This window comes from Bradyrhizobium ingae, from assembly GCF_055791185.1.
This window is the reverse complement of sequence record NZ_JBVUBB010000018.1, coordinates 53,123-106,628: the sequence shown is the minus strand read 5'-3', so window position 1 is coordinate 106,628 and position 53,506 is coordinate 53,123. Positions and strand designations below refer to the sequence as shown.

Annotated in this window: 65 protein-coding genes and 1 tRNA gene (2 of these 66 cut by a window edge); 27 read left to right on the top strand and 39 right to left on the bottom strand. The window is 63.9% G+C overall.

Annotated features, from left to right (window positions below):
• A protein-coding gene (locus ACV1FX_RS24480) for an outer membrane protein (protein WP_473120126.1) crosses the window boundary here: on the bottom strand, positions 1-739 show its 5' portion. It extends 83 nt beyond the left edge of the window; 739 of the gene's 822 nt are visible here — the first part of the coding sequence; the start codon lies at positions 737-739; its stop codon lies off the left edge, out of view.
• Between the two features lie 324 nt (positions 740-1,063).
• Between ACV1FX_RS24480 and ACV1FX_RS24475 the strand changes: the two genes are divergently transcribed.
• On the top strand, positions 1,064-2,464 hold the full coding sequence (locus ACV1FX_RS24475; protein ID WP_473120125.1) for an adenylate/guanylate cyclase domain-containing protein: 1,401 nt from the start codon (positions 1,064-1,066) through the stop codon (positions 2,462-2,464).
• Positions 2,465-2,552: 88 nt separating this feature from the next.
• On the opposite strand, the gene ACV1FX_RS24470 is transcribed toward ACV1FX_RS24475, so the two are convergent.
• Positions 2,553-3,452 carry an AraC family transcriptional regulator gene (locus tag ACV1FX_RS24470; RefSeq protein WP_473120124.1) on the bottom strand — a complete coding sequence of 300 codons (900 nt, stop codon included), beginning with the start codon at positions 3,450-3,452 and terminating at the stop codon, positions 2,553-2,555.
• A 492-nt stretch (positions 3,453-3,944) separates the two neighbouring features.
• Between ACV1FX_RS24470 and ACV1FX_RS24465 the strand changes: the two genes are divergently transcribed.
• Together ACV1FX_RS24465 and ACV1FX_RS24460 are read left to right on the top strand one after the other, a co-directional pair.
• The gene (locus ACV1FX_RS24465) at positions 3,945-4,232 is read left to right on the top strand and encodes a hypothetical protein (protein ID WP_473120123.1); all 288 of its coding nucleotides are present in this window, start codon (positions 3,945-3,947) and stop codon (positions 4,230-4,232) included.
• Between the two features lie 246 nt (positions 4,233-4,478).
• Positions 4,479-5,318, top strand: a complete 840-nt coding sequence (locus tag ACV1FX_RS24460; RefSeq protein WP_473120122.1) for a DUF1194 domain-containing protein — start codon at positions 4,479-4,481, stop codon at positions 5,316-5,318.
• 100 nt (positions 5,319-5,418) lie between these two features.
• Here ACV1FX_RS24460 and ACV1FX_RS24455 read toward each other — a convergent pair whose 3' ends face one another.
• The 9 genes from ACV1FX_RS24455 to ACV1FX_RS24415 all read right to left on the bottom strand — a co-directional run bounded on the left by ACV1FX_RS24455 (position 5,419) and on the right by ACV1FX_RS24415 (position 16,189).
• A complete protein-coding gene (locus tag ACV1FX_RS24455; protein ID WP_473120121.1) occupies positions 5,419-5,925 on the bottom strand; it encodes a c-type cytochrome in 507 nt (168 codons plus the stop codon).
• A 124-nt stretch (positions 5,926-6,049) separates the two neighbouring features.
• Positions 6,050-6,679 (bottom strand): uracil phosphoribosyltransferase, encoded by a 630-nt coding sequence (gene upp / locus ACV1FX_RS24450; protein WP_473120120.1) that lies wholly within the window; start codon positions 6,677-6,679, stop codon positions 6,050-6,052.
• Positions 6,680-6,755: 76 nt separating this feature from the next.
• Positions 6,756-7,994, bottom strand: coding sequence for a URC4/urg3 family protein (locus tag ACV1FX_RS24445; RefSeq protein ID WP_473120119.1), 1,239 nt, complete (start codon positions 7,992-7,994; stop codon positions 6,756-6,758).
• Between the two features lie 8 nt (positions 7,995-8,002).
• Entirely contained in the window at positions 8,003-9,259 is a 1,257-nt protein-coding gene (locus ACV1FX_RS24440; RefSeq protein ID WP_473120118.1) for a GTP cyclohydrolase II, read from the bottom strand.
• Between the two features lie 271 nt (positions 9,260-9,530).
• Complete coding sequence (locus ACV1FX_RS24435) at positions 9,531-10,349, bottom strand: CarD family transcriptional regulator (protein ID WP_473120117.1); 819 nt, start codon at positions 10,347-10,349, stop codon at positions 9,531-9,533.
• 346 nt (positions 10,350-10,695) lie between these two features.
• Positions 10,696-11,034: a ferredoxin FdxA gene (gene fdxA, locus ACV1FX_RS24430; RefSeq protein ID WP_473120116.1), complete on the bottom strand. Its 339-nt coding sequence runs from the start codon at positions 11,032-11,034 to the stop codon at positions 10,696-10,698.
• Between the two features lie 137 nt (positions 11,035-11,171).
• Positions 11,172-11,426: an RNA-binding S4 domain-containing protein gene (locus ACV1FX_RS24425; protein WP_473120166.1), complete on the bottom strand. Its 255-nt coding sequence runs from the start codon at positions 11,424-11,426 to the stop codon at positions 11,172-11,174.
• 65 nt (positions 11,427-11,491) lie between these two features.
• On the bottom strand, positions 11,492-14,872 hold the full coding sequence (locus ACV1FX_RS24420) for a helicase-related protein (protein ID WP_473120115.1): 3,381 nt from the start codon (positions 14,870-14,872) through the stop codon (positions 11,492-11,494).
• A gap of 516 nt (positions 14,873-15,388) precedes the next feature.
• Positions 15,389-16,189, bottom strand: coding sequence for a DUF3108 domain-containing protein (locus ACV1FX_RS24415; protein WP_473120165.1), 801 nt, complete (start codon positions 16,187-16,189; stop codon positions 15,389-15,391).
• A gap of 544 nt (positions 16,190-16,733) precedes the next feature.
• Between ACV1FX_RS24415 and rpmB the strand changes: the two genes are divergently transcribed.
• The 4 genes from rpmB to ftsZ all read left to right on the top strand — a co-directional run bounded on the left by rpmB (position 16,734) and on the right by ftsZ (position 20,422).
• On the top strand, positions 16,734-17,042 hold the full coding sequence (gene rpmB, locus ACV1FX_RS24410) for a 50S ribosomal protein L28 (protein WP_473120114.1): 309 nt from the start codon (positions 16,734-16,736) through the stop codon (positions 17,040-17,042).
• A gap of 359 nt (positions 17,043-17,401) precedes the next feature.
• Positions 17,402-18,460, top strand: a complete 1,059-nt coding sequence (locus ACV1FX_RS24405; RefSeq protein ID WP_473120113.1) for a trypsin-like peptidase domain-containing protein — start codon at positions 17,402-17,404, stop codon at positions 18,458-18,460.
• Between the two features lie 147 nt (positions 18,461-18,607).
• Positions 18,608-19,120 (top strand): hypothetical protein, encoded by a 513-nt coding sequence (locus ACV1FX_RS24400; protein ID WP_473120112.1) that lies wholly within the window; start codon positions 18,608-18,610, stop codon positions 19,118-19,120.
• A 51-nt stretch (positions 19,121-19,171) separates the two neighbouring features.
• A complete protein-coding gene (gene ftsZ, locus ACV1FX_RS24395) occupies positions 19,172-20,422 on the top strand; it encodes a cell division protein FtsZ (protein WP_473120111.1) in 1,251 nt (416 codons plus the stop codon).
• Positions 20,423-20,533: 111 nt separating this feature from the next.
• Here the strand turns inward: ftsZ and ACV1FX_RS24390 are convergent, their stop codons facing one another.
• Complete coding sequence (locus tag ACV1FX_RS24390) at positions 20,534-21,058, bottom strand: hypothetical protein (protein ID WP_473120110.1); 525 nt, start codon at positions 21,056-21,058, stop codon at positions 20,534-20,536.
• Positions 21,059-21,373: 315 nt separating this feature from the next.
• On the opposite strand from ACV1FX_RS24390, the gene ACV1FX_RS24385 reads away from it, so the two are divergent.
• Together ACV1FX_RS24385 and ACV1FX_RS24380 are read left to right on the top strand one after the other, a co-directional pair.
• Positions 21,374-22,735 carry a DUF2235 domain-containing protein gene (locus ACV1FX_RS24385; RefSeq protein ID WP_473120164.1) on the top strand — a complete coding sequence of 454 codons (1,362 nt, stop codon included), beginning with the start codon at positions 21,374-21,376 and terminating at the stop codon, positions 22,733-22,735.
• 347 nt (positions 22,736-23,082) lie between these two features.
• Positions 23,083-23,331: a PilZ domain-containing protein gene (locus tag ACV1FX_RS24380; protein ID WP_473120109.1), complete on the top strand. Its 249-nt coding sequence runs from the start codon at positions 23,083-23,085 to the stop codon at positions 23,329-23,331.
• A gap of 52 nt (positions 23,332-23,383) precedes the next feature.
• On the opposite strand, the gene ACV1FX_RS24375 is transcribed toward ACV1FX_RS24380, so the two are convergent.
• The 6 genes from ACV1FX_RS24375 to cobS all read right to left on the bottom strand — a co-directional run bounded on the left by ACV1FX_RS24375 (position 23,384) and on the right by cobS (position 29,772).
• Entirely contained in the window at positions 23,384-23,791 is a 408-nt protein-coding gene (locus ACV1FX_RS24375; protein WP_473120108.1) for a hypothetical protein, read from the bottom strand.
• A gap of 202 nt (positions 23,792-23,993) precedes the next feature.
• Positions 23,994-25,106 carry an NADH:flavin oxidoreductase/NADH oxidase gene (locus tag ACV1FX_RS24370; RefSeq protein WP_473120107.1) on the bottom strand — a complete coding sequence of 371 codons (1,113 nt, stop codon included), beginning with the start codon at positions 25,104-25,106 and terminating at the stop codon, positions 23,994-23,996.
• 249 nt (positions 25,107-25,355) lie between these two features.
• Positions 25,356-26,459 (bottom strand): esterase-like activity of phytase family protein, encoded by a 1,104-nt coding sequence (locus ACV1FX_RS24365; RefSeq protein ID WP_473120106.1) that lies wholly within the window; start codon positions 26,457-26,459, stop codon positions 25,356-25,358.
• The gene (gene cobT, locus ACV1FX_RS24360) at positions 26,456-28,363 is read right to left on the bottom strand and encodes a cobaltochelatase subunit CobT (RefSeq protein WP_473120105.1); all 1,908 of its coding nucleotides are present in this window, start codon (positions 28,361-28,363) and stop codon (positions 26,456-26,458) included. The genes ACV1FX_RS24365 and cobT overlap by 4 nt, the downstream gene beginning before the upstream one ends.
• A complete protein-coding gene (locus tag ACV1FX_RS24355) occupies positions 28,360-28,770 on the bottom strand; it encodes a GNAT family N-acetyltransferase (RefSeq protein ID WP_473120104.1) in 411 nt (136 codons plus the stop codon). The genes cobT and ACV1FX_RS24355 overlap by 4 nt, the downstream gene beginning before the upstream one ends.
• Before the next feature lie 3 nt (positions 28,771-28,773).
• Positions 28,774-29,772 (bottom strand): cobaltochelatase subunit CobS, encoded by a 999-nt coding sequence (gene cobS / locus ACV1FX_RS24350; protein ID WP_473120103.1) that lies wholly within the window; start codon positions 29,770-29,772, stop codon positions 28,774-28,776.
• A gap of 287 nt (positions 29,773-30,059) precedes the next feature.
• Between cobS and ACV1FX_RS24345 the strand changes: the two genes are divergently transcribed.
• Positions 30,060-30,719 carry a DedA family protein gene (locus tag ACV1FX_RS24345; protein WP_473120102.1) on the top strand — a complete coding sequence of 220 codons (660 nt, stop codon included), beginning with the start codon at positions 30,060-30,062 and terminating at the stop codon, positions 30,717-30,719.
• A gap of 28 nt (positions 30,720-30,747) precedes the next feature.
• Here the strand turns inward: ACV1FX_RS24345 and ftrA are convergent, their stop codons facing one another.
• Positions 30,748-31,713 (bottom strand): transcriptional regulator FtrA, encoded by a 966-nt coding sequence (ftrA, locus tag ACV1FX_RS24340; protein ID WP_473120163.1) that lies wholly within the window; start codon positions 31,711-31,713, stop codon positions 30,748-30,750.
• 114 nt (positions 31,714-31,827) lie between these two features.
• Between ftrA and ACV1FX_RS24335 the strand changes: the two genes are divergently transcribed.
• Entirely contained in the window at positions 31,828-32,448 is a 621-nt protein-coding gene (locus ACV1FX_RS24335) for a glutathione S-transferase family protein (protein ID WP_473120101.1), read from the top strand.
• Positions 32,449-32,484: 36 nt separating this feature from the next.
• Here ACV1FX_RS24335 and ACV1FX_RS24330 read toward each other — a convergent pair whose 3' ends face one another.
• A complete protein-coding gene (locus ACV1FX_RS24330) occupies positions 32,485-33,711 on the bottom strand; it encodes a citrate synthase family protein (RefSeq protein ID WP_473120100.1) in 1,227 nt (408 codons plus the stop codon).
• A gap of 74 nt (positions 33,712-33,785) precedes the next feature.
• Between ACV1FX_RS24330 and ACV1FX_RS24325 the strand changes: the two genes are divergently transcribed.
• Positions 33,786-34,880 carry a citrate synthase/methylcitrate synthase gene (locus ACV1FX_RS24325; RefSeq protein ID WP_473120099.1) on the top strand — a complete coding sequence of 365 codons (1,095 nt, stop codon included), beginning with the start codon at positions 33,786-33,788 and terminating at the stop codon, positions 34,878-34,880.
• Positions 34,881-35,217: 337 nt separating this feature from the next.
• Entirely contained in the window at positions 35,218-36,492 is a 1,275-nt protein-coding gene (locus ACV1FX_RS24320) for a site-specific integrase (RefSeq protein WP_473120098.1), read from the top strand.
• A 136-nt stretch (positions 36,493-36,628) separates the two neighbouring features.
• Here the strand turns inward: ACV1FX_RS24320 and ACV1FX_RS24315 are convergent, their stop codons facing one another.
• Complete coding sequence (locus ACV1FX_RS24315; protein ID WP_473120097.1) at positions 36,629-36,808, bottom strand: hypothetical protein; 180 nt, start codon at positions 36,806-36,808, stop codon at positions 36,629-36,631.
• Positions 36,809-37,374: 566 nt separating this feature from the next.
• On the opposite strand from ACV1FX_RS24315, the gene ACV1FX_RS24310 reads away from it, so the two are divergent.
• The 6 genes from ACV1FX_RS24310 to ACV1FX_RS24285 all read left to right on the top strand — a co-directional run bounded on the left by ACV1FX_RS24310 (position 37,375) and on the right by ACV1FX_RS24285 (position 40,089).
• Positions 37,375-37,836 carry an Hsp20 family protein gene (locus tag ACV1FX_RS24310; RefSeq protein WP_473120096.1) on the top strand — a complete coding sequence of 154 codons (462 nt, stop codon included), beginning with the start codon at positions 37,375-37,377 and terminating at the stop codon, positions 37,834-37,836.
• A 63-nt stretch (positions 37,837-37,899) separates the two neighbouring features.
• Positions 37,900-38,391: an Hsp20/alpha crystallin family protein gene (locus ACV1FX_RS24305; RefSeq protein WP_473120095.1), complete on the top strand. Its 492-nt coding sequence runs from the start codon at positions 37,900-37,902 to the stop codon at positions 38,389-38,391.
• 85 nt (positions 38,392-38,476) lie between these two features.
• Positions 38,477-38,794, top strand: a complete 318-nt coding sequence (locus ACV1FX_RS24300; RefSeq protein WP_473120094.1) for a hypothetical protein — start codon at positions 38,477-38,479, stop codon at positions 38,792-38,794.
• A 135-nt stretch (positions 38,795-38,929) separates the two neighbouring features.
• Positions 38,930-39,145, top strand: a complete 216-nt coding sequence (locus ACV1FX_RS24295; protein ID WP_473120093.1) for a hypothetical protein — start codon at positions 38,930-38,932, stop codon at positions 39,143-39,145.
• A 114-nt stretch (positions 39,146-39,259) separates the two neighbouring features.
• Positions 39,260-39,487 (top strand): Lar family restriction alleviation protein, encoded by a 228-nt coding sequence (locus ACV1FX_RS24290; protein WP_473120092.1) that lies wholly within the window; start codon positions 39,260-39,262, stop codon positions 39,485-39,487.
• A 317-nt stretch (positions 39,488-39,804) separates the two neighbouring features.
• Complete coding sequence (locus ACV1FX_RS24285) at positions 39,805-40,089, top strand: hypothetical protein (protein ID WP_473120091.1); 285 nt, start codon at positions 39,805-39,807, stop codon at positions 40,087-40,089.
• A 159-nt stretch (positions 40,090-40,248) separates the two neighbouring features.
• Here the strand turns inward: ACV1FX_RS24285 and ACV1FX_RS24280 are convergent, their stop codons facing one another.
• The 18 genes from ACV1FX_RS24280 to ACV1FX_RS24195 form a co-directional block, all read right to left on the bottom strand.
• Positions 40,249-40,428 (bottom strand): hypothetical protein, encoded by a 180-nt coding sequence (locus ACV1FX_RS24280; protein ID WP_473120090.1) that lies wholly within the window; start codon positions 40,426-40,428, stop codon positions 40,249-40,251.
• Positions 40,429-40,433: 5 nt separating this feature from the next.
• The gene (locus ACV1FX_RS24275) at positions 40,434-40,817 is read right to left on the bottom strand and encodes a hypothetical protein (RefSeq protein WP_473120089.1); all 384 of its coding nucleotides are present in this window, start codon (positions 40,815-40,817) and stop codon (positions 40,434-40,436) included.
• On the bottom strand, positions 40,814-40,990 hold the full coding sequence (locus ACV1FX_RS24270; RefSeq protein WP_473120088.1) for a hypothetical protein: 177 nt from the start codon (positions 40,988-40,990) through the stop codon (positions 40,814-40,816). The genes ACV1FX_RS24275 and ACV1FX_RS24270 overlap by 4 nt, the downstream gene beginning before the upstream one ends.
• The gene (locus ACV1FX_RS24265) at positions 40,987-41,229 is read right to left on the bottom strand and encodes a hypothetical protein (RefSeq protein ID WP_473120087.1); all 243 of its coding nucleotides are present in this window, start codon (positions 41,227-41,229) and stop codon (positions 40,987-40,989) included. Before ACV1FX_RS24265 ends, ACV1FX_RS24270 begins: the two co-directional genes overlap by 4 nt.
• A complete protein-coding gene (locus ACV1FX_RS24260; protein ID WP_473120086.1) occupies positions 41,226-41,606 on the bottom strand; it encodes a hypothetical protein in 381 nt (126 codons plus the stop codon). The genes ACV1FX_RS24265 and ACV1FX_RS24260 overlap by 4 nt, the downstream gene beginning before the upstream one ends.
• A complete protein-coding gene (locus ACV1FX_RS24255; protein WP_473120085.1) occupies positions 41,603-42,280 on the bottom strand; it encodes a hypothetical protein in 678 nt (225 codons plus the stop codon). Before ACV1FX_RS24255 ends, ACV1FX_RS24260 begins: the two co-directional genes overlap by 4 nt.
• A complete protein-coding gene (locus tag ACV1FX_RS24250; RefSeq protein WP_473120084.1) occupies positions 42,273-42,602 on the bottom strand; it encodes a TSCPD domain-containing protein in 330 nt (109 codons plus the stop codon). Before ACV1FX_RS24250 ends, ACV1FX_RS24255 begins: the two co-directional genes overlap by 8 nt.
• Complete coding sequence (locus tag ACV1FX_RS24245) at positions 42,599-42,799, bottom strand: hypothetical protein (protein WP_473120083.1); 201 nt, start codon at positions 42,797-42,799, stop codon at positions 42,599-42,601. The genes ACV1FX_RS24250 and ACV1FX_RS24245 overlap by 4 nt, the downstream gene beginning before the upstream one ends.
• A 2-nt stretch (positions 42,800-42,801) precedes the next feature.
• Positions 42,802-42,987: a hypothetical protein gene (locus ACV1FX_RS24240; protein WP_473120082.1), complete on the bottom strand. Its 186-nt coding sequence runs from the start codon at positions 42,985-42,987 to the stop codon at positions 42,802-42,804.
• 36 nt (positions 42,988-43,023) lie between these two features.
• Positions 43,024-43,218 (bottom strand): hypothetical protein, encoded by a 195-nt coding sequence (locus ACV1FX_RS24235; protein ID WP_473120081.1) that lies wholly within the window; start codon positions 43,216-43,218, stop codon positions 43,024-43,026.
• Complete coding sequence (locus ACV1FX_RS24230) at positions 43,218-43,430, bottom strand: hypothetical protein (RefSeq protein WP_473120080.1); 213 nt, start codon at positions 43,428-43,430, stop codon at positions 43,218-43,220. The genes ACV1FX_RS24235 and ACV1FX_RS24230 overlap by 1 nt, the downstream gene beginning before the upstream one ends.
• Positions 43,430-43,612 (bottom strand): helix-turn-helix domain-containing protein, encoded by a 183-nt coding sequence (locus ACV1FX_RS24225; RefSeq protein WP_254096540.1) that lies wholly within the window; start codon positions 43,610-43,612, stop codon positions 43,430-43,432. Before ACV1FX_RS24225 ends, ACV1FX_RS24230 begins: the two co-directional genes overlap by 1 nt.
• A 53-nt stretch (positions 43,613-43,665) precedes the next feature.
• Positions 43,666-43,908 (bottom strand): hypothetical protein, encoded by a 243-nt coding sequence (locus tag ACV1FX_RS24220; protein WP_473120079.1) that lies wholly within the window; start codon positions 43,906-43,908, stop codon positions 43,666-43,668.
• Between the two features lie 93 nt (positions 43,909-44,001).
• Positions 44,002-44,077 (bottom strand) — tRNA-Phe (locus ACV1FX_RS24215).
• 361 nt (positions 44,078-44,438) lie between these two features.
• On the bottom strand, positions 44,439-44,789 hold the full coding sequence (locus ACV1FX_RS24210; RefSeq protein ID WP_473120078.1) for a hypothetical protein: 351 nt from the start codon (positions 44,787-44,789) through the stop codon (positions 44,439-44,441).
• Positions 44,790-45,110: 321 nt separating this feature from the next.
• On the bottom strand, positions 45,111-45,497 hold the full coding sequence (locus ACV1FX_RS24205; protein WP_473120077.1) for a helix-turn-helix domain-containing protein: 387 nt from the start codon (positions 45,495-45,497) through the stop codon (positions 45,111-45,113).
• 15 nt (positions 45,498-45,512) lie between these two features.
• A complete protein-coding gene (locus tag ACV1FX_RS24200) occupies positions 45,513-46,451 on the bottom strand; it encodes a recombinase RecT (protein ID WP_473120076.1) in 939 nt (312 codons plus the stop codon).
• Complete coding sequence (locus ACV1FX_RS24195; RefSeq protein ID WP_473120075.1) at positions 46,451-47,380, bottom strand: PD-(D/E)XK nuclease-like domain-containing protein; 930 nt, start codon at positions 47,378-47,380, stop codon at positions 46,451-46,453. The genes ACV1FX_RS24200 and ACV1FX_RS24195 overlap by 1 nt, the downstream gene beginning before the upstream one ends.
• A gap of 348 nt (positions 47,381-47,728) precedes the next feature.
• On the opposite strand from ACV1FX_RS24195, the gene ACV1FX_RS24190 reads away from it, so the two are divergent.
• The 8 genes from ACV1FX_RS24190 to ACV1FX_RS24155 form a co-directional block, all read left to right on the top strand.
• On the top strand, positions 47,729-48,175 hold the full coding sequence (locus tag ACV1FX_RS24190; protein ID WP_473120074.1) for a GcrA family cell cycle regulator: 447 nt from the start codon (positions 47,729-47,731) through the stop codon (positions 48,173-48,175).
• A gap of 60 nt (positions 48,176-48,235) precedes the next feature.
• Positions 48,236-48,604, top strand: a complete 369-nt coding sequence (locus tag ACV1FX_RS24185; RefSeq protein ID WP_473120073.1) for a GapR family DNA-binding domain-containing protein — start codon at positions 48,236-48,238, stop codon at positions 48,602-48,604.
• 12 nt (positions 48,605-48,616) lie between these two features.
• Positions 48,617-49,693, top strand: coding sequence for an MT-A70 family methyltransferase (locus tag ACV1FX_RS24180; RefSeq protein WP_473120072.1), 1,077 nt, complete (start codon positions 48,617-48,619; stop codon positions 49,691-49,693).
• Positions 49,683-50,189 carry a hypothetical protein gene (locus ACV1FX_RS24175; RefSeq protein WP_473120071.1) on the top strand — a complete coding sequence of 169 codons (507 nt, stop codon included), beginning with the start codon at positions 49,683-49,685 and terminating at the stop codon, positions 50,187-50,189. The genes ACV1FX_RS24180 and ACV1FX_RS24175 overlap by 11 nt, the downstream gene beginning before the upstream one ends.
• The gene (locus tag ACV1FX_RS24170; protein ID WP_473120070.1) at positions 50,186-50,752 is read left to right on the top strand and encodes a hypothetical protein; all 567 of its coding nucleotides are present in this window, start codon (positions 50,186-50,188) and stop codon (positions 50,750-50,752) included. Before ACV1FX_RS24175 ends, ACV1FX_RS24170 begins: the two co-directional genes overlap by 4 nt.
• Position 50,753: 1 nt before the next feature.
• Complete coding sequence (locus tag ACV1FX_RS24165; RefSeq protein ID WP_473120069.1) at positions 50,754-51,485, top strand: hypothetical protein; 732 nt, start codon at positions 50,754-50,756, stop codon at positions 51,483-51,485.
• A gap of 210 nt (positions 51,486-51,695) precedes the next feature.
• Entirely contained in the window at positions 51,696-53,222 is a 1,527-nt protein-coding gene (locus ACV1FX_RS24160; protein ID WP_473120068.1) for a DnaB-like helicase C-terminal domain-containing protein, read from the top strand.
• Positions 53,215-53,506, top strand: the 5' portion of a protein-coding gene (locus ACV1FX_RS24155; protein WP_473120067.1) for a hypothetical protein. It continues 233 nt past the right edge of the window; 292 of the gene's 525 nt are visible here — the first part of the coding sequence; its start codon is at positions 53,215-53,217; its stop codon lies beyond the right edge, outside the window. Before ACV1FX_RS24160 ends, ACV1FX_RS24155 begins: the two co-directional genes overlap by 8 nt.

Sequence of the window (53,506 nt, the reverse complement as noted above, 5' to 3'; positions counted from 1 at the left end):
AGACGGAATCGACTGTCTGCGGGAAGAATTCGTGATCGACGTGTCCGAAATCGGCATAGCGATATTCGGCCCGCGCAAGCCAGTTGGTCCAAACCTTGGCTTCGATGCCGCCGCCCACGGTCCAGCCGGTGGCCACCTTGTGGAACGTTTCGGTGCGATCGAGGACGCACCACGGCCCGGCGAGCATGCAGTTCGCAGTCAGCGAAACGTCCTGCCAGGCAATACCACCGGTGCCGAACAGCATCACGCTCGGAGCCACCAGCCAACCGACGCGGCCACGAATGCTCGCGTCCCAACCAAGCCTTACGGTGGTGCTATCGATCGCGATGACAGAGGCGGCGGTGTTACTCGCCCAGGTGCCGGGGACGCCGGCAAGCGTCTTCTTGTTGTCCGCCCAGGCAACATCGCCCTCTATGCCGATTACCCAGGATGGCGCGACCTGCCAGTTGTAGCCGGCATAGCCGCCGCCACGAAACGACGTGCTGTTGAAGCTGGCAGGATTGCCCTGGGCAAGCCGGTACGCCGAGAGGGGGTCTACAGGATCTTCCAAAGCGGTCGAGGTCCAGGTCGTATCGGACCAGCGGGCCCCCACATCCGCACCGAGATAAAACCCGGTCCAGCTCTCGACTGCGGCCGCCACGGGCGCCTTGGTATAGGGACGGGCGGCAAGGTCGGCGGCGTGGGCGGCGCCGAGCCCGGCAACAGCGGCAAACGCCGCAGCGAGCAGAATTCGCTTCATTTAGAGAACCTCAAGTTAGCCAGATCGGCCCGCGCTATGGCGGTGCCCGACCTCGATGGTCACACCTTGTGTCACCGGCAAGCTAGCAACGACCCCGCCCGCCTTCTTGGACGGTCGCGAATTCCATACGGACTTGCGCGAAATCGAAAGCGGTTCTGTCACCATGTGTTGCGCGGCCGCGACACAGCGGTCGGCCGCGCGACCGGAACTCAGCCTGCGGCGCCGTCGTGCGACTGGCGCGACAACCTTCTCCGCACTATTCGTTTGTTGCGGCCGCTGACATTCGTCAATGTGCCGCAAAGGTCCGCACGAGGAGACCGCCCCGTGACCACGCTTGTCGAGCGCCTTGACCTGTCTGCCGTATTGCCGCGTGCGCGCGATCGGCGCGAGATCGAAACCGTCGAGTTTGCGCAGGCCGCGCTGGCAGCCGCCAAGCAGGAGGGCCTGCAGATGGCGGTGCGGGCGCGCTATGTGGCGCTCGCGGTGATCGCTTGCCTGCTCGTCTACATCAATCCGGCATGGGAGCAGATCTATTATGTGGCTCTGCTCGGCCTGTTCGCGCTGATCGGCTGGGCGCAGGTCAGGGTCGGCCGCGTCGGCGTGTCGAGGCTGGAGCTGGCGCTGTTGTTCTGCGACCTCGCGCTGCTGACGTTCGTGCTCCTGGGACCGAACCCTCTTGGCTCAGGGCATTGGCCGGCGGCGATGCAACTCCATTTCGGCAACTTCATCTATTTCTTCGTTCTGCTGTCGGGCGCGACGCTGGCCTATTCCTGGCGAACCGTCATCGCCGTCGGCACGTGGACCGCGGCGCTTTGGATCATCGGCGTTGCCTGGGTGTGGTGGCAGCCCGACCCCGATCCCGCGCGAACCGCCCGCATCGCGGCGGCGATCGGCAGCGATCACCGGCTGCTTCAGCTCATCTCGCCCGACTCGATCGGGTTCGCCACGCGTATCCAGGAGATCGTCGTGTTCATGATCGTCGCGGTGACGCTCGCTTTGGCGGTGCGCCGCAGCAACGACCTGCTGATCCGCCACGCCGCAGTGGAGCGCGAACGCGGCAATCTCGCGCGCTACTTCTCGCCCAATGTGGTTGACGAGCTGTCGCGCCATGACGAGCCGCTGAAACAGGTGCGTACGCAGAACGTCGCGGTGCTGTTCGTCGACATCGTCGGCTTCACGGCCTTCGCCGATGCGCGAACGCCGGAAGACGTCGTGCGCACCTTGCGCGAATTTCACGCGCTGATGGAGCAGGAGGTGTTCCGTCACAGCGGCACGCTGGACAAATATCTCGGCGACGGGCTGATGGCGACCTTCGGCACACCCTTCGTCGGAAAGCTTGACGCCATCAACGCGCTACGCTGCGCGCAGGCGATGATGGCGGCCGCGGACCGCTGGAACGAACAGCGCGGAGCAGCCGGCGAGCCGGCGATCCGCGTCAGCTTCGGCCTGCATTACGGACCCGTCGTGCTCGGCGATATCGGGCTGACCTGCCTCGAATTTGCGGTGATCGGTTCGACCGTGAACGCGGCAAGCCGGCTCGAGTCCTTGACGCGTAAGCTGGGTTGCACGCTGGTGGCAAGCGACGACCTCGTCAGGCGCGCCAGGGACGAGCTCGGTGAGGCCAATGCGGCATTTCTCCCGCTGATGGCCCAGCCTCCGCAGGCCGTCCGCGGCCTCGAGCAGCCGATGGCGATTTGGACCCAGGCGCGTGCGGGAGAGCCATAGATCGCGGCGAATACGGCGGTGCGGGCGAACGGCTCACATTCCTCAAGCCGATGGGCTCCAGCCACGGAGTTGCGGTCCGCCGCCAGCGTCAATCCGATCTTCTCGACTGGCTTCGTATGCCGCTCGGCGACTCGCCAAAGCGCGAGTGAAACGATCGATTGAAATAGGAGATGTCGGAAAAGCCGACCTCCAATGCAATATCGGAAATCAGCTTCGGGCTCGCGGCCGGCTCCGTCAGAAGCGCGAACGCACGCTGCAGGCGCAACTCATTGACCTGGGCGGTAAACGACGATCCCGAGGTTTCGAGCAGCCGCTGCAGATAGCGGGGCGAGACGCCCTGGCTATGCGCAACCACCTCCAGATTGATCTCGGGGTCGTCAAAGTGAGCGCCGATGTAATCCAATACGGCGGCCAAGCGGGTCGCGACCACTGCGCTGGCATTGCTCTCACCCGGCAGATGGTCACGGCTCAGCATCATCGCCGCAAGGTCATGAACATGCGTCGTCACCAGGCAGCGCAGCTCGGACGTGGCCAGGCGAAGCTCATCCCATAGCGGACGCATGTAGCTTCTCATGAGCCGCAGCGTGGTCTGCTCGCGCGGGATAGGCTGCATCGTCGGCTCATCGATATTGTTCAGACGCGACGCAAGCTCGGCACGCGGGATCACGAGGGCGAAATAGCTTCCTTCGGCAAAGCTCACGCTCCCTTTGCTTCTGTGATGCACCGCCACGGCATCGCCTGCGCGGAGCGTCACCTCCCGGCCGCGCTGACTTACCACGGAGCCCTTCGTCATGTTTATGATCAGGGCGATGGAGCCATCAGCATCCGCTGCATCGCTCGTGCGGCGAAACCGAAGCGGCGATGACGCCGAAGAGAACGCGTTCAGCCCCGGCAGGATACGCAACGTCGACTTGGCGTGGAATGGAGTATCCGACAACGGCTCGATATCGACACGAAGAATCTTGTCGCCGAATTCCTCGCGCCACATCGACAGGCGCTGCCGCCGGGGAAACTTGTCCGTCGAAAGTCGAAATGTTGCGAATTCAGGCAAGCATTCCGACGTCTGGTGCTTTCCTGGTTCACTCATGAGCTTCGACCTCAGACGCGCCTCAATACCTCGCGAAGCAAGTGCGGAGTCGAGGGTGAGATGCTGAGAGAATACCCTCTTGTCGCACGCAGCCGGCGGTACCCCACTCCGGGAGTATCGAGCCATCTGCTGAGCGGTTCGATCGGAGAGCCACGTGATTGTCCCTTCGATCAGCATCCTGCCGGCAACTTATTCAGCCGAACCACAATCCGAGCGTGTTGACAATTCGCGTACCCAGGTTCGGCGCTTCCGTTCGCAATTGACCAAGAAGACCTGCCGTTCGTTTGCTAGTGTGGCAAGTTACGGTGCGCAGGAAAATAGCATAGTTCAATTCGTCGAGGCGGGATGTGAGCTGGTTCACTTTCCGCACATAGCCGACGGAAGGAGATTGCCATGAAGAAGATGTTCTTGATGGTTGCGATTGCGCCGGCGATGGTCGTCGGCTTCTCTGCGGGGGCAGCAGAACTTCCAAGCTTTGAACTCATGGGCTTTCCGATCACGTGGCACCAGGTTGCTGTGATGGGAGCGTCCGGCGTCCAGGAGCAGTCGCCCGCTCCGATGGATGAGGTTGCCGGCATGCCCGCTTCTCCCCATCAGATCGCCGTGCTGACTCCACGCCACAGCTTGATCGCTCAGCAGAAGGCCCCGGAGCTTACTACAGTCGGATTCTCGTCGCGGTAGGTGCACCGCCCGCGGATCCCCTTGCATACCTTTATCAAGCTCAGCTTTGTCGATGCCCTTTTTGACTCAAGCATGATTTCAGAAAGCCGCCTCGGACCGTGTTTTGTCCGGGGCGGCGGCAACGAAAGTCCGGTGCGCCGTTTCGCCCCACAGGGACTGGTTGTCGACGTCTCCGCAATCAACTGGACATGCGCGCGCAGCGACTGAAGCGCGCGCATGTGAGCACAACCCGAAACGAGGACCGCCATGCGCAACTATGCCTGGCTTCTGAGGGTGCTGATCGCAATCGCTCTCGCTGGAGGCAACGTCGCCAGTACTGCCGTCGGAAATCTCGCGTATCGTTTGGCCGACAAGGACGCATTGCCATCCGTCGATGTCGAACTCGTCATTGCCGTTGATGTCTCCTATTCCATGGATGAGGACGAGCTCCGCGTCCAGCGCGAAGGTTATGCGCAGGCCGTCACCTCGAAGGAATTCCTCCAGGCGCTCAAGGTCGGGCCGAAGAAAAGGATCGCCGTGACCTATTTCGAATGGTCAGCATCCGATGATCAAAGGGTCATCGTGCCCTGGAGCCTCATTGACGGCGCGGAATCAGCAGATGCAGTAGCAGCCGAGATCATGCAAACGCCGGTTCGCCGTGGTTCCCGCACCTCGATTTCCGGCGCGATCCAGTTTGCAATACCGCTGTTCGACCAAGGCCGTTATGACGGGCTACGGCGTGTGATCGATATTTCCGGCGACGGTGCGAACAACGAGGGGCCCCCGGTGACCAAGGCGCGCAATGTGGCGCTGGAGAAGGGCATCACGATCAACGGCCTGCCGATCATGGTGAAAGGAACGACCGTCTCGATGATGGATATCGATAACCTCGATTTATATTACGAGGATTGCGTGATTGGAGGACCGGGCTCGTTCATGCTGGTGATCAAAGAGCGAGAGAAGTTCAAGGAGGCAATCCGAACCAAGCTGGCAATGGAGGTCGCCGGCCTAACGCCGGCATACCGGACCGTCGCGGCGACCGAAAGCGAACCGAGGATATCCTGTGGCATTGGCGAAGAGATATGGGAGAGGCGAAGCCGTTGGTGAGGATCGGCGACGGCCTTTTGCGCTGAGGGGAAAGCCTCCGCTGCAATCGACACATATGGTCGCGGCAAGCGGGCAGCGAACGGGCGAGTGAGAAGGCAAACTACCGGCGCGACGCGTCCGAGCGCAGGAAGGAAATTATTCTTGCCCTGTCGCCGGCAGATGCCAGTCCGCCGAACGGTTTCATGCTGTTGCCCGGTACAAGTTCATCGGGATTGGCAATGAAGCGATCGAGCTTTTCCTCATCCCACACGAGGTCCGCCCCCTTCATCGCACTGGAGTAGTTGTAGTCCGGCAGCGAACCCGCCTTCCTTCCGACGATCCCGTACAGATGCGGCCCCAGGCGATTATCGCCATCCCTGGTCGTGTGGCAGGTCCGACATGCATTGTTGAACGCGCGTTGTCCTGATGCGGCATCGACACTTTGCTGCCCGGGCTCCTGCCCGTGGGAGGGCGAATGCAGCAAGTACGCCGCCCCGCTGAGGGCCATGAGTGCGCGTACCCAACCGATGCGCTGCACGCGCGCGTTTCGCAAGCGGCCGAACTTCGGCAAGGACTTCAGCAAGGACTTCAGCAAGGCAAGGCATGCCAGGAGCTGCGGCTGCTTCATTTGATCACCTCGCTAGAGCAGCGATTGTGCGACTCGAGGCGGCTTCGAAGTCCCCTTTCCCACCGGCATCTTAACGGCCGTCCTTCATTGGAGGTAAGCCGGTCCGCTTCGCACGGTCCGGCTCCTACCGCGTTCCGTACGCCCGATCGCCGGCATCGCCGAGGCCCGGCAGGATGTAGCCGTGCTCGTCGAGCCCTTCATCGATGGCCGCCGTCCAGATCGGCACATCCGGATGCAGGCCGCGAATCCGCTCGAGGCCTTCGGGCGCAGCGATCAGGCAAGCCAGCCGGATATCCTTCGCGCCGCGCTCCTTCAGCCGGTCGACTGCGGCCACCGCCGTGTTGGCTGTCGCGAGTACCGGCGTCACCACGATCGCGAGCCGTTCGCCGAGATCGGACGGCGACTTGAAGAAATATTCGACGGCCGCGAAGCTTTGCGGGTCGCGATAGAGCCCGATATGCGCGACGCGCGCGGTCGGGACCAGATCCATCATGCCGTCGACGAACGTCGTGCCGGCGCGCAGCACAGGAACGAACACCAGCTTCTTGCCGGCAATCTTGGCAGACTGCATGCGCGCAAGCGGCGTGTCGACGACGACCTCGGCGAGCGGAAGATCGCGCGTGACCTCATAGCACAGGAGCATGCCGATCTCCTTGACGAGCTCACGGAAGGATTTTGTCGAGATGGACTTGTCCCGCACCAGCGTCAGCTTGTGCTGGACCAGGGGGTGATCGACGATCGTGACGCCTTCCATGACCTAAAGCTCCTAAGCAAAATAAGATCTATAGTAGCTGCGGCGAGGTCACCCTCTCCCACAATGAGGAAGAGGGTTAGAAAACGGTCCCATCGCTGACGACCTTGACCGGCGGTGCGCCATCGGGACGCCGCGCAAAGGCGGCGGCGCGGCCGGCCGCCCAGGTGCCACCTTCCAAAATGCTCGCAAGCGGCAGCGAGGTGCGATCGCGGCCGAGCCGGGCGCGGACCTGTTCGGCGAGCCGGTCCAGCAGGGCGACCGTCAGCGCCCGCCATTCCACGACGAGGAGGGAATCCACGGCGTGAGAGCGTTCAGCATCCGAAGCATCGCGCAGAACGAGGACATCGAGATCGACGAACAGGCCGCCATTGCGATATTCGGCGAGCCCGGTCAGGCCATCGATGTCGGTGACGTCAAATCCGGCGCGCTGCAAGGGCTCGATCAGCGAATGGCTCAGCCATTGCGACAGCTTGTGCAGGGGCACGAGGCCTGTGGTCGCGTCATCGGTCTTGATCGCGGGATGGCGCCAGCAATCGCCGAGCGGAATGCCGGCGAGCTCGAGTCGCGACGGCCAGATCGGTCCGAGCTGGCTCAGCACCTCGGCGAGAATGACGGGCGCGGCGAGCGCGCCGCTCACTGCTCGTGCCGCAAGGTGATCGAACAACCCGCCCGGACGCGGCCGGTCATGCATGCCGAAGACCTGCGGACGCGCCCCCGCGAGCTTGCCCAGGCGTTGCAACAGGTCGACGCGCCCCTCAAGGCCCAGCAGCGGATTGTTGTCCGTAACCTGAAAACCAGACTGAAGCCGCGCGAGCGGCAACTCGGCAATCGCGTCCGCGTCGACGCGCAAAGGCGAACGTGGGTCGCCGGAAAACGCGCCGCCCGCGAACATGTCGAGGCTTGCCAGCGCAAGCCCCTCGGAGCGGCCGATTTCCCGCCCCGTCACGGCATCGCGGTATCGCCATGCAGCCCCCGCGCCGGCATCCAGCAGCACGCTGACGATGGCGAGATCGAATTCGGCACGCGCCCGCGCGGCACGGTCTGGCCAGGACACGGTGTCCGCGAGGCGCGACCAACGGTCGGCGCCGCCGAGGACGAAGTGCCGCCAGCGGGCGTGAAAGGGGATGTTCAGATCGGGATAGGACCGCTGCGTGACCGCCAGCACAGCATCCACGGCCGCGTCCATGCGATCGAGATGAACCGCAAAATGCGTCAGTCCGTCGCTCAGGCCGATGTCGAGCATCTGCGCGGCGCGCGCGCGGACTACTTCCGCCGAGAGCAGCGATCGGGCCTCTCGTTCTGTGGCCGCCGCCATCACGTGACTCAATATTTCTCCAGCGAACGTCCGACCGTGTCGGTCAGATCCTTCGCCGTCGGAATCTCTTCGGCGTAATATCCGGCTGCCTTCTTGGCGGCAATCTCGACATGCGCATCGGCCGGAATGAGCTCCAGCGGGATCGGCACGCGCTCGACGATATCGATGCCCTGCCCGGTGAGCGCGTCATATTTCATGTCGCTCATCGACAGGAAGCGATCGATGCGCTTCAGGCCGAGCCAGTGGATCGTGTCCGGCATCAATTGCTGGAAGCGCGCATCCTGCACGCCCGCGACGCATTCGGTCCGCTCGAAATAGGCAGCGGCTGCGTCGCCGTCCTCCTGGCGCTTGCGCGCATTGTAGACCAGGAATTTCGTCACCTCGCCGAGCGCGCGGCCTTCCTTGCGGTTGTAGACGACGAGCCCAAGGCCGCCTTCCTGCGCGCCGCGCGCGCATTCCTCGATGCCGTGAATGAGGTACGGACGGCAGGTGCAGATGTCGGAACCGAACACGTCCGAGCCGTTGCATTCGTCGTGCACGCGGCAGGTGATCCTGGTGCGATGATCGGGCAGCTTGGTCACGTCGCCGAACAGATAGACCGTGGTACCGCCGATCGGCGGCAGGAACACCTTCATGTCGGGCCGCGTCACGAGCTCGGGGAACATGCCGGCGGTCTGCTCGAACAGGGTGCGTCGCAGCTCGGTCTCCGTCGTGCCGAAACGCACGGCAAGGCCCGGCAGATACCAGACGGGATCGATCGCGATCTTCACCACCGACACGCTGCCATTGGCATGCACGACCTCGCCGTCCGGCTTCAGCCGCTTGGCAACCAGCGCGCCACGGATCTCCGGCAGGTCCAGCCGCGCCCGCGTCACCGCGATGCTGGGCCGGATGTCGGCGCCTTCGGCAATCTCTTTGCCGAAATTCTCGGCGACGAGATGCCCCCAGGGATCGAGCGCGACGATCTTCTCGGGATCGCTCCATTGCGGGAACGGCCCGATGGTCGCGGCCGGGAAGGTGTTGGTGAGATCGGGACGCCGGATCGGATCGAGCGCGCCGGCGGAGACCGCGAGCGCGCGATAGACGGCATAGGAGCCGCCATGGCTGCCGATGACGTTGCGGTCCTGGGCTCGGGACACTGTGCCGATGATCGGCCCGCGCGCGCGCGCATCCGCGGCGCCCCACTGAAGCGGAAAGGCTGCCTTTCCGCCCGGCTCCGGATGGGAGGTGAGGCGGATATGTTCGGTACGGTTCGAGCGGCTCATCACCGAGCTCCCATAAAGCCAACGGCCCGCCTATCAGACGGGCCTGGACCATCCTACCGCGCGGTCGTGACAAAGCCGTTCACGACCGAACTGAAGAACATAAGGGCTGACAGATCCGCTCGCCAGATGTTCGTTGCGCATCCAAACGTCGGGCTGCCCGCTCCTTTGCTTCACTCAGGCCTTCGAGGGCCTTTGCCCTCGCACTAAAACGAACAAGCCCGGCCGTTCGGCCGGGCTTTGGATCTGCCTGCCGCGAGCCGAAGCGAGCGGCTTACGCGGCCTCGTCGGCGACTGCCGTATCGTCGCCGTCGGTATCGTCGATATCGCCCTCGGCATCCGCCTCGCCCTCGGCGGCTTCCGCCTTGGCGTTGGTGCGGCGGGGGCTCTTGGCGAGCTGCGCCTCGATCTCCTTGACCGCTTCGGTCTCGGTCGAGTGCTGCACCACCGCGATCTCGCGGGAAAGACGATCGAGCGCCGCTTCGTAGAGCTGGCGTTCAGAGTAGGACTGCTCGGGCTGCGATTCGGAGCGGTAGAGGTCGCGCACGACTTCCGCGATTGCGACGATGTCGCCCGAGTTGATCTTCGCTTCGTATTCCTGGGCGCGGCGCGACCACATGGTGCGCTTGACGCGGGCGCGGCCCTTGAGGGTCTCCAGCGCCTTCTTGACCAGCGCCGGTTCGGACAGCTTGCGCATGCCGACATTGGCGACCTTGGCGGTCGGAACGCGCAGCGTCATCTTGTCCTTGATGAAGTTGATGACGAACAGCTCGAGCTTGGCCCCGGCGATCTCCTGCTCCTCGATGGCCAGGATCTGGCCGACGCCGTGAGCGGGATAAACGACGAACTCGTTGGCCTTGAAGCCCTGGCGCTGGGTCACGACCTTCTTTTCCTCGACCTTCGGCGCAGCGGCGGCCGGCTTCACGGCGGGCTTGGCAGCAGCGACGGGGGCCTTGACGGGAGCCTTGGCGGCGACCGGCGCCTTGGGCGCGGCGGCAACAGGTGCTTTCACGGCAGGCTTGACCGCAGCCTTGGCAGCTGCAGGCTTGGAAACGGTCGCTTTCGCGGCCGGCTTGGCAGTCTTGTGAGACATTGCGCTTCTTTTCTTCGAGGACTTTGCAGCCGTGTGCTTAGTCGCGGCACGACCCTTGGATGCGGATGCGCTACGGCTGGCCGCGGCGACTTTTTTGGCATCCTTATGGGACGCCTTGGCAGAAGTACTCTTTTTACGCGTTTTCTGTGACACAGCCTGCGCGCGGAAAACTGCCACGCCCCTGTTCGACATGAGGTTTCACGGGAACCCAGAGGGGCCAACGGGGCTGACGGGGTTCGGCTTAATGTGCCTAATATAGCACATTTCCCGCAAAAATCAATGATTTAGGGGTCTTTTGGCCTGTTTGTGGCGCTGACTAAGGTATTAGGGTTAAGTTTGACCCGAGTTAGTCTCCAGAACCGGGGTTTTGAGAAAAATATTTCTCAAACTTGCCATCCTTGCCGTCGAACTCCTTCGCGTCCTCCGGCGAATCTTTCTTCTGGGTGATGTTCGGCCAGCTCTTGGCGTATTCGGCGTTCACTTCGAGCCACTTTTCGAGGCCCGGTTCCGTGTCCGGCTTGATGGCATCCGCCGGGCATTCCGGCTCGCACACGCCGCAATCGATGCATTCATCGGGGTGAATGACCAGCATGTTCTCGCCCTCGTAGAAGCAATCTACCGGGCAGACCTCGACGCAGTCGGTGTACTTGCACTTGATGCAGTTTTCAGTGACGACGTAAGTCATCCACAACGCTCCGAAAAGCTCTCTCAAATTCGCGGCTTGCGTAGCGCGTAAATACCCACGCCGCAAGGTCGGGAACGGCCGATCATGACCGGTTTTCGCAAGTCTTCGGCCAAGAAGTGAACGCCAGACGCAATTAATTACGCTTTGCGCTCGTTCAACTCCTCATACAGCACGCGAGCGGAGCTTGCGTCGCCGCGCCGCTCGTTGAAGGCGACCACCTTCATGACCCGCACGGTGCGATCGAGCGCAATGGTCAGGACATCACCGACCTTGATCGCATGCCCGGGCGAGGTTTCGCGCACGCCGTTGACGCGGACATGGCCGCTTTCGACGAGCTCGGCCGCCGAGCTGCGCGCTTTCACCACCCGCGCGTGCCACAGCCATTTGTCGATCCGCTGGCGCTCGGTCGTCGTGGCGCTATTCCTTTTGACGCGTTTTCTTCACGCGAACCGCTACGCTACTCCTTGCGGCCGGCGAGCTGCTCTTTCAGCGCGGCGAGCTTTGCAAACGGCGAGTTCGGATCGATGGGCCGATCGCGCTCGCGCGGGGACGCGCTGGAGGCATAGGGGCGATGCGACGGACCGGATTCGCGGTCGCGGCGATCGCGGCCCTTGTCGCGGTCGCGGCCACGGCCGCCGTCGCGCTCACCGAACTTGCCCTTGCCCCGATCGCGATCCTTGTCGCGGTCCTTGTTACGTTCCTGGCCCTCGAAGCGGCGGCCCTTGTCGTCGCGCCGCTCGCCGCCTTGTCCCTCTTCGCGGCCTTTGCGGAAGTCCTTGCGACCGCCGCCATGACGATGCCGCTCGCCGGGCTTTGCGCCTTCGGCAGCTTCGCCGGGCGCAGCGCTCGCGGCCTGCGCGCCTTCCTGCGGGCGCGGCTGGTGGTGATGGCGGGGACGGTGCCGCTCGTGGCGCGGCTTGCGGTCCTCGTGACGGCCGCCGGGACGCCAGACCTCGACGAGCTGCGGCTCGGTGGGGGCAGCGTCCGAAGGCGCGGCGGCGTCAGCAGATGCGGCAGCTTCGACGGCGGCGGCAGCCGCAGCCGGAGCGGCCTCGGTGGCGGCTTCGACGGTGGCAGCTTCATCGGCCGGCGGCGCGATGCCGGGCGCATCCTCCGGCGTCACCGGCGCATCGGGCGTCGCCTCGAGCGCGGGCTCGGCATGAGGCTCTTCCTCATACTGCTCCATGCCCGGCGCATCCTCGACGGTAACCGGCTCGGCCGCCGCCTCAATGGGCGTCTCAACGACAGGCGCCGCGTCATCCGCCGGCAGTTCGGCAACGGCTTCCGCCGCCCTCTCGCTCGACGTTTCTGCGGTGCCTTCAACGGGCGGCGTCTCGGCCGCGACCGTCTCGGCAACCACCGGCTTCGGTGGCAACGGCGGGCGCTTGTCCATGCGATAGCCGAGCGCGCGCAGCACCGAGGCGAAGTCTTCGCCGGCGGAGCCCGTCAGCGAGGTCATCGCCTGCGTCACGATAAAGCTGCGGCCGTCGAACGCACCGGCCGGCTTCTCGCCGGGCGAAGTCTCGCGCCAGGCGAGCGCGGGACGGATCAGATCGGCAAGGCGCTCTAGAATGTCGACGCGCACGGCGCGCTCGCCGCACTGCTTGTAGCCGAGCACGCGATAGGCATCGCGCGGCAACGCCTTGTCGGTTGGGAACGAGGTGCGGCCCGAGCTTGCCAGATGCTGCGCGCCCGACAGCGCCGACAGATCGACATTGTCGTGCTTGAGTGCCCAGAGCAGCGCGGCCAGCGCGCGCCCGGCGGGCTTGAGGAGCTGCGGGAAATAGAGGTGATAGGCGCCGAAGCGCACGCCGTATTTGCGCAGCGTCGCGCGCGAAGGCTGATCGAGATCCTTCAGCTCGTTGGCGATCTTCGGCCGCTCCAAGACGCCGAGCGCCTCGACGAGCTGATAGGCGATGCCGCGGGCAATGCCGGTGACGTCCTCGGCCTTCGACAGCTCGAACATCGGCCCGAGCAGCTTTTCGATATGCGTCTTGAGCCAGAGCTCGAGCCGTGCCTGCACTTTTTCACGCGGGCCGCCAGTCAACCGCTCGTCGGAGATGATGCGCAAGCGCGGATGCAGCGCCTCCTCTGCGGCGACGAGACGCGCGACCGCGTCGCCGGTCCAGCGGATGGTGCCTTCGGAGGTCAGCACGAATTGCTCGTCGGGTGCGGCGGACAGCTTCTCGGCGCGCGCATTGATCTCGCCGGCGAGCACCGCCTGCGCCGCAGCCTGCAAGGCTTTCGCATCGGATCCTGCCTCCGCAGCATCCGGTGCAAAGGTGAAGCCATCGAGGCGGCCGATGACGTGGCCTTCGACGATGACTTCGCCGGTCTTGCCGATTTCAGTATTCAAGCTCGTGTTCTCCCGCAGGCGGCGCATCAATACACTGGTACGACGATCAACGAAACGCTCTGTAAGCCGTTCATGGAGCGCATCTGACAATTTATTTTCGACCTCCCGCGTGACCCCCTGCCAGCGTTCGGGGTCTTTCAGCCAGTCCGGGCGGTTGGCGACGAAGGTCCAGGTGCGGATCTGCGCGATCCGGCCCGACAGCGTGTCGATGTCGCCGTCGATGCGGTCGGACTGGTCGACCTGGGCGGCGAACCAGGAATCGGGGATGCAGCCCTTGTCGATCAGGAAGCCGTAGAGCGTGGTGACGAGCTCGGCATGGGCCGCCGGCGACAGCTTGCGGTAATCGGGGACCTGACAGGCCTCCCACAGCCGTTCCACCGCCGCCTTGCCGTGCGCCTTGTCGCGGACCTCGCCGTCGCGGGCGGCGTGATCGAGCACGCGCATGTCCTCGGCAATCGGCGCGCGCGTCAGCGCCTCATGTCCGGGCGGCAGATTGAGCGAGACCTGCAGCGCGCCGAGCGAGGAGAAATCGAGCTTCGAATTGCGCCATTGCAGCATCTTCACGGCATCGAAGGTGTGGTTCTGCAGCGCATTGACGAGTTCGGGCTCGAACGGCGCGCAGCGCCCTGTGGTGCCGAACGTGCCGTTGCGCGTGGCGCGGCCGGCGCGGCCTGCGATCTGCGCGAACTCGGCCGGCGTCAGGCGGCGGAACTGGTAGCCGTCGAACTTGCGATCGCTCGCAAAGGCGACGTGGTCGACGTCGAGATTGAGGCCCATGCCGATCGCATCGGTGGCGACGAGATAATCGACGTCGCCATTCTGGAACATCGCCACCTGCGCATTGCGCGTGCGCGGCGAGAGCGAGCCGAGCACGACGGCGGCGCCGCCATGCTGGCGGCGGATCAATTCGGCGATCGCATAGACTTCATCGGCGGAGAACGCGACGATCGCGGTACGCCGCGGCTGCCGCGTGATTTTCCGGTCGCCGGCAAATTCGAGGCTGGAGAGTCTCGGACGCGTGATCATGGAGGCGCCCGGCAACAGGCGCTCGATGATCGGGCGCATTGTCGCAGCACCCAGCAGCAGCGTCTCGTCGCGGCCGCGGCGGTTGAGGATGCGATCGGTGAAGACGTGGCCGCGCTCGAGATCGGAGGCGATCTGCACTTCGTCGACGGCGAGAAAGGACACGTCGAGATCCCTGGGCATGGCCTCGACAGTCGACACCCAATAGCGCGGATTTTTCGGCTTGATCTTCTCCTCGCCGGTGACGAGCGCGACGCTCTCCACCCCGGCGCGATCGGCGATCTTGTTATAGACCTCGCGCGCGAGCAGCCGCAGCGGCAACCCGATCATGCCGGACGAATGCGCGAGCATCCGCTCGATGGCGAGATGAGTCTTGCCGGTATTGGTCGGCCCGAGCACCGCAGTGACGCCGGCGCCCGGCGCACGCTCGGAGGCGAAGGAGGAGGGAGGAAAGGCCATTCTGTGAGATTAGCTAGTCGTGATTGGGCCGTTTGTCAGTGGCGTTTGGGGGCGGAGTGCTTGTCACACCTACCGCTGTGATCGCCCCGCATCCTCCGCTGTCATGCCCCGGCTTGACCGGGGGCATGACAGCGGAGGATGTGGCGGCCCGCAACTGTCTCATTTTGCAACGCTTTCCGCCCTGCGCTTAAGCTTCGGAACGACTCCGGAACGAATCGCGGCCGAATCGCTGACTCCCCTCTGCTTCCGGATTCGTTCACGCAACATCTCGCGCCAGGGCGTTTTCAAACGCACTAGATGGAGTTTTGGTGTCCCGCACAAGCGGCGTTTTCGGGGCGAGTTCCTTAAGATTGGGGATAGGCTGGAGTCGAATCAGAATCGACTGAGAGTCAAATGGATTCATGAGGAGGCTCTTCCCCTCCCCCCTTGCGGGGGAGGGTGGATCGCCGACGCGAAAGCGGCGGCGAGACGGGTGAGGGGTCTGTCGCCACAGACAAGATCGCCCTAACGGGACGCCTACTGCGTCTTCGCAACCTTCGGCGGCTGGGGGGCGGTGATGAAGCTGGTGGCTTCCAGCATGGCCGGCCCCAGGGGCGTCGGGATCTTCACCCAGAACGGGACCAGGATGCGGGTGCCCGCAACCGGCGCGAACGCGATCTCGATGTTGCGCTGGGCGGCGAGGTATTTGATGACCGGGCGATCCGGGATGTAGCCGGCGACGGGCACGAAATAGAGCGCGCAGACCACGACCGGGCCGCGATAGCCCTTCTCCGCCTTGACGCTCTCCATGCGCTTGAAATCGAGCTTGAGGTCGTAGCGCATGCGACCGTCGAACACGGGAGCGCCGGTGTGGCAGGCCTCCGGCGACACCGGATCGGCGGTGCCGGGCACGCGCAAGAGCGAGGCCGTCATCGGATCCCAGACGCCGCGGCGATGCGCCTCGGTGACGACGATGCGATCAGCGTCGACCGGCGGCTCCGGCGCGATGCCGAACTCCTTCACGTTGCCTTTGTCGAGGACGATGTGGATGTCCTCGGTCTTCTTCGAGGTGGTGGTGGAAGCTTGGTAGCCGGTCGCAACCAGGGCGCCGTTGACCACGCGCCCCTGCGAGGCGCCGGTGCCGGACCCGCCGGTGAAGGATTTCAGGATGCCGACGGTGCCGCCCGAGGCCGCAGCCGAGAACACGTCTTCCTGGATGTCGATGGTCCAGGCGCCGCGGCCGACCGGAATGCCCGACAGCGTCGCCTCATACTGCGCCTCGAGCCGCCCTTGAGCAGCCGCCGGCGCCATATCCCAGCCGAGGCCGCAAAGCGCCATCAGGGCCAGCCAGCCGTGGGCACGCGGCCGGGGCGAGAAAGACAGAGGCATGATCACGTTCAGTTGCAATCCGATGATACCGCTAGCCCTGTACTTAAGCCAAAACCGGCGGCAAACAATGTCGGGGCCACGGCAATCAACGCCCGGCCGCTTGGAACAGGCCCCTGTTTCCGCCCCGATTACGCCCTTTGTGTGTTGGTAAGGCATTTCAATCATTGCCGTTTTCGTGAGTGGGGCCGCACACTCGAAAACCTCTCCCGCTTGCGGGAGAGGTCGCGCCGAAGGCGCGGGTGAGGGCTCTCTCCACCCGGGGACACCCTCCGCGAAGCCGAGGGGTCCTCGCCCGCTGAAGCACCCTCACCCCAACCCTCTCCCGCAAGCGGGAGAGGGGGAACTGGCACCGGCGCAAGCCGCCATCGCCTTGACTACCCGCCCCTTCCCCCCTATACGTCCGCCCGCTCCCTGCAAGGACAGAGAATTTGCACCCCCGTGGCGCCCCGAATGGCCGCCGCAAATCGTTGGGGGAACGGAAAGGGTTTTTAACATGTCTCGCCGCTGCGAACTGACGGCCAAGGGCCCCCTCGTCGGCCACAAGGTCAGCCACTCCAACATCAAGACCAAGCGCCGCTTCCTGCCGAATCTCGTCAACGTGACGTTCATCAGCGAAGCCCTCGAGCGCAACGTGCGCCTGCGCGTCTCCACCAATGCGCTCAAGAGCGTCGACCACAATGGCGGCCTGGACGCCTACCTCGTCAAGGCCCGCGCCGGCGACCTCTCCCCGCGCGCCCTGGAATTGAAGCGCCAGATCGAGAAGAAGGTCGGCAGCGCGGTAGCTGAGAAGAAGGCGAGCTAAGAGTTTTACGAGCTGGGCCGGGGGCACGCGTAAGCGTCGCGTGGCGTAGCTTTAGAGAGTTGAGTTTGAGTGACGGCCGGGTCGAAAGATCCGGCCGTTTTTGTTTTGGGCGGCGCGCAACGCAAGGGGTCACGAAAACCATGACTGATTTGAAGAACTGGGAAAGGCTCTGTACGTCCCATATTCCGAGCTAATGCATGCCTGCTACGAGCAATGGATCGAAGATCCTTGGGCTCAAGCTCATATCGACGACTTTCTAGTCGAACTGGATAAGGCCAAGAGGTGATGTTTATTTGATCGAGAACGAATCTGATATCCTCCTGGTGAGTTAGCTTTGCTCCGGCTTTGGACTCATCATTATGCTAACCGACCAACCAGCAGCTTTATCAATCTTAAAGCCACTATTTGGTCGGCGTGCCGACGGTAGGCTCGGCATCCAGAACGTTGCGGTAATACCCTTAAAGCCGAGCAGCCATAGCGAAACTGACTTCTACCAAATCGAAGACGATTTACTTTTGGCCCAGCCCAACTACGTCAACACGGTTCTGGCGACGCTTGGTCAATCGATCGTTCCGGTTGTCGCTATAGTCCCGGGCGAAAGCCTCCTCCGTTGTCTAGGCACCGGCTTTTTTGTAAGCGCTACCGGTCTGTTGATCACAGCCGCGCATGTGGTGACTGATCCCATCGAACGAGGTTACGGCGGGCCGCAAAAGACACATGAAAACAATTGGCGATTAGATCAACTTCATCTCGGTGTATTGGTCCCCACAAATCCAGTCTTTGAAGGTAGCGGGTGGGTGTTCAGAGATATCGAATGGGCTGCATTCCTGGCACAGGGAACGGAGCACCCATTGCCATGGCGATTGCCCGGATCGGGCGTCAAGCTTACGACGGATACAGCCATCTGTAAGATACGCCAACCGCCAGACTTATCGCCGTACCAACCGCTATCGTTGATCCAGCCCGGGATTCGAGGAGTAGGATTGACTGTCGGCAAACGGGCCATTGCCGTGGGTTACGCGGGTATGCGCGATGTTCCGTTTGAAGAAGACCAAGCGGGTAGGCGCATGGGCGATCTTCATTTCCATTTGCATGTTTCAACCGGTGATATTCTTGAGCATTTCCCCAACAATTCGGCAGAACCAGTAGTTCGTACACCAGGGCCTTGTTTTGCTGCCTCTTTGAAACTACCCGGCGGAATGAGTGGCAGTCCAATCTTCGATGATGAGCGAATTTACGTCCATGGAGTTGTGAGCAGCGGCATGGAGGATGAAAGCGGGATCGCCAAGCACGGATACGGCTCTATGGTTGCACACTCGATGTTTATCCCGATCAAACAACTCGGCGGCAAATGCCTATGCGAACTGCTCAAAGCAGGAGATGACGGTATGCCGCAAATCAGCGTTCCCGATGCTTAACCGTGGTACTCCCGAGAAGGATCGGGAGCCATTTGGAGGTTCTCCTCCCCCGTTAACCGTCCATTAACCAACGCAGCCTAGCTTCAACACATCGTCCAGCCATCATCAGCCCGAAATGCCTCCCGGTTCACTCCAGGATGACAGCCGATGTCCGTTGAGTTGTTGACGTATGCCGAGCTAGGCGCCCGCCTCGACATCTCGCGGGAGGCCGCTCGTTCGCTTGCCAGACGACGCCGATTGCCGCGCTCGCGTTCGGGTGACGGCAAGGCGCGGGTCGGCGTCGATTTCACCACACTCCGCTACACGCCCCGCCCGCGAACCGGTCGCCGGGCGGACCCTATCGCCGCCTCCATGGCAAGGATCGAGGCATTCAGGAGCGAGGCCTTCAAGGCGGAGATCGCGCGGCTCGAAGCAAAGGCCGCCGGCTACAAAGCGGATTTCGAGCGCGAGCGGGAGCGCGCCGATCGCCTCACCGTCGAGCTGCTGCAGGCGACCGCCGAGACCAAGGCCGTCAATGAATGGGCGGCACGGCTGGAAGACGAAGTGGCGGACCTGCGGATCGGTCGCCGGGCCGGCGGCTCGATCGCGGGGCAGGCCGCGCTTCGACTGGGACGCCTCGCCGCGTCCATCGTGCAATCAGACCGCGCGGCCTGCAGGTAGCGCGCGAGACTTTCTCAAACCCCCGGCTTGCCGGACCAACGCGAGGGACAAATGGCAGGCATCACCGATCTTCAGGAAATGAAGGCGCGCATCGTCGTGTTCGGGGTCGGCGGCGCCGGCGGCAATGCCGTCAACAACATGATCACGGCCGGGCTGCAGGGGGTCGAGTTCGTCGTCGCCAACACCGACGCGCAGGCGCTTGCGATGTCGAAGGCGCGGCGGCTGATCCAGCTCGGCACCAAGGTGACGGCAGGCCTCGGCGCCGGCTCGCAGCCCGAACTGGGGCGCGCCGCGGCCGAAGAGGCCATCGATACGATCCGCGATCAATTGACCGGCGCGCACATGGTGTTCGTCACCGCCGGCATGGGCGGCGGCACCGGCACCGGAGCTGCACCCGTCGTCGCCAGGATTGCGCGCGAGCTCGGCATTCTCACCATCGGCGTGGTCACCAAGCCATTCTACTTCGAAGGCCAGCGCCGCATGCGCTTTGCCGAAGCCGGCATCGACGAGCTGCTCAAGACGGTCGACACCCTTCTGATCATCCCGAACCAGAACCTGTTCCGGGTCGCGAGCGAGAAGACCACGTTCGCCGATGCCTTTGCTCTGGCCGACCAGGTGCTCTATTCGGGCGTGGCCTGCATCAGCGACCTCATCGTCAAGGAAGGCCTGATCAATCTCGATTTTGCCGACGTCCTCTCGGTCATGAAGGAGAAGGGCAAGGCCATGATGGGGCGGGGCGAAGCGTCCGGCGAGAAGCGCGTGCTCGCTGCGGCGGTGGCCGCGATATCCAATCCGTTGATCGAGAACCCGTCGATCAAGCGCGCCAGCGGCCTCATCATCTCCATCACCGGCGGCAAGGATCTCATGCTGTACGAAGTCGACGAAGCGGCCACCCGCATTCGCGACGAGGCCGATCCGGACGCCAACATCATTGTCGGCGCGTCGTTTGACGAAAGCCTCGAAGGCATCGTCCGCGTCTCAGTGGTGGCGACCGGCATCGATAATCTCGACCCGACGGAGCAGATGCCGCTGGAAACCTCGCTCACGCAGCTCGCCGGCAAGCTGCGCAACGACAGCCGCCGCATCGCCGATCGCATCGAGCGCAGCGCGCCGCTTCCGCAATTGGAGAGCCCGCCGATTCGCGCCGAGGCCGGCGTGGCGCAACCGGCAAGGCCGAATCCGGACCATGCGCGCCAGCCGGCTCCCCGGCCGCTCGATCCCTACGGCCGCGCCGCTCCGCGCAATGCGACTGAGGAAAGCGTTCTCGATATCCCGGCATTCCTGCGCCGTAGCGCGAGTTGAGCGGTCGGGAGAGTCGAAGCTACTTCGCGACGAGCAAGCCCAAACACAGGTCGTCATCCCGGCCTTCGCCGGGACGACGGCGGTGTTTGTGGCGCGCCGCGCGCCGCTCCCTCACGCGGCCGTGCTGCGCGGGCTTTCAGCGGGTTCTTTTTTCTCCGCTTCCTTGTCGCGCGACAGCCACGCTGGAAAACGCAGCAGGCGATCGTTGGTGTCCTTTGGCGGCTCGATGGGCGCTTCACTGGCCGAACTCGGCAGGTCGAGCTCCGCCTGTCCAACGCGCACCGCGTCCGCACGCTGATCCAGTCCGCGCAACAGGGGATCGAGCACGCTGTCGATTTCGCTCGCCACCGATATCAAGAAGCTGTTGAGCTCGCGCGCCTCGGGCATCACGGCCGCGGCCGGCTCGATCGCCTTGCAGAGACCATCGACGACAGGCGCAAACGCGCTGGCGGCCTGGTTGATTCGCGCTTTGATCGCTTCGATTTCGGCCAGGACGCGATCACGCTCCCGTCTCTTTTTCTCCTCCGAGAGGCGGGCTTCGATTTCGGCGATCTGAGCCGTCAGGTTCGAGGCTTCGGATGCAAGTGCATCGCGTCTGCCGCGCGCGCGATCGAGATCGCGGCTGAGACTGTCCACTAAATCGTCCTTTCCGAACATGGGTTTGCTCCGTAGGACAGCCGTTCTGGTCTGCAGGACGGCGTTCTGTAGTACGGCCTTCCGTAGGACAACCCTGGCGCGAACCGACAGCCTGGCGAGCGAACGAATGGCCGGATCGGCCAGGACAGGCATCAATTTCGGTCGCGTCAGATAGGCCGACATGGTTGGGCCGACATGGTGATCCCCCATCGTCAACATTAGGCGACCGTATGGTTAACAAGCGGTTAATTTCAACAGCCGATGCAGGCGATGAGCTATACTCGCCCCGGTAGCATCACCGGAGAGGACGCTTCGATGGAGCACGAAGCCGGAAACGAACACACGACCGCAGCCAGGACCGAGCCCAAGAACGAAGCCAAGAACGAACCCAGGAACGAACCCAAGAACATCGTCATCTGCTGCGACGGCACGGGGAACGAGATCAGCGAGAACATCTCCAATGTGCTCAAACTGTATCGCTGCCTGCGCAAGACCGAGAAGACGCGGCCGCGGCAGCTCGTGTTCTACGATCCCGGCGTCGGCACCGTCACGGAGCCGACGACGTGGCACCGCTGGAAGGCCAACATCAATCTCGTGCTGGGGCTCGCCACCGGCTATGGCCTCGACGACAACGTGCTCGCGGCCTATGGCTTCCTGGTCGAGCATTACGCGCCGGGCGACCAGATCTATCTGTTCGGCTTCTCGCGTGGCGCCTACACCGTGCGGGTGCTGGCGGGGCTGATCCACAAGGTGGGGCTGATCTCGCCGGAGCAGGCGAACCTCGCAGGCAGCGGCCTGATCGCCTACAAGCAGTATTCCGGCACCGGGCGCGGCAACGATCTCCCCGATCTCACCGATGCGGGCGCCGACGAGGACGGACCGCTGCCGACCGACCGCTTCGATCTCGCTGCGCAGTTCGCGCGCATCACCTCCTCGCGCTGGCCGACCATCCGCTTCATCGGCGTGTGGGACACGGTCGCCAGCGTGATCGTGCCGCGGCCGGACCGGCTGTACTGGCCGAGCCTGGAGGAGCTCGCCTTCACACTGCAGAACCCGAGCGTGAAGATCTTCCGCCAGGCGATCGCGATCGACGAGCGACGCTGCATGTTTCGCCTCAAGGAGTGGATCGAGCCGCAGCAGTTCTGGAGCAACCGCTTCGTCCCCGACGAGAAGAAGGAGCCGCAGGACATCATGCAGGTGTATTTTGCCGGCGTGCATTGCGACGTCGGCGGCGGCTATGCCGAGAGCGAGAGCAGCTTGTCGAAATATCCGCTGCTGTGGATGATCGACGAGGCGATGAAGGCGGGGCTGCATTTCAATCCGCGCACGGTGAACCAGCTCGCCTGGGGCGTGCAGCGCAAGAACAGCCCGTTCACTTACGTCGCGCCCGACGTGAAGGGCGAGATGCACAATTCGATGACGCCGGCCTGGCGCGTGCTCGAATACATCCCGAAGAGCGCGACATACAAGGAATGGCCGGAGCGTCAGGTGCATTTCGGCTTCTACATCCCCGACTGCGAGCCGCGCCTGATCCCCGAAGGCGCGCATATGCATCAGAGCGTCGTGCAGCGGATGGTTGACGTGCCGGACTACAAGCCGGTGAACCTGCCGCAGCAGTTCGTCACCGTGCCGATGCCGGTGGGGCCGCACGCGTCAGCGATGATGGAGCCGGCGTGAGGGGGTGTCGAGATCTGCGGCGTAAGGTGAGCACACTGCCATCCCTTCTCCCCTTGCGGGAGAAGGTGGCGTGAAGCGCCGGATGAGGGGTTGCCTCCGCACGCTCGCTTGCAAGAGGTTCGCCCGCGGAGAGAACCCCTCACCCGTCTCGCCGCTGCCGCGGCGAGCCACCCTCTCCCGCAAGGGGAGAGGGGAAGAGCGCGCCGCGGGGTGAGAAGGAGCGCTTGGCTAACGCTTTCTTAATCGCTTCGAAGAATCGCTAAAATTCTTACGCAAAGATTAGCGTGATGGTGCGACACTCTGTTCCATTATTTCCCGGAGCGCATTCGCCGAGGAGGACAAGCGACGTGCAGCATCCGCGCCGATTTACACGCGTCAAGCCGAGCGGGCTGGTGTCGCGGCAGGCCAAGATCATCACGGACCCGAAGGCGCCGGTGATCAACTGCACGCTGATCGATTATTCGCCGGGCGGCGCCTGCGTCGATCTCGGCGGCCAGGTGAAAATTCCCGATCGCTTCGAACTGCTCCACGTCAACACGAGGAAGCGCTGCCGCGTCGCATGGAAGCGCGGGACGAAGGTGGGCGTGGTGTTTTAGCGCCACTGGCTTCGCCGTCGTCCCGGCGCCAGGACGACCGAGAAAGACCGCCCTACTTCCGCCACCGCGCCTTTGCGCCGGCGACGATCTGCATGGCGACGCCGGCGATCCAGCCGAGGAAGACGAGCCAGGTCCAAACGATGTGCGGGTCCTCGCGCAGCACGATGACGGCGACGGAAGCGAAGGCGGTCACGCTGGCGCAGAGGGTGCCGGCCGAGCTCAGGAATTCCGCGGCGTCGATGTGGGAGTGCGCGTCGTCGAAGGGAAGCTGCGGCGTGTCGATGCCGAGGTAGAAGCCGACGGCACCCAGCAACATCATCAGGAGCAGAAAGCCCTGCGTGGTCAGCATCGGGATCGCCGATCCGACATAAGCGCCGACGAACAGGCCGCACGCCGCCCCCGCCAGCGCCAGTCCGCAACGCTCCAGGAGGTGGGCCGTCTTCCGGAAACGAAAGCGCATGGCGGGCCTCGCGAGGGTTTTGCACCAGCAAGGTTAGGCTAATTCGGGTGATGGCGGAAGATTGGTAGAGTCACGGAGGGGTGATGCGATCGCGATCGTGAATGATGGAAGGCGCGACCACACGTTCCGCTGTCCTCCCCGGGGCGCGACGCGAGCCCGGGACGACAGCGTTGTTGGGGCTGCGGGCGTAACTCACGCCCCCTCACCTCGCGCCGAACGTGGTCTTGCCGAACAGCGCCTTCTGCGTCGAGGGTTGCGAGCGCCAGTATTGCGGCGGGGCGTCGACGACACCGCCGAGCTCGGCGGCGGCGTGCCAGCCCCAGCGCGGGTCGTAGAGCATGGCGCGGGCGAGTGCGACCATGTCGGCCTTCCCCGAGGTGACGATCTCCTCGGCGTGCCCGGCTTCCGTGATCAGGCCGACCGCGATCGTCGTCACACCGGTCTCGCGCTTGATGGCCTCCGCGAACGGCACCTGGTAGCCGGGGCCGAGCGGGATCTTCTGCAGCGGCGATACGCCGCCGGAGGAGGCATCGACCCAGTCGATGCCGCGCTTCTTCAGCTCGCGCACGAATTCGATGGTCTGCGGCAGATCCCAGCCGCCGTCGACCCAATCGGTCGAGGACACGCGCATGCCGACCGGCTTGTGGTGCGGAAACGCGGCGCGCACCGCGTCGTACACTTCGAGCGGAAAGCGCATCCGGTTTTGCAAGCTCCCGCCATACTCGTCGGTGCGGCGGTTGGAGATCGGCGAGAGGAATTGATGCATCAGATAGCCGTGCGCGCCATGCAGCTCGATCGCATCGATGCCGAGCCGTTCGGCGCGGCGGGTGCAATCGACAAAGGCGTCGCGGATGCGGATCATGCCGGCGTGGTCGAGCGCGGTTGGGGCCGCCTCGCCTTCCTTGTGCGGCAGCGCACTTGGCGCGACCGCCTGCCAGCCGCCGTGCTCCGCGGCGATCAACTGCCCGCCGTCCCAGGGACGCGCGGAAGAGCCTTTGCGGCCGGCATGCGCAAGCTGCATCGCCACCGCGGCGGTGGAGTGCTTGCGCACGGAGGCGATGATCGGCTTCAGCGCCGCCTCGCAGGCATCGCTGTAGAGCCCGAGGCATCCCGGCGTGATGCGGCCGATCGCCTCGACATGCGTCGCCTCGATGCAGAACACGGAGGCGCCCGACAGCGCCAGCGAATTGATGTGGGTGAAGTGCCAGTCGGTGGCGACGCCGTCCTCGGCCGAATACTGGCACATCGGCGACACCATGACACGGTTCTTCAGTTTCAGACCGCGCAACTCGATCGGGGAAAACAAGGCGCTCATGCGAGAGGTTCCGGCGGATGGAGGGCGATGGGGAAAGTGTAGTGGGCGGCCGCGGGATTGCTAGCCGCGCGCGAGGAATGGCGGCTAGCGGCGGGGCGCATTGCGCTAGTCGGTGGCGGGGCGGATTTGGCAGAGGCCGCGCCTCGCCCTCCACTGTCGTCCCCGCGAAGCGGCGCGAACTGGTGGCCACGAGTCTGTGGTCGGGTCCCGGTCTCGCGCTTCGCGCGCCCCGGGGCGACGACGGTGCCGCTACTCCACCAGCGTGAACTGCAACAAGAGCGTGCGCTGGAGAAAGGAGAAATTGTCGTCCGAGACCAGCGTCAGCACGGTCTCGCCGTCCGCGCCGACATGGGCGTCGATGCCTTCCATGTTGTCGATCTCGTGGCCGAGATCGGCGGCAAACAGCTCGGGCCCGTCGACCAGCGCGCCAGGTGCGATCGACTTCAGGGGGATCGCTCGGATGCGGATGTTGACGCCGGTGAACCAGGAAAATTTGCGCTCCAGGATCAGGAGCTCGCCGGAGGGCAGCAGCACCGCGTCGCTGATGTCGAAATTCCCGGTGCGCTGCACGCTGAACTGGCCCGGCGAGGGACCGCCGATCAGGAACGCGATCAGATTACCGTCGCGGTCGAGCCCGCGCTCGGAAAACGCGATCAGCGTGCCGGCCAGCGGCAGGCCCTTTTGCAGGTCCCTGGGCACGAACACCAGCGCCTCGAGCCCCTTGTTGTAAGGCAGCTTCTTCGCCGCCGGCGGCAGCGGCAGCACCTCGCCGCGTGCCTGGGTAAAGCCTTTCGAGAAGTCGAAACGCATCAGCGCGTTGACGCGCTCGAGTCCGACATAGACGAAAGAGCCGTCGAGCGCGATCGATTCGGTGTCGTACCAGTAGCGCCTCTCGGTGATCGGCCGCCCGTCCGCGTTGAGCATCGGCGCGGCTTCGACGTCGTCGAGCCCGGCCATGTCGCGCCCCGCGTAACGAATGGTCCCGCTGAACCATGCGCCCTGATCGGAGATCGCGATGAAGCGCTCGCCCCTCTTGCGCTCGCCTGGGGCGTCGAGGAAGCGGAACCCGGACAGGCCGCCGAAGCCGCGATAGGGCGAGGTCAGCACCAGACCGCTGCGATATTCCAGTGCGCCGAAGCGGGTGCGCGCGCGATCGCGCGGCTCGAAGGCGGGGATCTGCCGCGCATTGACCTCGATGGCGACGGGCTCGGTGACGGTGTGCTCGGCACGGTCCGCAGATCTTGCCCGCGGCTGGGTTGCGGGCTGGGCGCGCGCTGTTGCCGGAAGCGCGGCGCCGGCTGCTCCCGCCGCCGCCTGGCCGAGAAACTGGCGGCGGGAGAAACGCGCGGTCACGAATGCAGTTTGCGGCGCGGCCGGCTTGCAGGTTGCGCGGGCGCGGTGTGCGTCTCGCTGAACAGCTCGGCGAGCTTCTCGGTGATGGCGCCGCCAAGCTCTTCGGCGTCCACGATCGTCACCGCGCGGCGGTAGTAGCGCGTGACGTCATGGCCGATGCCGATCGCGATCAGCTCCACCGGCGAGCGCGTCTCGATCTCCTCGATGATGTGGCGCAGGTGCCGTTCGAGATAGTTGCCGGCATTGACCGACAGCGTGGAATCGTCGACCGGCGCACCGTCCGAGATCATCATCAGGATCTTGCGCTGCTCGGTACGCCCAAGCAGGCGCTTGTGCGCCCAGTCCAGCGCCTCGCCGTCGATGTTCTCCTTGAGCAGCCCCTCGCGCATCATCAGGCCGAGATTTTTTCGCGCACGACGCCAGGGCGCGTCCGCCGACTTGTAGATGATGTGTCGGAGATCGTTGAGACGGCCGGGATTGGCAGGCTTGCCAGCGGCGAGCCACGCCTCACGCGATTGTCCGCCCTTCCAGGCGCGCGTGGTGAAACCCAAAATCTCGACCTTGACGCCGCAGCGCTCCAGCGTGCGCGCCAGGATGTCGGCACAGGTCGCCGCCACCGTGATCGGGCGTCCCCGCATCGAACCGGAATTGTCGAGCAGCAGCGTCACCACGGTGTCGCGGAAGGTCGCCTCCTTCTCGCGCATGAAGGACAGCGGGTGATAGGGATCGGTCACCACGCGTGACAGGCGCGCGGGGTCGAGAATGCCCTCTTCGAGATCGAACTCCCAGGCCCGGTTCTGCTGCGCCATCAGCCGGCGCTGGAGGCGATTGGCGAGGCGGGCGACGATGCCTTGCAGATGCGCGAGCTGCTTGTCGAGGTAGGAGCGCAGCCGCTCCAATTCGTCATGGTCGCAGAGATCCTCGGCCGCGATCACCTCGTCGAATTTCGGCGCGAAGGCATGATATTCCGGCCCGCGCGGCTCGTTCTGCCCGCGCGAATTCGGCCGCGTCGCTTCCCCCGGCGTCTCGTCGTCGCCGAGCTCGCCGTCGTCGAAGGTGTCCGAGGTCGAGGCTTGCGCGCTTTCCATCGCGCTCTCGCTCATCTCCTCGGTGGTCGCCTGCGCCTGGTCGGCGCTCATTTCCTGCGCGGCGTCGGAATCGGGCGAGCCTTCCGCGCCGGCCTGATCGTTGTCGCCGTCGCGGCTCTCGTCCTGATTATCGTCCTCGTCGGAATCGGCATTGCGCTCGTCACCGAGGTCGAGCGCGGAGAGCAGGTCATGCACGGCATCGCCGAACCGGGTCTGGTCCTCGACCAGCCGATCCAGACGATCGAGCCGCGCGCCGATCCTGTCTTCCAGCGTCGGCCGCCAGAGATCGACCATCTTCTTGGCCGCCGCGGGCGGTGCCATCCCCGTCAGGCGCTCGCGCACCAGCATGGCGAGCGCATCGGCCAGCGGCGCATCGGCGCGGTCGGTAATTTCGTCGAACTTGCCACGATGGAAATGGTCATCGAGCATCGCGGTGAGATTCTTGGCAACGCCGGCCATGCGGCGCGCGCCGATCGCCTCCACCCTCGCCTGCTCCACCGCCTCGAATACGCCGCGCGCCTGCGGATTGCCGGGCATCAGCTTGCGGTGCAGCTTGGCATCATGACAGGCGAGCTTCAGCGCGATCGAGTCCGCATGCCCCCGCACGACCGCCGCATCGCGCTTGGTCATTTTCCGCGCCGGTTCGGGCAGCCGCGCCTTGCCCGGCGCCAGGCCGGGGCGCTCGGCGGCGAAGCTGACCTCAAGCTCCGGCGTCTTCGCGATCGCCTTCAGGCATGATGCGACCGAGCGCTTGAACGGCTCGGTCGGCGCTTCCTTGGTGTTGCGGAATTTCGAGTTGGATGATGATGTGCTCATAGCGACTTCGTTAACGAATGGCGCGTCACGCCGCCGGGATAGCCGTCAATGGCGCCGAATTCCTCGTACCCGCAGGAACGATAAAAGCCCGGCGCCTGAAAACTCATCGTGTCCACATGGGATCGAACCGCGCCGATCCGCCTTGCTTCGTCCTCGATCGCCGCTATCAGCTTCGTTCCATGACCTTGGCCACGATGTTTCTGGTCGATCCAGAAGAACTGAATGAACAGAACCGTTGTCCAGATCTGGCCGACGACCCCACCGACGATCTTGCTGCGGTCCTTTAGCGAGACCGCAAGGCCCTTCAGTCTCTGCGTCCCCATGTGCTCGTGGTTGTAGCCAGCGAGCCCGGCGAGCACAGCCTTCTTGGTGGTCCCAATGGTGCGCTCGACGGTGATGGTTGGCATGGATCAGCTGAGCGCCACGTTGACTGCCGATTCCGGCAGCTCCGCATTGAAGCAGCGCTGATAGAACTCGGCGACCAGGGGACGCTCGAGCTCGTCGCACTTGTTGAGGAAGGTGACGCGGAAGGCGAAGCCGATATCTCCGAAGATGTCGGCGTTTTCCGCCCAGGTGATCACCGTGCGCGGGCTCATCACCGTGGACAGATCGCCATTGGCGAACGCGTTGCGGGTGAGATCGGCGAGGCGAACCATCTTGTTGACGATGTCGCGGCCCTCCTGGGTGCGATAGTGCTTGGCCTTCGCCAGCACGATCTCCACTTCCTCGTCATGGCCGAGATAGTTGAGCGTGGTGACGATCGACCAGCGGTCCATCTGGCCCTGGTTGATCTGCTGGGTGCCGTGATAGAGGCCCGACGTGTCGCCGAGGCCGACGGTGTTCGCGGTCGCAAACAGGCGGAACGCCGGATGCGGCTTGATCACCTTGTTCTGGTCGAGCAGCGTCAGGCGGCCGGAGACCTCCAGCACGCGCTGGATCACGAACATCACGTCCGGGCGGCCGGCGTCGTATTCGTCGAACACCAGCGCGACGTTGTGCTGGAGCGCCCAGGGCAGGATGCCGTCGCGGAATTCGGTGACCTGCTTGCCGTCCTTGACCACGATCGAGTCCTTGCCGACGAGGTCGATACGGCTGATGTGGCTGTCGAGGTTGACGCGCACGCACGGCCAGTTGAGCCTGGCGGCGACCTGCTCGATATGGGTGGATTTGCCGGTGCCGTGATAGCCCGTCACCATGACGCGGCGGTTCTTGGCGAAGCCTGCGAGGATCGCGAGCGTGGTGGCACGGTCGAAACGGTAATCGGCATCGACTTCGGGCACGTGAGGATCGACTTCGGAATAGGCCGGCACTTCGAGATCGCTGTCGATCCCGAACACCTGGCGCACCGACACCTTCATGTCGGGCAAACCGTTGACTTCCTCAACTTTGGACAGGGCGGCGGTCGTCATTCATCCTCCGAGGCCCCGGGCGGTCCCGAGACCAGTTATTTGCACTTTGGCTGCGGCTGGGTGCGGTTGCGAACCTATCAGAGACCACGTGCCGGCAGAAGCCCGCGCCCCAATCAAAGTTCCGTTGTCTTTTCATTTAGATAGGCAAGGAACGCGATTTTTGGAAGGCTGCCCTGCGAATCACGCTGAAATTCGGTCCTCGGCGAACGCCACTTTGGCATTTTGGCCACCGCGCCCTACTTAGTTAAGGTCTGAACCCCGATGCCCCTACCCGACACAGAGACGACGTGACGTCCATTCTCGATCCCTTCATCGCGTTCGTCTCGGCCCATGCGGGGCTGGCCTACCTGACCCTCTTTCTCGCGGCGCTGCTGGAGGCTGTTCCGGTGGTGGGTTCGGTCGTTCCCGGCTCGACCATCATCCTGGCGCTGAGCGCCCTGGTTCCGGGCGGCGAGCTCCGCCTGCAATGGGTGCTGCTGGCCGCGGCCCTCGGTGCCGTCCTGGGTGACGGCTCGGCCTATTGGATCGGGCACAAGCAGCAGCGCGAGATCCTCAATACCTGGCCCCTGACCAACTATCCCCGCGTGGTCGCGGAGAGCGAGACCTTCTTCCACCGGTTCGGCACCTGGGCGGTGTTCTTCGCGCGCTTTGTCCCACCAATCCGGGCCTTCGTGCCGGTCACGGCCGGCGCACTCGGCATGCAGCCCGCCCGCTTCTATGCGGTGAACATCCCCGCGATCCTGGTCTGGGCGCCGGCCCACGTGCTGCCCGGCGTGCTCGCGGTCTCGGCGCTGCATGAATATGCCGGACTGCCGCACCATGAGCATGTCGGCAAGCACATCTGGATGTTTACCGTCGCCGGCGTCGCCATCGTTGTGGGCCTTGCAATCTGGACCATCCGCCGCAGGCACGGGAGCAGAGTTGTGCCGGCGAAGCCGGGGGCTTAGGGCGTGCACTCGTAGATCCCCTCCAACATCAGGGATTGGCATGAAACCTGGCACGATAAGCCGTCGGCGACAAACCTACGGCTGCACGAAATTGCTGTCGGAAGTTCGTCGCGGTGCCGAAGCCAGCATGTGTGGCTATCGTTTCAACCGGCAGGCTCGTTTCTTCCAATAACTCCCGCGCATGCGCGATGCGCTCGTTTCGTAACCATTCGCCCGGCGCCATGCCGGCAGCCTCGCGAAGATGACGGTGAATGGTGCGAACGCTGACGCGACCCTCCGCCGCCATGCGCTCGACCGGCCATGCTTCGCCTAACCGTTTGCGGATCAGGTCGAGCACACTGGCAAGGCGATTGCCCGAAGGAGGCGGCAATGGGCGTGGGATGAACTGGGCTTGGCCTCCGTCTCGGTGAGGCGGGATCACCAGTCGACGAGCCACGCTGTTGGCAGCTTTGGCCCCAAAATCCCCGCGCACGACATGGAGGCAAAGATCGAGTCCGGCCGCACTACCCGCAGACGTGAGAATGTTGCCTTGCTCCACGTACAGTGCCTGCCGCTCGACGGCGATGTCGGGATAGGCTGCGACGAGCTTGTCTAGATGATGCCAGTGGGTCGTCGCTCTTTTTCCGGCCAGCAATCCGGCCTCCGCCAGTACAAAGGCGCCGCTACAGATTGAGACGATGCGAGCCCCGCCGGCACTGGCCGCGCGCAATGCTGCGAGCAACGGCTTTGGAGCCGCCGTATCCGGACTCTTCCAGCCGGGGATCACGATGGTATGGGCACCCTGGAGCAGCTCCAGCCCGCCGTCAGGGTCGAGCCGCAACCCGCCGACGCACCGAAGCGGACCTTGCTCTACCGCAGCCGTTGCGCAGCGATACCAGTCGGGTCCCATTTCGGGCCGCGGCAGACCGAAGATTTCGAACGCGCAGCTGAATTCGAATATTCGCAAGCCATCGTAGGCAAGGATCACGACAAGCGGACTTATGCGTTTTGGCATGATCCTTTCGGTAATGGCCTTGGCGGCCACTGGCAAGGCCGCCGCACATGACCTTAGAACCTGCGTATCGGCTGTTGGTCGATCCACCTCATTGAGCCTGATTTCGAGGGAAAAATGTCTCTGAAACTGATCGGGATGCTGGATTCTCCCTATGTGCGGCGCGTTGCCGTTTCACTGCGTCTTCTCGCTCTGCCCTTCGAGCACAAATCACTATCGGTATTCTCCACCTACGATGCCTTCGCCGCTATCAACCCGGTGGTGAAGGCTCCATCGCTGATAACAGGCGACGGCCACGCGCTGATGGAGTCCTGCCTGATTCTGGAGCACGCTGAGCGTCTGGCTCCCGCAGAGCTGAGCCTTACTCCAGCGAACGTACATGCTCACGCTCGGGCGCAACGCATCATCGGCTTGGCGCTCGTCGCGTGCGAGAAATCCGTCCAGATTGTCTATGAGCGCAACCTCCGGCCCTCCGACAAACAGCACCAGCCTTGGCTGGACCGGATCCAAGCTCAGCTCGGCGCCGCCTATCGCCTGCTTGAAGACGAGGTTAAGCACGCCGATCCGTGGCTGTTCGCGGATCGTCCATTGCAGGCCGACGTCAGCAGCGCCGTCGCATTTCGTTTCACGCGCGAAATGGTTCCCGAGGCTGTCGACCTCAAGGCACTGTCCGCACTAGCCGCGCTTTCGGCTCGGGCCGAAGCGACCGACGCGTTTCAGGCATTTCCATTCGCGTGAAACAAATAAAGCAGACTTCGCCTTTGTGAGCAGACGCTAGGTCTTTTCCGTGATCACCGTCCTGCGCCCCGGCGCCGGGCCAACATAACGCGCGCGCGGCCTGATCAGCCTGCCGTGCTGCAATTGCTCGCTCGCATGCGCGATCCAGCCGACGCTGCGGGCCATTGCGAACAGCGCGAGTTCGCTGCCGGGCGGCAGGCGCAGAGCGTGCACCAGCACGGCGAGCGCATAGTCGATGTTGACGAGCTCGCCGGTCGCCTCGGCAATCCGCTCGGGCACTTCTCTCGTGAATTTGCGCGGCGCGCCGGCCCGCGCTAACGCGTTGAGCAGCGACTGCGCGCGCGGATCGCCGCGCTTGTAGACGCCGTGGCCGAAGCCAGCAAAATGCTCGCCGAGCGCGACGCGCTCGCGCACCATCGGCTCGACGTCGCGATCGACCAGTGTCTTCACGAGCTGCGAGGCCAATACGCCGGCGCCACCATGTTTCGGACCTTTGAGCGCGGCGAGACCGGCAATGACGGCGTCGTAGAGATTGAGGCCGGTCGAAGCGGCACAGCGCGCGGTGAAGGTCGAGGCATTCAATTCGTGCTCGGCGAGCAGCACCAGCGCCCGGCGGATCAGATCGGCGGCATGCTTGTTGTCGGGCGCCCAGGCGAGTGCGATCTGCTGGTGCAGAGGCGCAGCGGACGGTTCGGCATTGAGCATGGTCGCAACCAGCAGCCGGACGATGCGCGCGCCGACCAGGGCGCGGCCATCGGGCGCGCGGGTGAAGGCGCGCGGATCGGCGCTGGAAGCGAGCGCCAGAACGGCGATGGCGCGGTCGATCGGCGCGGCACGGCGCGCCGCTTGCGCGATCGCGCGCATGTCATCTGACATGTGCGGACAATTCTCCGGCGCAAAGGGATCGACGCCGGAGACGTCCCACAGCAGTGTCGCGGCATGCTCGAGCGTGTCCCTCTCGGCGAGATCGACGCAGTTCACGCCACGATAGATCGCGCCGTCCTCGGTGATGGTCGAGATCTCCGTATCCATCACCGGCAGATCGGCGTCGAAACTGCGCAAGCCGCGCGGCTCGGGCGATGGGGCGCGGCGTTCCTTCAGGCTCCGGACGTCCTCGGCGCGGTAGCGGTTCTTGCGCGAATCCGCCGTCGGCTCGGAGCGGATCAGGCCGCGGCTGACATAGGCGTAGAGGGTCGCCGGCGAGATCGCGAGCTCGGCGGCGGCCTCGCGGGCCGAGAGGTAGAGGCCTTCCGAATTTTTCATATTGATTTATGTAATCAAGATTGATCAATCTGTCGAGAGACCCGACCTTGTCCCTCGTGAAAAGGAGACAGGCCATGAACATCCACCTCACCAAAAGCCAGATCGGGCTGGACGGGGTTCCAGCCGCCGAGACCGTGCTCAGCCATGTCGATGGCGAGCGCGGCGAGCTGATCATTGCCGGCGAGCATGTCGGCACCCTTGCCCGGCAGTCGAGCTTTGAGGGCGTCACCGCCCGGCTCTGGAACGGCGCGAACCGGAGCACGCTCAGCGAAGCCAATGTGCGGGCGAGTCTCGGGCTTGCGCGCGAGCGCGCCTTTGCGCGGCTGCCCGACCTTCTGCCGGCCACGCGCGGCATGGGGATCGTCGACGGGTTTCGCGCGGCGATCGCAGGCTTGCGCGCCGAGAACGGGCTGGAGCATGAGGCGACCATTGTCGGCGCATTCCCAGTGATTGCCGGCGCGCTGGTGCAGCGCGCGAAAGGGCTCGATCCGGTCGCGCCCGATGCAAATGCGAGCCACGCCGCCGACACGCTCAAGATGCTGCGGGGAGCCGTGCCCGAGCCGCGCGAGGTCGCCGCGCTCGACGCCTATTTCGTCACCGTCTGCGATCACGGCATGAACGCCTCGACCTTCGCGACGCGCGTGGTGGCCTCGACGCAGGCGGATCTTTTCGCCGCCGTCACCGCCGGCTATTGCGCGCTGACGGGACCGCTGCATGGCGGCGCGCCGGAGCCGGTGCTGGAGATGCTGGACGCGATCGGCTCGCGCGAGCGGATTCAGCCTTGGGTCGATGCGGCGCTCAAGCGCGGCGAACGGCTGATGGGTTTCGGCCATCGCGTCTATCGCGTGCGCGATCCGCGCGCCGACGTGCTGAAGGCCGCGATCGAGCGGCTTGCCGCCGACGGCGCCGACCTGCCCTTCGCCGGCGAGGTCGAGGCCTATATCCGCGCCGCGCTGCGCAGGAAGAACCCGGAGCGACCGCTGGAGACCAATGTCGAGTTCTTCACAGCGATCCTGCTCGATGCCCTCGCCATCCCGCGCCAGGCCTTCACGCCGATCTTCGCCGTGGCGCGCGCCGCAGGCTGGACCGCGCATGCACTCGAGCATCGCCGGACAGGACGGCTGATCCGGCCGAGCTCGTCATATGTGGGAGCGATGCCGAAGGAGTGAGGAAAGAGTAGCCGGATGGCGGTGCTTTCCCCTCTCCCCTTGCGGGAGAGGGTGGCTCGCCGCGAAGCGGCGAGACGGGTGAGGGGTTTTCTCCGCGAGCACAACCCTCTTGCACTAGAGTTTGCTGAGGCAACCCCTCATCCGGCGCTTCGCGCCACCTTCTCCCGCAAGGGGAAAAGTTTGCACTTCCTTGCAGCGTCTTGCATTAGCCAGAGGGGTTCTAAGCCCCTGTAATCCATAGTAAATTCTGCACAGTCCTGAAGCGGGGCGCAAGAGGTTGCACCCCGCACTTCCCGACACCGGGCCGGACACTAAAACAAAAGGAATGTGCAAGACCATGGCTAAACCCCGAAATTATTCACTTGAGACTCCGACTGCGCGATTGAAGCTCATCATCCGCAAGAAGCCCTACTGGCAACGGCTCGGCCCCGGCCTGTCGCTCGGCTATCGCCGCAACGAAGGCGCAGGCACTTGGTCGATCCGCGCCGCTGACGGCCAGGGCGGCGAGTGGCTGAAGAAGTTCGGCGTCGCCGACGACTTCGACAACAAGGCCGATGGAAAGAGCATCTTCAACTACGGCCAAGCCGTCACCGAAGCCCGCAAGCTGGTGCGCGGCGGCGACGAGGAGCTGGTCGAGGAGGAGCAAGGCAACAAGCCGGTCACTCTCGGCATTGCGATGGACCGCTACAAGGACGATCTGGTGTCGCGCGGCGCGAACGCGAGCAACGCCACGACCCCGAAGGGCCATCTGCCCGCCAACCTCCTGAGCAAGCCAGTGCCGCTGCTCGACGCGCAGGAGCTGCGCAAGTGGCGCGATGGCCTGCTGGGGAAGATGGTCCCGGCCAGCGTCAACCGGTACTGCAAAGTGATCCGGGCCGCGCTCAACCTCGCCGCCGCGCGTGACCGGCGCATCAAGAACGAGCACGCCTGGACGACCGGGCTGGAAATGCTGCCCGACGCCAACGAGGTCAACAACATCATCCTGACCGATCCCCAGGTCATCAGCTTTGTTGCGGGTGCCTATGCCCACGACGAGAAGCTGGGCGAGTTCACCGACGTGCTGGCGCAAAGCGGGGCGCGGCCCTCCCAGGCCGCTCGCCTGTATGTGCGGGACCTGATCGCGCACAAGACCGAGCCCCGGCTAATGATGCCCAAATCGGGCAAGGGTGGCGGTCGCAACCGGACCAGCAAAAAGGTCGAACGCTATTCGGTGCACATCACCCCGGCCTTGGCGGGACGGCTGGCCAAGGCGGCGAAGGGTCGGCCCGCGAGCGCGCCGCTCCTGGTGCGGAGCAATGGCAAGACCTGGGGCGTCGATGGCAAGGGCGTCTCGGACGACTATCGCGACGACGTTGCCGAGGTCGTCAAGGCCATCGGGCTCGATCCGGACGAGGTCGGCATGTACGCCTTGCGCCATAGCAGCATCGTCCGCAACCTCTTGCTGAACGTCCCCATCCGGGTCGTCGCGGCAAGCCACAACACGAGCGTCGTGGAAATCGAGCGGACATATTCAAAGTTTATCACCGAACATTCCGGCAGCCTCTCGCGCCGCGCTCTGCTCGATCATCAGACCTCGCAGCCTGCCGATAACGTGCGCCCCATGGCTGCCTGATCGGCGCCTATACCCGGCGTGCGCGACGCCATCGGAAAGGACGGCCACGCGACGCTGCTGACCGTCGCCCTGATCGAAAAACTTCGAAATTGCGTCAAAGCAACGACTGAGGCGCGTACTCCCAAATGATGCGAACTTATGCGGCGAACCGATCCGCGGACCCGCTTCCGAGTTCGTCCAGCAATTTTTGCTCCCGCTCGATGCGGCTTCTGTAAAGTTCGCGCTCCCGCTCGCTTTTTGCGCCTGCGAGAAGGAGTCGGTAGTGCGCGATCACCTTCTCGCTGCCGCGTATGAGAAGTTCGCGGACGTCGCTCATGGCTCGGTCCCCAAAGTTGTGGAAGCCGGATTTTTCGGAAGTGTAAATGCGACGGGGAAAGTTTCGGCCGCAAGAGACCGCAGAGCGGTCTGTTCCTCGGCTAGGCGTCTCTCGATGAACTGGCGTTCGAGATCCGTTAGCCTCGTGCGTAGAAGGCGCCGATAGCGGTGGATGTTGGTGCGGTGCACACGAATGCGAGCGAGGTCTTCATCGAGCATCGTCGTCACTCCTGACGGTCGTCGTCGTCCTTTTTCGGTTGTTGAGAGCGGGAAGAGAACCTTCCCGCCGCAAAAAATATTCAAAGCGATTTCGGTGTCAAGAGGCGCCTATGCCGCGCTTCCAATTTCATTCGGCAAGGCTTTAGCCAGCGACTTCGTTACGAGAAAAATTTTCGGCCGGCCTCTTGAAACGGCTCTCCGTTTTTCTAACTCATTTTTCGCCGCGAGAGCGGTGTGCCGGGCGCCAGATCGGGCCCGGTGCGGGCGCCGGACCGGTGTCTTCGGACCCGCTCTGAAACCCTGTCTTGCGCTCCTTCGTATCCATCTTGCTCTTTGGAGGACGTGGTTATGAGGACTACCTTCGACTTCGCGCCCCTGTGGCGCTCCACCATCGGCTTCGACCACCTGGCGGACCTCGTCGACAGCACGCTGCGCCAGGCAAGCGAAGAGCACTATCCCCCGTACAACATCGAACGAACCAGCGAGGACCATTACCGGATCAGCCTCGCCGTCGCCGGGTTCGGCGCCGACGACATCGCCGTGACGGCCGAGCAGAACGCGCTCACCATCGAGGGCATGAAGCCCGAGAAGGCGGCCGGCGAATTCCTGTACCAGGGCATCGCCGCGCGTCCGTTCAAGCGCGTGTTCAACCTCGCCGACTACGTCCAGGTGAAAGAGGCCACCTTCCGCGACGGACTGCTGATCATCGATCTCGTCCGCGAGGTGCCCGAAGCCATGAAGCCGCGCCGGATCCAGATCGGAAGCGGCGCCTCTCCCACCTCGCAGATCGAGCAGAAGAAGGTGGCCTAACGCGAACGCGGCGTGCCCAAGCACGGCCGCGCTTTCTGGCGCATTCAATGAAGGAGAACAACCATGGCAATTCGTGATCTCGTTCCCTGGTCGAGGAACCAGGACCTCGCGCCCACGCGCGGGAACTACGATCCGTTCATGACGCTGCACCGCGAGATGAACCGTCTGTTCGACGACGCGTTTCGGGGCTTCGGCGCGCCCAGCCTGTCCCCGCTGATGGAGGGACGGTTCGGTTGGCCGAAACTTGAGATCAGCGACACCGACAAGGCGCTGACGATCTCGGCCGAACTGCCCGGGATGACGGAGAAGGACGTCCAGATCGAAATCGCGAAGGGCGTCCTGACCATCCGCGGCGAGAAGAAGGACGAGCGCAGTGGCGAAGGCAAACACTTCACCGAGCGCTACTACGGCGCCTTCGAGCGGCAGATCGCGTTGGAGGATGTCGAGGAGGACAAGGCCGAGGCCTCGTTCAAGAACGGCGTCCTGACCATCTCGCTGCCGAAATCGGAGAACCCACGGGCGGGCGTCAAGCGCATCGCCATCAATACCCAGTAACGAGGATCATCCCGGGCGGCGGCGTGCGCCGCCCGGGACATCCGCCAACACCATCCCGAAGAAAGGAGAGTAAGGGAGGCAACCGATGACCAACGCCAACACGAACACCGGCAAACCTAATCCGCTCTTTCACCCCGCCGCGCACTACGCATCTCCGGACGACGTCCTAAACGATAGGGAGCTCTCCGTACCGGAGAAGCGGATCATTCTGTCGTCTTGGGCGTCCGATATGTTCGCGGTCGAATCCAGTCCGACTCTGCGCGATATTCCCGGCATGGGATGCACCATCCGTCTCGCCGACATTCTCGCGGCGCTGCGTCGACTCGACGGTGATGACGACGATCCACCTCGCCCGGGTGGCGTCCCGATGCGGCTGCGGCGGCCTTGGGCCGCCGCGCAGTGAAGCCGCCGCTGAGGCTCTTAACCGTTCTGGCACCGATCTCGACGATCGAGTCGCTGGACGAGGACGGTCCGCGCAACCCGCCGGGCGGCAAGAGCGTCGCGCGGCGGCGTGAGCGAGGGGTCTGCAAGTGATTCCATGACTGACGTCACACAGTTGATTCCAGGTCTCTTCTATTGGGTCCTTGTGCGCTCAAGCACGAAAAATCCCGAGTGGCAGCCGGCGCGCTTCACCGGCGTTGCTTGCCAGAGCGCCTGCGCGAAGTGGGACTTCATCGGCTTCAATAGCGACGTCGGTCATCATTTCGTCGAGGTCGTCGACATCGGCCCAGAACTACGTTCTAAACGCTCTTGAGGAGCACCGCAGGGCTCGCTGTTGCGCGCATTGGAAAGCGCGCCAACCTGCTGCGCCTTCCAAATTGCTTTGAGTTCTGCTCGGTGGCGGTGAGAACACGAGGACCGCGTTAAGATGCCTAGGAAGCCTAGCGACAGCGCAGCTATCGATCCACTGCGCGGATTCCCTGTTTCTGTACCACCGCTGCGGCCCTGTCCTTTCTGCGGCGGCTCGCAGGTTTGGATCAACAGCGACATCGATCCGAAATTCGTAGTATGTAAGGAATGTTTGGCTTTCGGTCCCACTGCGCCGACCGTTAAGCAGGCTGCAGAGGGCTGGAACAAACGCACCCCGCCCCCTTAAAACGGATACAGGTTCTACTCGTCTCGGTCAGGAAGCGGGATGAGTTCGTAATGCTGCCGACCTAAGAACGTGTCCGGTGGCGGTTGCTTTAGCAACTTAACCGATCTTTCGGCCATTTCGCGGTATCTAATCCAAAGGTCGGCAGTTTCGGCCTCTACATCCACGGGTCGAAATATGCACATCCTCTGTTGCAGCATCGTCTCCCTCCGTACATTACGAACTGCAAAACGCTTTCCCGATAAATTTGTTCACGGCGGAACCGTCTGAGACGGCGACCCAACACCAATCATGAACGCGCGCGAGTCGACCTTTATCGCATGGCACATGACTTCCTATTGTTGCAACGAGCGGAGGACTTTTCTGATCGACAAGAGAGCAAAATCGTCGAATTGAAAAACCAATTCGCCGCTGTTGCGGCTTGTCCGCAACCCAACTATCGGCCTGCATGCGGCTTATCGCTCCCGGCGCTGAACAGCCTTTTCGAGGTCGCGCGTCAGCGTGCTGGCGCGGCGGAAAAGCATCCGCCGCAGAGCAAATGCGCGCTATGGTTCCCTCCGGAAACCTGCGCGATCAATGACCGCCAAGTGGCAGGAATTTTTTGATCCAAGTAAAAACTGATTGCCGCGAGATGCGAAAGCTCTCCTCGGGTGCCGATCCGCACGTGGCCAGTGCACGGCACCCCACGTAATGGAGGAAAGCATGCTTCGATGCCTTCTCACTGCTCTGGCGGCGGCGGCCTATCCCCGGACCATCGGGCTCGCTCAGGCGGGGCTTTTTCTGCGTTCTGCGGTGGCGCGCTTCACGCGAGCGCGGTGGCATTCCTTGCAGACCGTCATCGTTGCGTCCCGGAGGCCGGGGCGCACCTGCACATAGAAATCGCCGAGCGGCTTCTCCTGGCGGCACGCCTTGCAGACCTTGGTCCGGATAACCTGCGTGTTCATCCTGCTCACTTTCCAAACTTGCGTTTCGGCCAGCGGCTCAGCGGTCGCGGCTCGCCCCGATCCTTGGCCTGCAAGCGCGCCCGGAATTCCTCCTGGGCCTTCTCGATCCGACGCGTCTTTGCCATCTGCGGGATATCCCGCTCGCGCGTTTCGACGTTGTGCGCCTCGATCAGCATGGGCGTCAGGTTCCAGAACTCGTCCGAGCCGTCTTGCGCGTGGTAGAGCCCGTGGTCGAACCGAAACAGCGAAAGCACCTGGTCCTCGGTCATCTTCACCGCATCCTCGTGCGGAATGATCTTCACCAGCTCGCCGGTGCCGTCGTCGGTCAGCATCTCGCACAGCGTCGCCGCGAGCTTCGTCTTGAACGAGATATGGCCGCGCTTCCTCATCTCGACTGCAGCGGCCTCGGTGTTTCATAGATCGTCACCAGCTCGACCACGGCGAACTGTTCCTGGTACTGGCAGTCGGCGGCCAGGGCGTCGGCTAACTGCATGGCCTGGTCGGCCCAGTGCAGCTCGGCCACGATCTCGCCCCTGGTCAGATTGATGAGGCGGAAGGTCACTGCAGCCGCTCTTTGATCTGATCGGCGATCATCTGGCGCGTGTACGCCGCCCAATGGTCGAATTCGTCGACGGCATCCCTTGGGTTAACGAAGGGGACGGCAGTGAACACCGTGACCGTCATGCAGCCGATGATGTTATAGGCAACACCAGGGGTCACGCCGTCGATGAGGCTGAGCAGCACGTCCGCTGCAACGCGCCCGATATCAGCCTCCCGTTCGGCCTGCTCCTCGCTGCTCATGACGCTGCCGGTCCCATGATCTCGCGGAAATGCTCGCGGCAAACGTAGCTCGTCAGCGGATGCCTGATGGGCTGCGGGTCGTCGGCGAAGACCACTTCTTCGACCTTGTGCGCGGCGGGCTGGCCGCAGAAGCAGCGCTCGCCCTCGCGGCTGCCGGGATGCGCCGCCGATCGCTCGACCATGCCCAGCAGCCAGACCACCAGATTGGCGCGGTCGGGCAAGACCAGCTCGCTGCCGGGGTTCGCCTCGCGCCAGCGGCGGACCGCACGCATGTCGGCCTCCCACTGCAGATCGAAAATGTCCTGCAGCTCGGTTGCCTCTTCCTTGGCGGCGGCCAGCTCGGCGCGCAGCGTCTCGAGTTCGCTCTGGTTGGTCACTTCAGCACCTTCTGGATTTCGGACAGCGACTTTTCGATCTTGTCGGCCAAACCGAACAACCGCTGCGCTTCATCAAACGGTTGGCGCAGCGCTTTGATGTCGAGGAGAAGCTTTTCCGCCTGCATGATGTGATCGCGGATTTCCTCGTTGCCAACTTCGTCGCCAAAGTTTTCTTCTCGGATCACGCGCACCCAGGCGCGCGGCACCCCGAGATCGAGCGCTACCTTCTCGTCGGTCCAGCCGCGCCCGTAGCCGACCTTGCCGTCGATGTAGACATCGTTCAGCTTCTCGAAAATGATGCGCCGGTCCTCGCGCGTCATCACCCTGGCGTTCTCCTGCACGACCTGCAGCGGCGGCTCGATCTTGGTCACCACGGGCTTCTCCTCAGATTTCCGGATTGCTGCAAACTTCGCGGCGTTGAAGCATTTGGGGCAGCGATGGGCCGTTGCGGTCTTGCCGATGCGCCAGCCCTTCGCTTCCAGCTTGCGCGCGACGAACTGCCACTCAATGTTCTCATCCATGCCGCGACCGTTCGCCATCAAGTTCACCGGAAGCGGGACGGCCGCCTCGCAGCTGGGGGCTCCGCATCGAGCGATGATGCCCCGCACCAGTCGACCGTCTTCGCCATACGGCACCCTGGTGTGTTCGAACGCGGTCGAGACGACGTTACTCATCTTTTGCCCTCGCTGCCGGTAGGAGTCGGTCGATCACCGCGCCGATGATGGTCGACGGCTGGCCCTGACCGTCGCGGGTGATTGCGCTCGCCATGTTCTCGATCTGCGCGCCGTACTGCAGCGCGAGCGACAGCAGGACCGCACCGTCACGCGCGATAGCCTCGACGGCCTCGCCAGACTTGCCGCCCGAAATGAAGACCTCGCCGAGCGCGCCGTCCTCGTAGAAGCCGAGCGTGACGGCATAGCTGCGGTTGAGGCCACCGAAGCTGATGTCGAAGGTCTCGGCGCGGCGGCGCTGCGGCAAGGTGCGGCGGTCGGTCATCGCATGTATTCCCGGTGCTGCTCGTCGGTGCCCAGGTCGACGATATCGACCCAGCCGATGTCGGCGCGCTGGCGGAAAGCCGCCAGCTCAACCATCAGACTGGCCTCGGTGGCGTGCACCGTCATGATCGCGCACATGCCGCGCCGCTTCCCGTTGTCGGGGTCCTCGACGCCGTAAAATGCCGACACACGCCACATGCTCACGCCGCCTCGGCGATCTTCGGCTTGCGCACCCGGCGCTCGCTTTCGAGCGCACCAGAAACCTGGCGGATGCAGGAGATCAGGTCGTTAGCCTGCGCCTTGGTGGTGATCGCCGCAGTGATGTGCAATTCGAGCGCATCGTTCTCGGTCTTCAGCTGGATATCGGCCCCCTTGGGAATACGCATGGTCTTCTCCTTGTTTTGCCAGCACGCTGGCGTTGCTTAAGTCGCTTCGTGAAGGATGATGTGCATGACCTCGGTCAGCCGGGCCTGGTAGGCGATGCCGATCCGGCCAAGGCTGTCCGCGAACTGCTTGTCGTTCTTCAGCTCCATCAAGAAAGCCGTGATGGCGACGCGGACCGACATGCTCTGGCCTTCGGTCAGCGTGTGCCCGTCGATAGTGATCGTCGCCTCCATCACGACCGCTCCTTCTCGGTAAACAGCTCGGCCTGCGGCGCTTCAGCTGCCGCCATCGCGCGATAGTCCTCGCCAATCGCCACCATCAGGTCGATCTCACGCTTAGCCTGGGCCTCAGTCATGAAGCCGTCAGCGACGCGCCGCCGATAGACGTGCTTGCGGTAGCCGATCTCGCGCAGCACGCAGCGCAGCTTGTCGGTGGTGGTGATCATTACGTCCCCTCCAGCTCGCGCGCTCTGAGCCAGGCCTGGGCGCTCTCGACGGAGATCAGCACCCGCCGACCGGCGCGGAATTCCTTCGGGCCCTTGCCCTCGTCGCGCAGGTTGAAGTAGTGCCTCTCCGAGATGCGGAAGGCGCGGCAGAACTCGGAGACCGTGTAGGCAAGCTGAGTCATCGGCGCCTCCGACTTCTTGCGTGCTTTGGCTTTCGCTTTCGCGGCGGACATCATTAGTGCGCCCCCTTCCGACGATGCAGGTACGCGTTGATCTGTTTGATTTCGTCGGCGACGCACCGGTCGAACAGCCCGTGCATGTCCTGCTGATGCGGGGGCGAGAAGCAGGCGACGTACTCGGCGACCAGATAGGCCAGTGCCGCGCCTTCGCTGTCGCAATCCATATCGGCGCTGGCCAGGTGGAATGCCTCGATCAGCTTGCAGACGTTGTCGGCGATCATGTTTTCATCAACCGGCACGGCGGCACCTCCAGGACAGACGACGACCGATGTGGAAATTGCGGCGTCCGCGCTTGCCGCAGACCGGATCGCGGGCGCGCTGCACGGCGTGATTGGTGCCAGGGAGTGGGTTCGAACCACCGACGCGCGGATTTTCGATCCGCCGCTCTACCGACTGAGCTACCCCGGCATCGTGCGCGATGCGGCGCTCCCACATCGACTGGAAATCCTCATCATCGGCCAGGACCGGCGAGGCCAGCGCAGCCGCAAGGCACTGCAGGAGGGCGCGGCGCGCGATCATGCCCGAGCCCTCCGCTTGCGCTTGGTCTGGGGCGCGGGTCGTTGGCTCATATCCTCACCGCGCGACGGCGCTGTGCGAGACGCCGCCTCCGTAGCTCCACCGGACCCAAGGGCGTGACGATCCAGCAACTTGCGAACGCGATAGGCCTCGGCGAAGTGATCGCCCGCGTGGCAATGCGCGGTCTCGCTGCGGCAGTGCTCGCCGCAGCAGATTGCCTGCGCAATTTCGAGGTCGCTGGGTCGGTTCATGATCAGTGCTCGGTCTGGTCGGCGTCGGCGTGGCCGTTGCCGCGCGGCTGGGCCAGGAACATCGGCATGTCGCCGGTCTCGGCCATGAGCTGGGCGGCAGCGATGTCGCGCTCGTTGTCGTGGAATTTGCGAAGACCGAGCATCAGGCTGCCGCCGATCTGATCGAGCAGGCTCTTAATCGACTCGGCGCGGCGCATGAGGTTGTCGCGCTCGGCGTTCATCTCTCCGGCCTGGCGGCGCAGGGTCTCGTTCTCGAATTCGAGCATCGTCTTGTTGCTCTTCAGAATGGCATTCTCGGCGCGCAGCGACTGCAGCTCGGTCTCAAGCGAGGAAATTTCATTAGCGAGGTTCATGGTCTCTCCTTTCAGTTTTTCAGCAGCGTCCAGGCCATCACGGCGACGTAAATCAACACCACCCAGACAGCGAGATTGGCGAGCAGGATCAGCAGGCGAATGCGGCCGATGGTCATGTCGAGAGCTTCCTCCGGATTTGAGATCGGACCTGCGTCGGAAACCAACGGCTGACGACGCTGCCGCGATGGAGCAGAACAAGGGACCGTTTCCCATCGGGCCCGGTGAAGTGGATGCGCGTGTGCCTGCCGCCTTCCGAGACCCGGACGTTCGAGCCGCCTGCTTCGTGGACGGCGGCAATCGCATCGCGCACCACCTTGCGCATCACTCGGACTTCTCGGTGAGGACGCGGCGGATGAAGGCTTCGTGCCGTTCGCAGGCGCGGATGACCGCGCTGTGATCGATATCGAAGGTGCGCGCGATCTGATGATAGCTCGCGCCGGTCACGACCTTCGTGAAGGCCATGATCTTCTGGCGCGTGGCGAGAACATCGCGATTGGGTCTTGTCCGCAGATCAGCGACGGTGACGCCGAACACCTGCGCGCCGACCGTGCACGCGATGGTGCAATGGTTGAGATAAGGGCGCGCCGCGCTGATGGCTTTGAACTCGGCGAGCATCTTGCGATATCGGGCAGCATCAGTCGCCGCGAGCGACACCGCGAACGAGGTGTGCTGCCGCATGCACTCGTTCGCCATGAAAAGATTGTCCATTGCCATCACTCCCGTTTACGCATCACCGGTCGGTCGATCACCCGCAGGCTCGGTCGTAGCTGCGGAAGAAGGTGCTTCGGCTTCGGTTTTCGGCTTGGGCTTCGACGCGTGCGCGGCGGCATGCGCGTCGATGGCGGCGATTGCTGCCTGGCCAACGGGAGGGGCCGTGCCGCTCAAGCGCTGCGCCAGGCGCGGCGAAACGTCCTTTGCGATGTCGGATGCGACGGTAAAGCCCGCGTCCTCCATCTCGTCGCGGCCATACATGCCAGCGATGATGTCGGGGCAGTACATCCGCGCCCAGTCGCGGCTCATATTGTAGAAAAGCTGCAGATCGGGCTTCTTGTCCCAGAGCGGCGAGCCCTTAACCTTGCCCTTGTCGTTGTGGCCAGGATGCAGCTTGCCGAGCGTGAACTGGTCGGCATCGGCATCGACCGGCGGAAAATAGCGCGGCTCCTTCTCGCCCTTGAAGGTTGCCCAGACGCGGCAGCGACGCTTGTCACCTTCGCCTTCATAGGCGACCTGGAGGCGCGTGGTGATCGGGGCGCGTTGCTCGATGATCGCGTGAAAGAACTGGGACTCGTAAGCGACGCGCTCGACCTTCTGGCCGTTCACATACTGCTCGACGGTGTACGTCCAGCTCGCGAGCGAGAGCGGCGAGATGTCCAGCTCCTGCGCCTTCATGCAGATGCCGAACATGCCGCCGACATTGCCCTGGAGCCACGGCGGGATCATCGGACCGGCCGCGGACAGCAGCTTGGCCGCATCGACCATGTCGCGCAGGTTGGCGTAATCGACGCCGCCGCCCTTGAACAGCGTGACGGCTTCCGTGCGTTCGCTGACCACCTTTTCGGCATTGCCTTCCGCAAGATCGCGGCGGGTCACGCGCTCGGGCTGCGCCTGCTGCTGGGACGGCGGCGTGTGCGGGGCTTCGGTGCTGACGGTCGTATCGGTCATCACGCAGCCTCCCGCAGCTCAAATTTGATGCGGTCGTCGACCGACTTGCGATACCAGTCGGGCAGATCGACGTACTCGGCATCGGGGCGATCGTCGCCAGGGCCAGGCCACACGCCACTGCGGTAGCAGTCCCAGAACATCTTCGCGGCCAGCTCATTGAGCGCGTCACCGCGCGCCAGGTCCTCGTCCTTCAGCGTCTGGGCGCGCACGCAATGCGGCGACTTGCTCTCGACCCAAAGCAGCGTGAACGAGGTTGCGGGAATGCCGAGAGCGCGGGCACCTTCCAGCACCATCGCGCCCTGCTGGTGGTAGCCGCCGTCGATGATCGAGCGCTGCGTCTCCTGGTAGAGCACGCCCCGCCCGGTGGTCTTCAGATCTGCGAAGTCGCCGCTGTCGTTCGGCATCTGGTCAGGGCGAGCCTTCTTCCAGAAGCCGCGCGGGTCGCGCCAGATCAGCGAGCGCTCCGGTGCGCCGTTGAGCATGCCCTGCTGCACCAGCGGAAACTGACCGAGCGAGATGATCATGGCCTTCGCCTTCTCGGCCATCTCGGGCGTCAGGATGTACTTCCCAGCGGCGGCCTGGGCGGCCTTCCACTCGCGCCATTCCTTGCGGTTGCCCTGGTAGGCAACGCCGCCGACCGTTGCGGGCCGCAGCACGCAGTCGTGCTCGAACGGCTCGCCAGCGACCGCGCTGTGCAGGAAGCGGCCGAGCGACATCGCTTCGTTCTGCTCCTCGTCGGGCGAGTAAGCCGGATTGAGCTGCGATTTGTCGAAGGCGTGCTTAGGAGACTTGTTGATGATCGTCCGAAACATGGACGACGAGACGCTGACCTCGACGCACAGATCAGAGCGGTGATAATCGGCGAGCGGGATGCCACGATAAATCCCAGGCGTGGCGATCTGGTTTCCGTCCCACTGGATCGACTGCATGACGACACGAACCTCCGGCGCAAAGCAGCAACGACCTTGGCGCGAGCCAAAGGCGTGAAAGTGCGATGATTTGGAAGCGGGTCACCTGCTGCACGGCAGGTGATGACACCGTGGTTTCGAGATCATGAGGGGCGATGTTGATTTGGTGCTCTTTGCGCCCGCCTGATGTGATCGATTGTCAATGCGGCTTATTGCACTGTCAACAGCGCGACGAGGTGCAGACCCGGAAAGTTTGATGCAGCGTGTTGCAACGATTAACAGCGGCGCACCACAGAGTCATCGCCGCTCATCGTTGCTTCCTTCAAGTTGAGCCAGACCCGTTATTTTTAGGTGTGCGCAAATTTCTTCGTGACACGAGGCATCATCAGGGATGATGAATTGCGGATGCGGTTCAGCGTCTGGGATAAGCCCGAGTCCGAACAGGTTCTTCGCGCGATGTGGATGCAAGGTGCTTCAGCGGCGTTGATCGCGGATGAGCTGCACACCTCGCGGAATTCCGTCATCGGCAAGGTGCATCGCCTCGGGCTGTCGCGCACCCAGCGCAAACCGAAGATGGCGAAACAGCCGGCCAGGTCCAACGTCGTGCCGCTGCCCCGGAAGAAGAAGCCGGTGGCGCGTCCCGGCGAGCCGGTGCCATTCCTCAAGCTGAAATGGTTTCACTGCCGCGCCGTGCTCGATCAGCGCGGCAAGGACGGGCTCGCGCTGTGCTGCGGCCAGACCAAGAGCTTCGGCTCGCCCTGGTGCGACAAGCATCGGCGCGCGTTCACCGCTGCCAAGCCAGGAGGTCCCCATTAGTCGCGCGGCCCGGTGATCCTCCCGCTTCACCGTGGCCCCGCAAAAAGCAAAGGGACACCGATGGCGAAAGCAGCGAATACGACGAACGATTTCGAACCCGAAGTCGTGCAGGAACTCCTGGGAAAGATCGACGGCTACCACGCCGACCTGGCGAGCGAGCGCGGCACGTTTATGAAGACGTGCCGCAGCATCCGCGAGAGCATCAGCAACGTCTACACCGAGGCCAAGGCGCGCGGCATCCCGGAGAAGGAGCTGCGCTCGCTGGTCCGTATTCGGCTCAACGAGGCGAAGAACCGCAAGATTTACGAGGAGCTGGAGGCCGACCAGCAGCTGACGCTATCGATGCTGGCGACCGCCGAAGGCGTCAAGGACCTGCCGCTGTGGCGGGCTGCCGCCATGATGGGTGATGCAAGCGCGACCGCTCACTAACGGGGGCGGTCAATGCACAGTATCGTTGCAGGTCCTCACGCGACTGAGGTCGCACTCTTTCCGTCCGCGCAGAAGGCGCTCGCTGATCTCGATCACCTGGCGGCCGAGATTAGGAACGCCCCCTCCATCGATATCGTGGAGGCGGCTGCGAATGCGGCTGCTGGCTACCAGCGCATGTTCAAGCCGGTTAAGGCCGTGGCCGACCGCGCTGGCGAGGTGTGGGTCGAGGCCGAGGTCAAGATCGGCGAGGAGCGGAAGAAGGTCGGCAAGGCGAAGGGTGGCGATCCGTACAAGAAAAAGCCGACTGCTAGTACCGGGACCACATCGGCCCCGGTACTCCCCACCACCGCATCACTCGGCGTCGACAAGAAGCGCCTGCGGCGTGCTGAAAAGCTCGCCGACCTGGGCGAAGACGAGCGCGCCGCATTGACGGCAGAGCTTAAGGCGGCTGACAAAGCAGTCACGCCCGCCGCGCTGCTCGCGGCTTCGCGCAAAAACGCGAAGGCCGAAAAGCGCCAGGCGGCGTTGACGGCGGTCTTTTCCGAGACCGGCCCGTTCGATGTCGTCGTGATCGATCCGCCCTGGCCCATGCAGAAGATCGACCGCGACGAGCGGCCGAACCAGGACGCCTTTGACTATGACGTGATGACGCTGGAGCAGATCGAGGCCTTTTGGCCCAGCGAGATCGCATCGCACCTGAAGGGCGACTGCCACGTCCTTTGCTGGACCACCGAAAAGTTCCTGCCCGCAACGCTGGCGCTGCTCGAAAAATGGGACCTGCGTTACGTCTTGACGATGGTCTGGCACAAGCCTGGCGGTTTCCAGCCGCACGACCTGCCGCAGTACAACGCCGAGTTCATCGTCTATGCCCGCAAGGGCACGCCGGTCTTCACCGACACGAAGGACTTCAACGTCTGCAACTCGTGGCCGCGCCGCGAGCACTCGCGCAAACCAACGGAATTCTATGAGCTGATCGCGCGAGTGACCGGAGGTTCGCGGCTCGACGTGTTCGCTCGCGAGGCGCACCCCGGCTTTGCCCAGTTCGGCAAGGAGATCTCCAAATTCCCGGAGGTCGCGGATGCCGTATGAAACTGACCGGCAGACATCGGATCGCTTCTTGCCCGAGGTCAAGCGGCTGGTCTCGCCTTACCTGCTCGATGCGACTCCCGACTTCATCGACCAGAGGCAGGCCGCCGATCTGATGACAGTGCTCGGGCGCGATATTCGCATCGGCGTCCGTGTTCGCGCCTTTGGCTATGCCGAGCGGTACCCGCATCAGTTCACCCTGCGGTGTCAGCGCGACAGCGGCACGGAAACCGAGCTGTCGAAGATCATCAACGGCTGGGGTGATTGGTTCTTCTATGGGCATGCGGCGAGCCCCGAGGGGTTGGAGATATCGCCCTGGTGGCTGATCGATCTCGCGGCATTTCGCGCCGCGCTGATCCGCGAGGCCCGCAACGGCAGCGCGCTGCGCATGGGCGACGGCAGCAACGGGGATGGTACGCACTTCAAATGGTTTGATGTCCGGTCGTTCCCGCCGCATCCGCCGCTCTTGATCGCGTCGAGCGAGGTCTATTTCGCATGACCTACGCGCCCCGCATCCTGGCCCTCGATCTTGCCGCCCGCACCGGCTGGGCGCTCGGTTATCCGAGCGATGAAGCGCCCCGGTCGGGATCGTTCCGCCTTGCGCGCGAGGGCGCGAGCATGGGCGCGCTGTTCTCTGCGTGCCGTCAGTTGCTCGACGATCTGCTCAACATCGAGCCTGACATCAAGCTGATCGTCTTCGAAGCGCCGATGACGCCGCAGCAGATGGCTGGCCGCACGACCGCCGACATTATGCGGCGGCTGAGCGGCCTCTGCGCGGTGGTCGAGGAGCTGGCCTGCACGCGCGGCGGCTATGACGTGCGAGAGGCGCGCGTGTCGGATGTGCGCGCCCACTTCATCGGATCGAACCGGCACAAGCGCGACCAGGCCAAGGCGCTGACGATCAGCGCCTGCCATCGGCTCAGCTGGGCCCCGGCCGACGACAACGCCGCCGACGCGCTCGCGCTTTGGCACTACCAGGCCTCGATTCTCGACCCGCAACTCGCAGTGCAGACCTCGCCGCTGTTTCGACGGCGGGTCGCGACGGCAACGATGGGAGCATGACATGGCGCGCATCCGGACCATCAAACCGGAATTTCCGCAGTCGGAAACCATCGGCAAGCTGTCGCGGGAAGCGCGCCTGCTTTTCATCGAGCTTTGGACGATCTGCGACGATGAAGGCAGGACTCGCGCAGCCTCGCGAATGCTCGCGAGCCTTCTCTACCCATACGACGAGGACGCTCCGAGCCTCATCGAGGGCTGGCTGATTGAGCTTGAACGTCATGATTGCATCGTCCGTTACGTGGTTGAGGGTTCGACTTACCTCCAGGTCAATAACTGGTTGAAGCATCAGAAGATTGACCGGCCGGGGAAATCGAAGCTGCCGGTTGTCAGCGAGGGTTCGCGATTGCTCGCGAATGATCGCGAGGATGCATCGACGGACCTAGGACCTAGGACCATAGGACCTAGGACCGTAGGACCTAGGACCAATGCCGCGCCTGTCGGCGCGACGCGCGATGCGCGCCCTGGTGAGCTTGATCTCGGCCAGGCCGAGGCAGCGAAGCCGACCAAACCGCAGCGACCAGATCCCGAAACCGAGCTGTTTCGCCGAGGCCGGGAGGTCCTCGGCAACAGCGCAGGCGGTGTGATCTCCCAGCTGCTCAAGGCCAAGGGCAAACCCGAGCTTGCACGAGCGGCGGTGGAGGTCGCCGCGACCAAGGAAAATCCCCGCGAGTACATCGGCGCGATCATTCGCGGGAAGGCCGAAGAGGACACACCGAGAGGAGCAATCCTGTGAACCAGCGCCTGCGTCTCAACGAGGTTCTTCGCATGCTGGCGAGCGTCGGCTGCGATCCGCGATCGTTCACCGGGTCGAAGGCATTCCGCTGCCCTGCGTGCTCGCACCAGCGCCGCAAGAAGTTCTACCGCTGCCTGTCCATCCGGTCCGACCCGGATGGTTTTTTCTTCCGCTGTTTTCACTGCGACGACTTCAAGGGGAGCTACCGGTATGAACACGCTCGCGCCGACGACCGCCGCGTTCTTCGAAGCAAGGGGGATATCGCCCGAAACAGCTACGCGGTTCGAAGTTTATACGGGAGCCCTCACCGGTGAGAAGCCCGACCGGCGCGTGGTCCCGAACCCGCACGGCAGCATCGTGGTCTATCCGTTCCTGGAGCACGGGGTGGTCGTGAACGAGAAATATCGCGCCGAGCGCAATGGCGAGAAGCTGTTCTGGCATCGCAAGGGCGGCAAGCGGACGTTCTGGAACGCCGATGCCCTCGACGATCCCGCGCTTGAGACCGGCACGCAGCCGCTGGTCATCACCGAGGGCATCGAGGACGGCATGGTCGCCATCGAGGGCGGCTGGCCGCTCACCGTGTCGGTGCCCGATGGCGCGCCGCCCGTGCCGAAGGATGGCAGGCCGCTGCCGCCGCTCGATCCGCAGACTGAGCCGAACGGCAAGTTCGAATTCCTGTGGCTCAACCGCGACCGCCTGGGTCGCGTGAAGCGGATCATCCTGGCGGTCGATGACGACGGCCCTGGGCAGCGGCTCGCCGCCGAGCTGGTGCGGCGCGTCGGTGCCTGGCGCTGCCAGTTCGTGGTCTATCCGTCCGGCTGCAAGGACCTGAACGACGTGCGGCGCAAGCTGGGCTCCGAAGCCGTGAGCGCGGTTCTGCGCGATGCCAAGCAGTACCCGGTGCGCGGCCTCTATCGGCTGTCCGAGTATCCCAACCTGCCGACGCTGGTGCCGGTCTCCTGCGGTTGGCCGATCTTCGACGGCTTGCCTGGCAACGGCTGGATGAAGCTTTTCCCCGGCGAGTTCATGATCGTCACCGGCATCCCGAGCCACGGCAAATCGACCTGGATTTTGAACCTGCTGTTCAAGCTCGCGCTGCTTCACGGCTGGCGGGCCGCGATTTTCTCGCCTGAGATGCCGACCGTGCCGTACCTGCGCGACAAGCTTCGCAAGATTGTCTCGGGCAGTGACGCAGCGGACCCGGCGACCGACGCCTTCATCGAGCGCAATTTCGTGTTCCTCGACAACGACCCCAACGACGAGGAAGAGGACGACATCACGCTGGAATGGATCGTCGAGAAGGCGCGCGATGCGGTCCTGCGCGATGGCATCCGCGTCCTGGTGATCGATCCCTGGAATGAGATCGAGCACGCGCGCAAGCGGGAGGAGTCCACGCACGAGTACATCGGCCGCGCCATCCGCATGCTGAAGCGGTTCGGTCGGCGGTACGAGGTCGCGGTGATCGTGCTCGCCCATCCGACGAAGGACGTTTACGAGCGCGGCAAGCTGCGGACGGCGACGCTGTATGACATCGACGGCTCGGCGCACTGGTTCAACAAACCCGACCATGGGCTGGTCATCGAGCGTGATCCTGTCAAGGCCGAGACGACGGTGCACATCTCCAAGGTCCGTTTTGAGCAGACCGGCTATCGCGGCGCGATCCGGATGAGCTTCGATCCCGAAACGCAACAGTTCAGTCAACTTCAGGAAACCCAAGGGGAGCTGACCTATGAGTGACGTGCTGCCGATCCGGCGCGAGCCGATGAAGTTCTATCCGCTGGAGGACGTGGTGCTGGATGACGACGACGCACCATCGATCTGGGACGGGCCGCACGTCGGCAAGCGGCTGTCCGAGGCGATGCAGACGCTGCGGCAGTTGCCGATGCCTGGCGTCTGCGGCTACCGGCCTGGCTGGCCGCCTTACGTCTACGAGTTCGACGACCTGGTCGAGCAGCACAAGCAGGGCGAGCTGGAGCGGACCCAGCAGCTGCAGAACCGCACCAGGCTGCTGCCGTCCCTTC

Coding starts and splice junctions, on each gene's coding strand:
- ACV1FX_RS24435 (WP_473120117.1), bottom strand. CDS start 10,349: ATGTCTCACAAGACTGCCAAGCCGGCCGCGAAAGCGACCGTTTCCAAG.
- cobS (WP_473120103.1), bottom strand. CDS start 29,772: ATGACGACCGCCGCCCTGTCCAAAGTTGAGGAAGTCAACGGTTTGCCC.
- ACV1FX_RS24235 (WP_473120081.1), bottom strand. CDS start 43,218: ATGGAGGCGACGATCACTATCGACGGGCACACGCTGACCGAAGGCCAG.
- ACV1FX_RS24280 (WP_473120090.1), bottom strand. CDS start 40,428: ATGAACACGCAGGTTATCCGGACCAAGGTCTGCAAGGCGTGCCGCCAG.
- ACV1FX_RS24335 (WP_473120101.1), top strand. CDS start 31,828: ATGTCTCTGAAACTGATCGGGATGCTGGATTCTCCCTATGTGCGGCGC.
- ACV1FX_RS24440 (WP_473120118.1), bottom strand. CDS start 9,259: ATGAGCCGCTCGAACCGTACCGAACATATCCGCCTCACCTCCCATCCG.
- fdxA (WP_473120116.1), bottom strand. CDS start 11,034: ATGACTTACGTCGTCACTGAAAACTGCATCAAGTGCAAGTACACCGAC.
- ACV1FX_RS24255 (WP_473120085.1), bottom strand. CDS start 42,280: ATGAGTAACGTCGTCTCGACCGCGTTCGAACACACCAGGGTGCCGTAT.
- ACV1FX_RS24305 (WP_473120095.1), top strand. CDS start 37,900: ATGGCAATTCGTGATCTCGTTCCCTGGTCGAGGAACCAGGACCTCGCG.
- ACV1FX_RS24310 (WP_473120096.1), top strand. CDS start 37,375: ATGAGGACTACCTTCGACTTCGCGCCCCTGTGGCGCTCCACCATCGGC.
- ACV1FX_RS24185 (WP_473120073.1), top strand. CDS start 48,236: ATGGCGAAAGCAGCGAATACGACGAACGATTTCGAACCCGAAGTCGTG.
- ACV1FX_RS24245 (WP_473120083.1), bottom strand. CDS start 42,799: ATGTGGCGTGTGTCGGCATTTTACGGCGTCGAGGACCCCGACAACGGG.
- ACV1FX_RS24465 (WP_473120123.1), top strand. CDS start 3,945: ATGAAGAAGATGTTCTTGATGGTTGCGATTGCGCCGGCGATGGTCGTC.
- ACV1FX_RS24200 (WP_473120076.1), bottom strand. CDS start 46,451: ATGACCGATACGACCGTCAGCACCGAAGCCCCGCACACGCCGCCGTCC.
- ACV1FX_RS24385 (WP_473120164.1), top strand. CDS start 21,374: ATGGAGCACGAAGCCGGAAACGAACACACGACCGCAGCCAGGACCGAG.
- ACV1FX_RS24355 (WP_473120104.1), bottom strand. CDS start 28,770: ATGCCAACCATCACCGTCGAGCGCACCATTGGGACCACCAAGAAGGCT.
- ACV1FX_RS24460 (WP_473120122.1), top strand. CDS start 4,479: ATGCGCAACTATGCCTGGCTTCTGAGGGTGCTGATCGCAATCGCTCTC.
- ACV1FX_RS24180 (WP_473120072.1), top strand. CDS start 48,617: ATGCACAGTATCGTTGCAGGTCCTCACGCGACTGAGGTCGCACTCTTT.
- ACV1FX_RS24415 (WP_473120165.1), bottom strand. CDS start 16,189: ATGGCGCTTTGCGGCCTCGGCTGGGATATGGCGCCGGCGGCTGCTCAA.
- ACV1FX_RS24230 (WP_473120080.1), bottom strand. CDS start 43,430: ATGATCACCACCACCGACAAGCTGCGCTGCGTGCTGCGCGAGATCGGC.
- ACV1FX_RS24205 (WP_473120077.1), bottom strand. CDS start 45,497: ATGGACAATCTTTTCATGGCGAACGAGTGCATGCGGCAGCACACCTCG.
- ACV1FX_RS24160 (WP_473120068.1), top strand. CDS start 51,696: ATGAACACGCTCGCGCCGACGACCGCCGCGTTCTTCGAAGCAAGGGGG.
- ACV1FX_RS24175 (WP_473120071.1), top strand. CDS start 49,683: ATGCCGTATGAAACTGACCGGCAGACATCGGATCGCTTCTTGCCCGAG.
- ACV1FX_RS24400 (WP_473120112.1), top strand. CDS start 18,608: ATGTCCGTTGAGTTGTTGACGTATGCCGAGCTAGGCGCCCGCCTCGAC.
- ACV1FX_RS24170 (WP_473120070.1), top strand. CDS start 50,186: ATGACCTACGCGCCCCGCATCCTGGCCCTCGATCTTGCCGCCCGCACC.
- ACV1FX_RS24325 (WP_473120099.1), top strand. CDS start 33,786: ATGAACATCCACCTCACCAAAAGCCAGATCGGGCTGGACGGGGTTCCA.
- rpmB (WP_473120114.1), top strand. CDS start 16,734: ATGTCTCGCCGCTGCGAACTGACGGCCAAGGGCCCCCTCGTCGGCCAC.
- ACV1FX_RS24375 (WP_473120108.1), bottom strand. CDS start 23,791: ATGCGCTTTCGTTTCCGGAAGACGGCCCACCTCCTGGAGCGTTGCGGA.
- ACV1FX_RS24445 (WP_473120119.1), bottom strand. CDS start 7,994: ATGGCGGCGGCCACAGAACGAGAGGCCCGATCGCTGCTCTCGGCGGAA.
- ACV1FX_RS24315 (WP_473120097.1), bottom strand. CDS start 36,808: ATGAGCGACGTCCGCGAACTTCTCATACGCGGCAGCGAGAAGGTGATC.
- ACV1FX_RS24300 (WP_473120094.1), top strand. CDS start 38,477: ATGACCAACGCCAACACGAACACCGGCAAACCTAATCCGCTCTTTCAC.
- ACV1FX_RS24265 (WP_473120087.1), bottom strand. CDS start 41,229: ATGAGCAGCGAGGAGCAGGCCGAACGGGAGGCTGATATCGGGCGCGTT.
- ACV1FX_RS24250 (WP_473120084.1), bottom strand. CDS start 42,602: ATGACCGACCGCCGCACCTTGCCGCAGCGCCGCCGCGCCGAGACCTTC.
- ACV1FX_RS24285 (WP_473120091.1), top strand. CDS start 39,805: ATGGCACATGACTTCCTATTGTTGCAACGAGCGGAGGACTTTTCTGAT.
- ACV1FX_RS24295 (WP_473120093.1), top strand. CDS start 38,930: ATGACTGACGTCACACAGTTGATTCCAGGTCTCTTCTATTGGGTCCTT.
- ACV1FX_RS24240 (WP_473120082.1), bottom strand. CDS start 42,987: ATGCGTATTCCCAAGGGGGCCGATATCCAGCTGAAGACCGAGAACGAT.
- ACV1FX_RS24290 (WP_473120092.1), top strand. CDS start 39,260: ATGCCTAGGAAGCCTAGCGACAGCGCAGCTATCGATCCACTGCGCGGA.
- ACV1FX_RS24210 (WP_473120078.1), bottom strand. CDS start 44,789: ATGAACCTCGCTAATGAAATTTCCTCGCTTGAGACCGAGCTGCAGTCG.
- ACV1FX_RS24470 (WP_473120124.1), bottom strand. CDS start 3,452: ATGTGGCGCGAGGAATTCGGCGACAAGATTCTTCGTGTCGATATCGAG.
- ACV1FX_RS24275 (WP_473120089.1), bottom strand. CDS start 40,817: ATGAGGAAGCGCGGCCATATCTCGTTCAAGACGAAGCTCGCGGCGACG.
- ACV1FX_RS24330 (WP_473120100.1), bottom strand. CDS start 33,711: ATGAAAAATTCGGAAGGCCTCTACCTCTCGGCCCGCGAGGCCGCCGCC.
- ACV1FX_RS24225 (WP_254096540.1), bottom strand. CDS start 43,612: ATGACTCAGCTTGCCTACACGGTCTCCGAGTTCTGCCGCGCCTTCCGC.
- cobT (WP_473120105.1), bottom strand. CDS start 28,363: ATGAGCACATCATCATCCAACTCGAAATTCCGCAACACCAAGGAAGCG.
- ACV1FX_RS24405 (WP_473120113.1), top strand. CDS start 17,402: ATGCTAACCGACCAACCAGCAGCTTTATCAATCTTAAAGCCACTATTT.
- ftrA (WP_473120163.1), bottom strand. CDS start 31,713: ATGCCAAAACGCATAAGTCCGCTTGTCGTGATCCTTGCCTACGATGGC.
- upp (WP_473120120.1), bottom strand. CDS start 6,679: ATGGAAGGCGTCACGATCGTCGATCACCCCCTGGTCCAGCACAAGCTG.
- ACV1FX_RS24320 (WP_473120098.1), top strand. CDS start 35,218: ATGGCTAAACCCCGAAATTATTCACTTGAGACTCCGACTGCGCGATTG.
- ftsZ (WP_473120111.1), top strand. CDS start 19,172: ATGGCAGGCATCACCGATCTTCAGGAAATGAAGGCGCGCATCGTCGTG.
- ACV1FX_RS24370 (WP_473120107.1), bottom strand. CDS start 25,106: ATGAGCGCCTTGTTTTCCCCGATCGAGTTGCGCGGTCTGAAACTGAAG.
- ACV1FX_RS24420 (WP_473120115.1), bottom strand. CDS start 14,872: ATGGCCTTTCCTCCCTCCTCCTTCGCCTCCGAGCGTGCGCCGGGCGCC.
- ACV1FX_RS24195 (WP_473120075.1), bottom strand. CDS start 47,380: ATGCAGTCGATCCAGTGGGACGGAAACCAGATCGCCACGCCTGGGATT.
- ACV1FX_RS24165 (WP_473120069.1), top strand. CDS start 50,754: ATGGCGCGCATCCGGACCATCAAACCGGAATTTCCGCAGTCGGAAACC.
- ACV1FX_RS24455 (WP_473120121.1), bottom strand. CDS start 5,925: ATGAAGCAGCCGCAGCTCCTGGCATGCCTTGCCTTGCTGAAGTCCTTG.